This window comes from Oleiphilus sp. HI0086 (genome assembly GCF_001635225.1).
In genome coordinates this window covers 1-52,346 of sequence record NZ_LWFZ01001458.1, presented here as the reverse complement: position 1 = coordinate 52,346, position 52,346 = coordinate 1, and the positions used below count along the sequence as shown (strand labels likewise).

41 protein-coding genes, 1 tRNA gene and 1 pseudogene are annotated in these 52,346 nt (G+C 44.3%); 23 read left to right on the top strand and 20 right to left on the bottom strand.

Going from position 1 to position 52,346, the window contains the following annotated elements:
* Positions 1-319: 319 nt before the first annotated feature.
* The 6 genes from A3756_RS24865 to A3756_RS24840 all read left to right on the top strand — a co-directional run bounded on the left by A3756_RS24865 (position 320) and on the right by A3756_RS24840 (position 6,120).
* Complete coding sequence (locus tag A3756_RS24865; protein WP_068514855.1) at positions 320-1,132, top strand: C39 family peptidase; 813 nt, start codon at positions 320-322, stop codon at positions 1,130-1,132.
* 122 nt (positions 1,133-1,254) lie between these two features.
* Positions 1,255-2,262: a flagellar protein FilC gene (locus A3756_RS24860; RefSeq protein ID WP_068508299.1), complete on the top strand. Its 1,008-nt coding sequence runs from the start codon at positions 1,255-1,257 to the stop codon at positions 2,260-2,262.
* 88 nt (positions 2,263-2,350) lie between these two features.
* Entirely contained in the window at positions 2,351-4,021 is a 1,671-nt protein-coding gene (locus tag A3756_RS24855; protein ID WP_197469948.1) for an outer membrane protein transport protein, read from the top strand.
* A gap of 6 nt (positions 4,022-4,027) precedes the next feature.
* Positions 4,028-5,230, top strand: coding sequence for a MalM family protein (locus A3756_RS24850; protein WP_068514858.1), 1,203 nt, complete (start codon positions 4,028-4,030; stop codon positions 5,228-5,230).
* Between the two features lie 119 nt (positions 5,231-5,349).
* Positions 5,350-5,436 (top strand) — tRNA-Leu (locus A3756_RS24845).
* A gap of 171 nt (positions 5,437-5,607) precedes the next feature.
* Complete coding sequence (locus A3756_RS24840) at positions 5,608-6,120, top strand: hypothetical protein (RefSeq protein WP_156490751.1); 513 nt, start codon at positions 5,608-5,610, stop codon at positions 6,118-6,120.
* On the opposite strand, the gene A3756_RS24835 is transcribed toward A3756_RS24840, so the two are convergent.
* The 3 genes from A3756_RS24835 to A3756_RS24825 all read right to left on the bottom strand — a co-directional run bounded on the left by A3756_RS24835 (position 6,099) and on the right by A3756_RS24825 (position 10,953).
* Positions 6,099-7,109, bottom strand: a complete 1,011-nt coding sequence (locus A3756_RS24835) for a cation:proton antiporter (protein ID WP_255374948.1) — start codon at positions 7,107-7,109, stop codon at positions 6,099-6,101. The genes A3756_RS24840 and A3756_RS24835 overlap by 22 nt on opposite strands.
* Before the next feature lie 28 nt (positions 7,110-7,137).
* Positions 7,138-7,350 carry a hypothetical protein gene (locus A3756_RS28345; protein WP_068514868.1) on the bottom strand — a complete coding sequence of 71 codons (213 nt, stop codon included), beginning with the start codon at positions 7,348-7,350 and terminating at the stop codon, positions 7,138-7,140.
* Between the two features lie 171 nt (positions 7,351-7,521).
* Entirely contained in the window at positions 7,522-10,953 is a 3,432-nt protein-coding gene (locus tag A3756_RS24825) for a hypothetical protein (RefSeq protein ID WP_068514872.1), read from the bottom strand.
* A 402-nt stretch (positions 10,954-11,355) separates the two neighbouring features.
* On the opposite strand from A3756_RS24825, the gene A3756_RS24815 reads away from it, so the two are divergent.
* The gene (locus A3756_RS24815) at positions 11,356-12,867 is read left to right on the top strand and encodes a fumarate hydratase (RefSeq protein ID WP_068514878.1); all 1,512 of its coding nucleotides are present in this window, start codon (positions 11,356-11,358) and stop codon (positions 12,865-12,867) included.
* A 128-nt stretch (positions 12,868-12,995) separates the two neighbouring features.
* A complete protein-coding gene (gene purU / locus A3756_RS24810) occupies positions 12,996-13,850 on the top strand; it encodes a formyltetrahydrofolate deformylase (protein WP_068514882.1) in 855 nt (284 codons plus the stop codon).
* A gap of 54 nt (positions 13,851-13,904) precedes the next feature.
* On the opposite strand, the gene A3756_RS24805 is transcribed toward purU, so the two are convergent.
* On the bottom strand, positions 13,905-15,731 hold the full coding sequence (locus tag A3756_RS24805) for an ABC transporter ATP-binding protein (RefSeq protein WP_068554968.1): 1,827 nt from the start codon (positions 15,729-15,731) through the stop codon (positions 13,905-13,907).
* A 242-nt stretch (positions 15,732-15,973) separates the two neighbouring features.
* On the opposite strand from A3756_RS24805, the gene A3756_RS24800 reads away from it, so the two are divergent.
* The 4 genes from A3756_RS24800 to A3756_RS24785 all read left to right on the top strand — a co-directional run bounded on the left by A3756_RS24800 (position 15,974) and on the right by A3756_RS24785 (position 20,789).
* The gene (locus tag A3756_RS24800; RefSeq protein WP_068508113.1) at positions 15,974-16,327 is read left to right on the top strand and encodes an Hpt domain-containing protein; all 354 of its coding nucleotides are present in this window, start codon (positions 15,974-15,976) and stop codon (positions 16,325-16,327) included.
* Between the two features lie 6 nt (positions 16,328-16,333).
* Positions 16,334-17,662, top strand: coding sequence for a YihY/virulence factor BrkB family protein (locus A3756_RS24795; protein WP_156490750.1), 1,329 nt, complete (start codon positions 16,334-16,336; stop codon positions 17,660-17,662).
* Between the two features lie 173 nt (positions 17,663-17,835).
* Entirely contained in the window at positions 17,836-19,179 is a 1,344-nt protein-coding gene (traF, locus tag A3756_RS24790) for a conjugal transfer protein TraF (RefSeq protein ID WP_068554966.1), read from the top strand.
* An 11-nt stretch (positions 19,180-19,190) separates the two neighbouring features.
* On the top strand, positions 19,191-20,789 hold the full coding sequence (locus A3756_RS24785) for a hypothetical protein (protein ID WP_068554965.1): 1,599 nt from the start codon (positions 19,191-19,193) through the stop codon (positions 20,787-20,789).
* A 66-nt stretch (positions 20,790-20,855) separates the two neighbouring features.
* Here A3756_RS24785 and A3756_RS24780 read toward each other — a convergent pair whose 3' ends face one another.
* The 3 genes from A3756_RS24780 to A3756_RS24770 all read right to left on the bottom strand — a co-directional run bounded on the left by A3756_RS24780 (position 20,856) and on the right by A3756_RS24770 (position 26,126).
* Positions 20,856-24,011, bottom strand: coding sequence for an efflux RND transporter permease subunit (locus tag A3756_RS24780; protein WP_068554963.1), 3,156 nt, complete (start codon positions 24,009-24,011; stop codon positions 20,856-20,858).
* A gap of 2 nt (positions 24,012-24,013) precedes the next feature.
* Positions 24,014-25,297, bottom strand: a complete 1,284-nt coding sequence (locus tag A3756_RS24775) for an efflux RND transporter periplasmic adaptor subunit (protein WP_068554961.1) — start codon at positions 25,295-25,297, stop codon at positions 24,014-24,016.
* Between the two features lie 91 nt (positions 25,298-25,388).
* Complete coding sequence (locus A3756_RS24770; RefSeq protein ID WP_068514899.1) at positions 25,389-26,126, bottom strand: 16S rRNA (uracil(1498)-N(3))-methyltransferase; 738 nt, start codon at positions 26,124-26,126, stop codon at positions 25,389-25,391.
* A 290-nt stretch (positions 26,127-26,416) separates the two neighbouring features.
* On the opposite strand from A3756_RS24770, the gene A3756_RS24765 reads away from it, so the two are divergent.
* The gene (locus A3756_RS24765) at positions 26,417-26,833 is read left to right on the top strand and encodes a hypothetical protein (protein ID WP_068554959.1); all 417 of its coding nucleotides are present in this window, start codon (positions 26,417-26,419) and stop codon (positions 26,831-26,833) included.
* Between the two features lie 90 nt (positions 26,834-26,923).
* Here the strand turns inward: A3756_RS24765 and galU are convergent, their stop codons facing one another.
* Positions 26,924-27,760, bottom strand: coding sequence for a UTP--glucose-1-phosphate uridylyltransferase GalU (gene galU, locus A3756_RS24760; protein ID WP_068514904.1), 837 nt, complete (start codon positions 27,758-27,760; stop codon positions 26,924-26,926).
* Between the two features lie 264 nt (positions 27,761-28,024).
* Here galU and A3756_RS24755 point away from each other — a divergent pair, with 264 nt between their 5' ends.
* Positions 28,025-28,657, top strand: a complete 633-nt coding sequence (locus A3756_RS24755) for a hypothetical protein (protein ID WP_068514907.1) — start codon at positions 28,025-28,027, stop codon at positions 28,655-28,657.
* Between the two features lie 282 nt (positions 28,658-28,939).
* Here the strand turns inward: A3756_RS24755 and A3756_RS28930 are convergent, their stop codons facing one another.
* The 4 genes and pseudogenes from A3756_RS28930 to A3756_RS24745 all read right to left on the bottom strand — a co-directional run bounded on the left by A3756_RS28930 (position 28,940) and on the right by A3756_RS24745 (position 31,420).
* Complete coding sequence (locus tag A3756_RS28930) at positions 28,940-29,767, bottom strand: EAL domain-containing protein (RefSeq protein ID WP_068633231.1); 828 nt, start codon at positions 29,765-29,767, stop codon at positions 28,940-28,942.
* Positions 29,768-29,794: 27 nt separating this feature from the next.
* A pseudogene (locus tag A3756_RS28925) lies at positions 29,795-30,247 on the bottom strand (GGDEF domain-containing protein); the annotation flags it as partial.
* On the bottom strand, positions 30,211-30,612 hold the full coding sequence (locus tag A3756_RS28920) for a response regulator (RefSeq protein ID WP_068514639.1): 402 nt from the start codon (positions 30,610-30,612) through the stop codon (positions 30,211-30,213). The pseudogene A3756_RS28925 and the gene A3756_RS28920, both read right to left, overlap by 37 nt.
* 460 nt (positions 30,613-31,072) lie before the next feature.
* On the bottom strand, positions 31,073-31,420 hold the full coding sequence (locus A3756_RS24745; RefSeq protein ID WP_068514910.1) for a type 1 pili tip component: 348 nt from the start codon (positions 31,418-31,420) through the stop codon (positions 31,073-31,075).
* Positions 31,421-31,672: 252 nt separating this feature from the next.
* Here A3756_RS24745 and ppc point away from each other — a divergent pair, with 252 nt between their 5' ends.
* The 8 genes from ppc (at position 31,673) to A3756_RS24705 (ending at position 40,868) form a co-directional block, all read left to right on the top strand.
* Complete coding sequence (gene ppc / locus A3756_RS24740; RefSeq protein WP_082865488.1) at positions 31,673-34,348, top strand: phosphoenolpyruvate carboxylase; 2,676 nt, start codon at positions 31,673-31,675, stop codon at positions 34,346-34,348.
* Between the two features lie 178 nt (positions 34,349-34,526).
* A complete protein-coding gene (locus A3756_RS24735) occupies positions 34,527-35,948 on the top strand; it encodes an aminoacyl-tRNA deacylase and HDOD domain-containing protein (RefSeq protein WP_068554957.1) in 1,422 nt (473 codons plus the stop codon).
* Positions 35,949-36,308: 360 nt separating this feature from the next.
* Positions 36,309-36,965, top strand: a complete 657-nt coding sequence (adk, locus tag A3756_RS24730) for an adenylate kinase (protein ID WP_068514917.1) — start codon at positions 36,309-36,311, stop codon at positions 36,963-36,965.
* 75 nt (positions 36,966-37,040) lie between these two features.
* On the top strand, positions 37,041-37,766 hold the full coding sequence (tsaB, locus tag A3756_RS24725) for a tRNA (adenosine(37)-N6)-threonylcarbamoyltransferase complex dimerization subunit type 1 TsaB (protein WP_068514919.1): 726 nt from the start codon (positions 37,041-37,043) through the stop codon (positions 37,764-37,766).
* A 39-nt stretch (positions 37,767-37,805) separates the two neighbouring features.
* Positions 37,806-38,612, top strand: coding sequence for an undecaprenyl-diphosphate phosphatase (locus A3756_RS24720; protein WP_068514922.1), 807 nt, complete (start codon positions 37,806-37,808; stop codon positions 38,610-38,612).
* A gap of 116 nt (positions 38,613-38,728) precedes the next feature.
* Positions 38,729-39,049, top strand: a complete 321-nt coding sequence (locus tag A3756_RS24715) for a hypothetical protein (protein WP_068514925.1) — start codon at positions 38,729-38,731, stop codon at positions 39,047-39,049.
* Entirely contained in the window at positions 39,050-39,895 is an 846-nt protein-coding gene (locus tag A3756_RS24710; RefSeq protein WP_068514927.1) for a class I SAM-dependent methyltransferase, read from the top strand.
* Between the two features lie 61 nt (positions 39,896-39,956).
* Entirely contained in the window at positions 39,957-40,868 is a 912-nt protein-coding gene (locus tag A3756_RS24705) for a lysophospholipid acyltransferase family protein (protein ID WP_082865487.1), read from the top strand.
* A gap of 6 nt (positions 40,869-40,874) precedes the next feature.
* Here the strand turns inward: A3756_RS24705 and A3756_RS24700 are convergent, their stop codons facing one another.
* Positions 40,875-41,777 carry a LysR substrate-binding domain-containing protein gene (locus A3756_RS24700; protein ID WP_068554955.1) on the bottom strand — a complete coding sequence of 301 codons (903 nt, stop codon included), beginning with the start codon at positions 41,775-41,777 and terminating at the stop codon, positions 40,875-40,877.
* Between the two features lie 121 nt (positions 41,778-41,898).
* On the opposite strand from A3756_RS24700, the gene A3756_RS24695 reads away from it, so the two are divergent.
* Positions 41,899-42,672, top strand: coding sequence for a ferredoxin--NADP reductase (locus tag A3756_RS24695; protein ID WP_068514934.1), 774 nt, complete (start codon positions 41,899-41,901; stop codon positions 42,670-42,672).
* Between the two features lie 40 nt (positions 42,673-42,712).
* On the opposite strand, the gene A3756_RS24690 is transcribed toward A3756_RS24695, so the two are convergent.
* From A3756_RS24690 to A3756_RS24660, 7 genes are all read right to left on the bottom strand, one after another.
* The gene (locus A3756_RS24690) at positions 42,713-44,242 is read right to left on the bottom strand and encodes a SpoVR family protein (protein WP_068514938.1); all 1,530 of its coding nucleotides are present in this window, start codon (positions 44,240-44,242) and stop codon (positions 42,713-42,715) included.
* A complete protein-coding gene (locus A3756_RS24685) occupies positions 44,239-45,513 on the bottom strand; it encodes a YeaH/YhbH family protein (protein WP_304438939.1) in 1,275 nt (424 codons plus the stop codon). Before A3756_RS24685 ends, A3756_RS24690 begins: the two co-directional genes overlap by 4 nt.
* 113 nt (positions 45,514-45,626) lie before the next feature.
* Positions 45,627-47,549, bottom strand: a complete 1,923-nt coding sequence (locus A3756_RS24680; RefSeq protein ID WP_068514944.1) for a PrkA family serine protein kinase — start codon at positions 47,547-47,549, stop codon at positions 45,627-45,629.
* A 351-nt stretch (positions 47,550-47,900) separates the two neighbouring features.
* Positions 47,901-48,770: a methylenetetrahydrofolate reductase [NAD(P)H] gene (metF, locus tag A3756_RS24675; protein WP_068514947.1), complete on the bottom strand. Its 870-nt coding sequence runs from the start codon at positions 48,768-48,770 to the stop codon at positions 47,901-47,903.
* A 63-nt stretch (positions 48,771-48,833) separates the two neighbouring features.
* Positions 48,834-50,213, bottom strand: a complete 1,380-nt coding sequence (gene ahcY, locus A3756_RS24670; protein ID WP_068514950.1) for an adenosylhomocysteinase — start codon at positions 50,211-50,213, stop codon at positions 48,834-48,836.
* 102 nt (positions 50,214-50,315) lie between these two features.
* A complete protein-coding gene (metK, locus tag A3756_RS24665) occupies positions 50,316-51,527 on the bottom strand; it encodes a methionine adenosyltransferase (protein WP_068514953.1) in 1,212 nt (403 codons plus the stop codon).
* Positions 51,528-51,545: 18 nt separating this feature from the next.
* Positions 51,546-52,346 (bottom strand): class I SAM-dependent methyltransferase (locus tag A3756_RS24660; RefSeq protein WP_068554953.1); only part of this gene is annotated, 801 nt, incomplete at its 5' end.

Below are 52,346 nucleotides of genomic sequence, written 5' to 3'. Positions count from 1 at the left end.
ATATGCTTGGCTCCAGCATCGGAGCAGTTGATTATCGGAATTACCAGGAAATGGCGGTCAGTGCCGCCGAGATAGAAAAATTCTAAATCTAAAAGAGGCGTGAAGCCTCTTTTTTTCTGTCTGGCATCGGTGAAACAATGTTGGGCGCAATTAAGGCCTTTCTAAGAGAATGAGCATTATCATTGGTGTTCCGGTTAGTCTCAGCATATTTTGAGCACTGGTTATCTTTCCCTTTCAAGTAATTAATGTATCTTTACGTAATAATTTTTTCGGCATAGAAAGCGGAAAAACTTAACGGAAACCTAAGGCAAATGGAAATATGGTTCTTGTAACAACAGCATCAATACTTCTTTTGAATCTGGTGCATCAATTTAAAGATATCGAACCTCAGCCGAATGGGATCGTGCATTATACTGTCGCCCTAAATGAGGGTGAATCGTTTGTTCGAGAAAGAGCTGTTGTCGAACCTTTATCTAGCGTTTTATACCGTAATATTGTTAGGCAGGCGTATGACTATAGCTGTGGATCTGCAGCATTAACGACTGTATTGCAGCATTATCTTGGGCGCAACTTTCAAGAACGCCAGGTGATGGAAGGTTTGCTTCACTACGGTGAAAATGAGCGAATCGTTGAGCGTCGAGGCTTTTCAATGCTGGATATGAAGCGTTTGGTAACCGCGCTGGGCTTTCCGGCTGGGGGCTTCAAGGCTGAGTTAAAGGATTTGATTGAGCTGGATCATCCAGCTATCGTGCCAATACATTACGCAGGCTTTAAGCATTTCGTGGTTGTTAAGACAATCAAGGATGGGCGTGTTTTTATTGCTGACCCTTCCAAAGGAAATATAACCTTTACTCTCGAACGCTTTAAAGAAAAGTGGGATCAAAATGTATTGTTCGTTATCTTTCCAGGGAATACAAAACCAATTGATGGGCTTGAGTTAAGAGAAGAAGACTTACGCTTTATTGATGATCAGACATTGTCTTTGCAGGCTTTTGATTATACTCCGGACTACAAAGATAATTTGCGGTATTTATTGAATAACGAGATAGAGCGCCGTAAAAACCAGACAGATGAGTTTGGGAATACTACTTTCGATAATGGTACGAAGTTTTTACATTATCGTCGAAACTAGTTTTTGAATAAGTATATGTCGTGTAAGAAATGTGAGCAGCATTGCTCGTATTAGGAAAGTGGTTAGTTGTTACTGCGTGTAAGAGTCACTGACACAAACTATAAAGATAGAAGGAATAGGTAATGAACTCTTGGGTCATTAGATGCGTGCTACTGGCATCAACCGTGCTGTTTGTTTCGGATATTAGTGCTGAAGAAAGTAATGTTGATAAGGCGCGAGATGCCTTAGCCAGACAGTCAGATGATGAGGACTCTACCAAGCAATTGGAAGAGGTTTTCCAGGCGGCTGAGAAAAACTATTCCTTGCTCAAAGCGGGTGGAAAGTCTTTAAGCTATTCTCTGGATTACTCTTATATCTCTGATTCGAGAATTGCCTTGGATGTTCAGAATGGCGTGGTTAGAAATCTGGACGTAAACCCCTCTGGAACACATTCCTTTACAAACTCCTTTAGCTTTGACTACGGAGTTCTGAATAACCTTACTCTAAATGCCCGGATACCTTTATCTTCACGCTACGATACTCAGAACTCACTATCTGCAACGGAGTGGGGGGATGTGAGTTTCGGTTTGCGTTGGCAGCCTTTTGCTTATGTACCAGGTAAGGCGACAGTCACCCTAAGTACTACCTTAAGTACTAAAACAGGTGTCAGTCCTTATGAAATTAACCCTAATGAGCGCTTGTCTACGGGTAGTGGTACTTACTCTGTTTCAACGGGTTTAAGTGTATCGAAGGTATTGGACCCAGTTGTATTGTTTGGCTCGCTGAGTTCCAGCTACTCCTTTGAGCAAAGTGGTTTGAACCAACCTCGAGGCGGGAATCTCCTCAAGACTGTTCACCAAGGGCAGAGCTATTCTTTCTCAGGGGGCTTTTCTTACTCTCTTTCTTATGACACCTCTTTAAGTATATCGACCCAGGTTGGTTATAGTACTGAAACTAAATTAACTTTCGTTGGTTCGGGGACGGCAGTTTCGCCTGACTCGGTGAGTGGTTCGATGAACTTCTCACTGGGTATTCGTGTTGACCCTAAGACGATTACAAACGTTAGCTTTGGCTTTGGGCTTACTGAAGATGCGTCTGACTTAAGTATGGGGATCTCTTATCCAATTAATATAGGTGCTTTCAACTGGTAATCATGTGTCAGGAGTAAGGTGATGACTGCTTTGCTCTCGAGCGCACTTGTTTAATCTTTAGAATAGTAATGGGAAAAGGAATTAATTGGTGAAATCATTGCATTGGAAAGTAAAGAAACTGCTGGTGGTCGTATTGATTGCTACGTTTGCTTTCCCTCCCCAAGTTGTAGCTCAGCTAGCGAACGGCATTACGATTGATACTAAGGCTCTTTCCTTGGGTAATGCGATGCAGGCTGACGTAAATCCTGGTGTTTCAGCGGTTTACCATAACCCCGCTCAGCTTACCCGACTCAAAGAGCGTCACTTTGAGGTTGATCAGTTATTAATTGGTTTGGATCTTGATGCCGTATTTACTGCCCCTGATGACTATCAGTTGTTTGGTTTAGATGGTACAGGCTTTAATACCTATGACCCTACCGTACCGAGAGACCCTGTAGTAGGAGGCGATGGTCGAGGTAAGAGCCATACTAACAGGCTTTCTTTATATCTACCTGGCTTTGGTTTGCAGCAATGGGTGTGGAATGGCCCAACGATACTACCTCCGCAGATTGGCTTTTCGGTAAACCCTCCTGGTTCAAAGTTTACTTTTGCAAATAAAAATTATATCCACTCCGCTTTAGCTTTGTACAAAGAGCTGGAAGACCCTGGTCGATTTTTGGGTAAAGAAGCAGCAATTCAGCGTTTTACTTACTTTTCTCCGGCTGTTGGGTACGAGATTAATGATGAATGGTCTGTTGGCATGGGCATTCAGTTTAGTCATCAAGGATTCTATATAGCGCAGCATAACCGTGCACCTAACTTGTTGATTGCGGTTGTTGAAATACTTCAGGATGCATTTGCTTGTGAGTTCGATAAGCCTATCGGTCAGCGTCGAGACCCTCTGCAGCCTTTCTTATCTATGTGCCAAGGAAATATTGGGCCATGGGACGATATCGGGCGTATCGATATGGATATGCAGCAAACCTTGTCGCCAACATATAATCTTGGTGTGTTGTGGGAGCCGACAGATTGGTTCTCGTGGGGAGCAACCTATTACAGCGAAGCAGATATGGAGCTTAAAGGTACGTTCTTCATGGACTATACCGATGAGTGGACAGCTTTCTGGAACGGTTTTAACGCGTCAATCATTGGTGCGATTACCGCTGCAATACTGGGCCTCCCAAGAGGTGTTCCCTATGAATCCGGGAATGTGAACCTCGACTTGAAAATCCCTCAGATGTTTAAGACGGGTATGAGAGTTCGCCTTACTCCTGATTATACCCTCAATGTGGATGCGACATGGACTGATTGGAGTCAGTGGGAAGAATGGACTTTTTACTTTGATAGAACTCTGGAAATGCTAACAACAGCTCGACTATTGTCGGGGTTGGTCACAGGTCGTTCTCTGACTTTGCCTATTGGCTTACGTGATACCTGGCACTTTGGTTTCGGTTTAACTAAGCATGTTAATTCTCGTCTGGATGTCAGGTTTGGGTTAGAGTTACGAACTTCACCAGCCGAGCGTGATGTTTTTGGTCCGCTTCCCGTTGGTGATATGAAAATGTGGGGTACCGGGTTTGGCTACAAGTGGGATAAACGAACCGATATCAGTGCAAGCATATTCTATATGCAGTCTGATGATTACATTCCTTCTAATACAAGTTGTAATTTGAACTGTACGAATTTGACTAACGTAATTTATAACCCCTATGCGGGCTTGAATGTGAAGTTTACATCTCGAGTATTTGGAATGGGTATTTCTTTTAACCGAAAATTCTAGGTCTATATGAAGCTGAACTATTCGAGATCGACTGTAGTATTGCTTGTAGCTTTGTGTGTCTTTTCTTTGGAAGCTCTTGCTGAACGCTATAGTGTTGAACAAGATAGCTTTGGTGGATATTCCGCAAAGAAGGTAGATGATGCTCAGCAAGCCGATGTGCCTGTCATCGACTCACAGCCAGAACCTGAAGAGCCTCAGCAGCAAGCAAAGTTAGAGCTGCCTCCTGAACCACCTGTTAGTCCAAAATCCCAGAACGTAACCGACAATGAATATCTTGGTGATGTTGGTGATTCCTTAAGTCCTTTTGAAAAAGAATATATTGAAACCGAAAGATTAGAGCGCTCTAAGGTTCTTGGCGCTATTCGTAGGGCGCCACCACTTAACGATTTCGATGCAACGCGCGTTAACTCTGAGGAATTTGTGGATGGTGATAAGCTATTAATCGACGGTGGGCGACCGAGTAGTGAAGGTTCTCGCTACTATACAGTAGTCGATGCTGATGGAACGGTTCGCAATATTGATTATGACGCTGATGCTGTCCAGGCTGCTCTCGAAAAAGAAAGAGAGAAAAAAATCGAATTTACGGAAGCAAGTGTTTTGGAGAAGTCCGCAGCCAGTGCCGACCTTCCTGAAAGCGCTGACCCTTTTGCCGCGGCTTTGTTTGCTAAAAACTTTACTTCTGATGACTACTTTGATGGTTTCTCAAGTACTTGCTGCCAAACACTACCAAATGTTGACTTTATCGAACTTGAATTAGGTAAAGCTCACTACTATGAAATGAACGAAGATCAGCTACCTTATCGGTTTTCAGGTGGCGATAGTCGTTTTTTGTTGTTGAGCTTACCGCAAACCAAAGAAAAGCAAGCTTTAAGCATAAGAAGCTTTGTACGGCGTCATAAACGTTTTGGCATTGATAATGGTGTATTCTTTCCTCAGTTAGTTACTTTGGATAGCGATAAGCAGCCACTGCGTATATTTACGGGCCCCTTATTAAAGTATCATTCTGAAACTTGGCTCGCTCATGGTTATTTAGAGGGCTTTTTTCAGCTTGACTCTACTAAGGATGGTGGTGAACGATTTCTATTGGTTAACACTACCAGAGATATTCTTGGGCAAACATCCAGTATTGAAAGTGACGAAGAGCTTATTTCTATTGAGCATATGGAAATAGGTACTCTGGAGCTAAAATTGTTAGTTGAAGATAATTAGCTAGTTTCTCCTTGCGGCTTTATTCTTAGGTAAGTTGCTAATTACATGAGTAAATATAAATAAAATCATTGATAGCGGTTGATCATTTTTCTGTATGGCGTATAATGCGCCGCATCTGGGCCAGTGTGATGAAATTGGTAGACATGAGGGATTCAAAATCCCTTGTCCTTCGGGACGTGGCGGTTCGAGTCCGCCCACTGGTACCAATCCTTTCTTAGTTATCAAAAGTCGATCTAACTTAACAAGTTTTCCCAAGTTAAAACAAATATTCAGCCTTTATTCTCCAAATACGGCCGCCAGGTAGGGTTTTATTTACTTAATAGAACAAACTGCTTTAGGTTGTGTTATATCTTAATTTAAGTGCTTAGGAGATCACAGTGCATATTTCTAGAATTATTCTTCTGCTTTTAATGTCACTCTCTCTTTTAGCCTGCTCAAGTAGTCCGTTCATGGATGACTACCTTAGCTCGATAGAGTCTAGGGAGTCGTATGTATTTTTTGAACACTCAGATTTTGGAATAAAGAGCAATCAGCAGGTGCCGCTAAGTCAAGAGTTCGATCGTTGTACTGAATCTGTAATGGGTGGGATTTCTTTAGGGCTAGGTGAACAAACTGTTTCCAATATATCCGTGCTTGAGCGAGTCAATCAGGATTATCATGCTTTTTTACTTGAACTCGTAATGTCGAAAGGTGCGGGTGATAATGGTGCTTTTAGCGCTTTATATAACAATACTATCACTACCCAATCGGAGAATGGGGAGCTTAAGCGACATGCCTTTGCTTATACAGAAGGGCTTGAGCAGCCACTAAAGAAATTAACCAGGCTTATCCTAAGACGTAATCAATGTTTGGCGCGCTCTGGATGGATTTATAAGAAAGTAGCGCCGTAGTCGGTATTACCTTTGGTTTTTTCAATATCCCCCAATAAATGTCCATATTTTTTGTAATAGAGCTTTATCCAAAAAGGTGATAGCACGGTAGTGTAGGCGATGACCATGATTAAGGCTGTATAGACCTCATTTGTAAAAATATTTGCAGAAGCACCTAGGCCTGCGAATATCAGGCCAACCTCGCCACGTGGCACCATGCTCATTCCTATGACGATACGTTTGGCTAGAGGTTCGCTAATAAGTAGGGCTCCGGCGAACTTTGTGCATATAGCCAAGACAAGTAATATTAAAGAAAACTCCCACAAGAATGATGAAGACCAATCGACCGAGCGTAGATCCATCGAAAGACCGACGGATACAAAGAATATTGGTGTGAATAGTTGAACGATGGGTTTTATCTGTACTTCCACTTTGTGAGAGAACTTGGGTGAACTATGTAGCGCTATGCCGAAAGGTAAAAAGAAGCGGCGCGATAAAGCTAGTCCGGCGGCAAAGCCTCCGAGTAATTCCGGGGCTCCAAATAAATGAGCGAGCCAGGCAAAGAACAATACTAATGCGACAATAGTGGTTGGAATTAATCCTGGGTCGTTAATTCTTTTATCTAATATTTGGATAATTCGAGAAAACAGCTTGGCGAGAATTGGAGCCAAGCAGAAAAATATCGCGACAAATAAGAAAACTCTACCGGCGCTCATAAGGTCGATATTGCCGTTGACTGAGAAGTCATAGAGTAGGGCAAGAAGTATTACGCCGAGAATATCATCGAGTACGGCGGCGCCCAATGTTACCTGTCCTTCGTCGCTTTGGTGTCGGTTAAGATCTGAAAGTGTTCGAATGGTGATGCCAATGCTGGTGGCGGTTAAGGTTCCGCCGATAAACAGTGATACAAGTAGTGATAGTTCAAAGTACCAGTAACTTGCCGCAAAGCCACCAAGAAAGGGCGCGATAAAGCCTCCTAGCGCCACGACAGTAGACTTTTGCCTGAGGATACAAGCTTCCCTAGGTCAGTCTCCAATCCTACGTCAAACAGCAATAGAATGACGCCAATTTCGCCCAGAAAAATATAATCTCGTTGACCTCTACCCATGCGAATAAGCTCGGGCCAATCAAAATGCCAGCGCAGAGTTCGCCAATAACACTCGGTGCGCCAAAATAGCGAGAAATATCGCCAAGCACCCTGGCGACAACAAGAATGATAAGGATGTCGAGTAAGACGTCAGCAATTTCCAAATGCGCACTCCCGGCTTTTTGGCTTTGAAGTCGGGCTGGTATTGAGTTTGGACGTGCTTAGTATGACTTGAGTTTGGGAAGAGGGGGTTGAGCTAGCTCAATTAGTGATGAGGTTTAAGGGCAAAAAAAACCTCCGGGTGTTAGGCCGGAGGCTTTTAGTTTCCTTACATTTTATTCGGCGTCGACTATCAGGTCACTATCCCCAACAGTGATTTCTTCACCGTCATTTAATACGAAAGATGCTGCTTGTGTAACAAACTCTGCAAAAGCAGGTGCCTCAGCAGAGGAAGCTGCCGCTGCAGGGGTCGTGTGTAGAGCACCACTGTCACTCTCAAAACGAATGAAGTTAATGCTTGCTTCATCAGTTGAGTCTCCAATGCTTACAGCACCGGAAGCAGTTTGCAGTGGACTTGTCCCTGCTAGAGGAGCCGCTGTACCTTCACCAAGCGAGATGCCGGCGTATGGGTTTGCGTTGCAGCCGATATTCGCTGGTTGTACAACGTCAACAGCGGGAGATGCATTATTTGGAATAAATACATCGCCAACCACTTCGCTAAATAAGGCTTTGGTTGTAGAAGTGGTGCTACTCAAGTTGCCTACAAAGTTAATTGGATCAAAAGAGTCAAATGACGCTTGAAGAACGTTAAGGAAGGTCTCAAGGTCTGCATCGCCTCTTTGTAAACCAGCAGCAGATTGCAATGCTAGCAGTATACCCGGCGCAAATACTGGGGAATTCTCTGCTAGTCGTGCAATGTTGCCACCTGGCGTTAAAAAGTTTGCAGACACAATGTTATCTTCAGTTCTACTGGTTTGGTTCGCGATTTCGACAAATGGAATGCCGTTAAAGGTACCTAAAGAGTGAGCAATAAAGTGAACATCGTCTCCGTTTAAGTCAAAGCCATCACCTTCTGGCCCGTTATCATCTATTCCATCGATATCCATGGTTGGAATAGACAGACGCAGAGTCATTAAGTCAGACATGTGCTGTCTAAAGTTATCACGGCTAGTTAGGAAGCTAAGTGGGTTAATCGTGAATGCACCAGAACCCGTGTTGGAGCAATCGATAGGGTCTGATGAGGAGCTGCCCACGGTGCCGTCAGCGAAATCCATCGGTACAACGTTGGTAACACCGCCGCCAAAGCCAAAGTGACGCTCATCGGCAGAACCTTGTCCTAGACCAGGGATCTGGCTAGCACCGTTTTCAATAGTATTCTGCATTAAGCCAAGACCTTGTGCCGCAAGCTGTAAGCTTTGGAGGCTTGAAGCTGCTGCTTCTAGGGCTGTAAGGTTTTGAACAGTCGCATCAAGCGTTGGATTTCCGCTTGCATCGCCTAATGCGGCCGTGATTGTGCCATTGATGGTTGCATCTTCAGTGCCGTCAATGCCATCGGTGATATCGATTAATGTACCGTTTAACTGAGCAGCTACGACATTGTAGGTAAGATCTCCGCTTAGTGCAGCAGAAATATAGCCAGCTTCGGTCCCGTCGATTCCGTCGGTGATATCAATCAGTGAGCCGTGCAATTGTCCGGTTACAACTGTTTCAGCGATGGTTCCCGCAAAAGTTTCAGTAATCAGGTCAGCTTCAGCGGCGCTAATACCGTCACTCGCATCAATAACTGTCGCTGAGTCTAATGATGTTGTCACGAATGTGGTGGCAAGAGTGCCATCAACTAAAGCTTGATTATTGGTATCGCCAGGAGCTAATGACTCTGGGAAACCAGCTAGCTGACCACCAGCAAGGAATTGTGCTGCGTATGCCAGGCGGCCTTCTTCAGAAATCGCATCAATACCATGAAGTGGTTGATCAATCGCGAGTACCGCAACGGTTCCACCGCTGTTCGCAACAATGGCGCTACCGAGTGCTAGGGCAACACTTCGATCAGTTGTAATACCATGCTGGTAAATAACAGTTTTATAACCATCTGCCGGCATATTCGAGTCATCTGCCGGGAAGATTGCTAATACCGGTATTTCTTCTGTAGAGTTCTTTGCTGGGAACGGAAACAAATGATTCACAACATTTGATGTCGTCGCTTGTGGCAGAGCTGCGCCAAGTGCCTCTAGGTTAAAAGCAGTATTTATTTGAGTGGCTAAGGTTGAATCTGCTTTCCACCATTCGCCTACAAGTCTCGCTTCGGTTCCATCGCTTACGCCTCGTGTATCAGGTACACCTGAATAGTAAGGAATCGTCAAGGAGCCTTCAGAAATGTTTACGGCACCTACTGGAGCGATTGCATCGGTAATAAATGCTGATACTGTTCTTAGGTCTCGCGGTGTGTCGAAAGCTACGCTATCATCGGCTGCGGGCTCAGGAAAAGACATTCCACCTGCTTTTGCTGCAGTGATCATACCGGTACCGGCGCATGCAAAGCGTGCATCGCCAGCAGGATAGGTATCACACCCTGCTAAAGCTGGATTGAAGCTCTCTGCGGTCCAGTTGCTGATTGCTGTATCAACAGCGCCTTTAATGGTTGCATAATCTTCTGCGCCGGCATCAACTGCCGCTTTTGCTGCGCCAGTTGTCACAAGAGTCTTAACCGTATTCGTTGCCCACTCGGTAGGGTCTACCATATAGTCGACAACTTTTGTGTCATTAGAAGTGGTAAAGCCACTTGTAAAAACAATGTTGTCTTCAGTTAATTGCTGATCATCTGGGCGTGCCGCATTGGTTAGGTTGCCTAAATAGCTCGCGGTAACCTTTTCCCAGAAATCAATTTGAGCTTGCACATCGTCAAGGAGAGGGTTGGCGGGTTCTCGATTTTCATCAGCGAGGGCAGCATAGTTGGCTATACCAGGGTGTTTGATCAAAGACTTTCCTTCGGTATCTTTGATTTCATCGGTCAGTGCAACAATGTAGCGCTTGTTAGGGTTTAAAGGCTCTAAAGGTTGGATTCGTATGTAACTTGTTTCTACTCGTTCGCCGCCAACGACTTTGTCTCGGGTAATGACTTCAGCGCTATACTTAGGTGAAGCCGCTATTCCTAGAAGTTCTCCTGCTGCCGATAAATCTCCACCACTGGCTTGTGCTGCTGTAATGGCGTCAGTAACTGTAGGGGATTCTTCGTTGACTAGTCCTTTAAGAGGGTCGCCACCAGCATATTCTAGTTCTAACAGAAATACGCTTTGGGCAGGGTTAGGAACAGGAGCGCCTCCAACATTAATAAAGCTTTCTGCGATAACCGTATCTGTGTTTATCGTATCTGTTATGTCGGACCCTGCTATGCCTTGGCCAATTTCGATATCGATTGGGGCTGTTAAGGATGCGCCACTAAGATACTCAAGTGCGACTTCAGGTGGTGTTTCTGTGCCTGCAGCAATTTTCTCGGCTAGACCAGGGATAGCATAGGAACCGTCGGGATCCGTTGTTTGTAGTAAAAGGTCATTTGGCTTAGGAAACTCTCCGGTAGCAGGGTTAAATACTGGGTAGAGGTTATTTTCGTTCTGCTCAATATTCGCCTGTTGCTCAGATGACGGAGGGGTCGTCTGTGAGTTTTCGTTATCTCTTTCTTTCGGGTTGTTTTCTGGATCAGTAGTGTCCAGACAGCCTGTTAATGATAATGCTGACGCAATCGCGACACTTAATAAGGTTTTTTTATACATGGATAAGACCTTTCCTAAACGTTGTCTCAAATAAGTAGTGGCTAGATGGTGGATGCTTGCTTGGTTTTATCTGTTTAAATTCAGCAACACACACCACCAGGCCTAAAAATTTTGACCTAGATTAAACGTAGACACGAAAAAGCAATTTGTCTAATTTTTTAGCGCAAAGAATTAGATGCACTTGCTTAGTAGCTGTAACGAATTTAACCGTCGTTTAAGCTTTGTAGGTGTGACTACAAACTCATCTTCAATCAGAGTACAATTCAGTACCCCAATAATTGATCGCTCAGAAGATGAGTGGGTGATCAGCCATGTATTAATTGATAAACACAACATGGGCCTGGCCAAAAGCTTAAGAGCCTCAGCAGTTTATTAATTAAAGAAAAACGTTAGAGAGTGACTATGACCACAATTCGTCAAGCAGATTTAATTGATAGCGTTGCAGATGCCCTGCAGTTTATCTCCTACTATCACCCAAAAGACTTTATTGATGCCGTCCATGAAGCGTATTTAAAAGAAGAGTCCCAAGCTGCTAAAGATGCAATGGCACAAATACTCATCAATTCACGTATGTGTGCAGAAGGTAAGCGACCAATTTGTCAGGATACCGGTATCGTGACTGTATTCGTTAAAGTCGGTATGGATGTGCAGTGGGATGCTGAATTAAGCCTGACTGATATGATAAATGAAGGTGTACGTCGTGCTTACACTCATCCAGATAACGTCTTACGTGCTTCAATCCTAGATGACCCTGCCGGCGCTCGTAAGAATACTAAAGACAATACACCTGCTGTGATCCACTATGAGATTGTCGAAGGCAACACTGTCGACGTCCAAGTTGCTGCAAAAGGCGGTGGTTCCGAGAATAAGTCAAAAATGGCGATGTTGAACCCTAGTGACAGTATTGTTGACTGGGTTCTGAAAACGGTTCCTACGATGGGCGCTGGCTGGTGCCCGCCAGGCATGTTGGGTATAGGCATCGGTGGTACAGCTGAAAAAGCTGCCGTGATGGCGAAAGAAGCTTTGATGGAGCCGATTGATATTCATGAGCTTCGTAAGCGTGGCCCTCAAAATCGTGTTGAAGAGTTACGTTTAGAGATTATGGATAAGGTCAACGACCTGGGTATCGGTGCTCAAGGCCTTGGTGGCTTAACAACGGTTATGGACGTAAAAATTAACGACTATCCAACGCATGCTGCATCATTGCCTGTCGTAATGATTCCAAACTGTGCTGCCACACGTCATGCTCACTTTGTGTTAGATGGCTCCGGCCCGGCATTGCAAACACCTCCAAGTCTTGAAGACTGGCCTGAGATTACTTGGGAAGCTGGCGACAGTGCTAAGCGCATTGATTTGAATAACGTGACTAAAGAAGACGTCGCCGACCTTAAGCCGGGCGATACGGTTTTGCTTTCAGGTAAAATGCTGACTGGCCGCGATGCAGCTCATAAGAAAATGACTGAGATGCTAGCCAATGGTGAAGAGCTGCCAGTAGATTTGAAAGGCCGCTTTATATACTACGTTGGGCCTGTTGATCCGGTTCGTGAGGAAGTTGTTGGCCCTGCTGGCCCGACTACGGCAACACGTATGGATAAATTTACACATACCATTCTTAAAGAAACTGGCCTGATGGGCATGATCGGTAAAGCCGAGCGTGGCCAGGTGGCGATTGATGCGATTAAAGAATACGGATCAGTATACTTGATGGCAGTGGGTGGCGCGGCTTACTTGGTGTCAAAAGCAATCAAGAATGCTGAAGTGGTTGCCTTCCCTGAACTAGGTATGGAAGCTATTTATGAATTTGATGTGGTTGACATGCCAGTATCAGTTGCCGTTGATAGTCAGGGTATTTCAGTTCACCAGACTGCGCCAAAAGAATGGCAGGCGAAGATCATTGCGGCAAAGTCTGAATAAGAGATAAGCTTGAATTATCTCAGACCTATCTATAATAAAGAGAGTCTTCGTGGCTCTCTTTTTTATTTTGAGCGCCTATGTCTGAATACAAATTAGTCCTTAAACGATTGTGGAAGCAGTAAAATATTATGGAACAAACCTATCGTCTTGTCGTTTCTTGCCCTGACCGTACTGGTATAGTCGCAAAAGTCAGTAACTTTCTGGCAACTTATAATGGTTGGATCACTGAAGCGAGTTACCATGCCGACCAGAAGAACGGCTGGTTTTTTATGCGCAATGAGATCAAGGCGAGTTCGATTCCTTTTGATCTGGAAAACTTCAAAACAGTGTTTGAACCCATTGCCAAAGAGTTTTCCATGTCATGGAGTATTAGCGATTCTAATACTAAGAAACGCGTCGTGTTGATGGCTTCAAAGGAATCCCATTGTTTAGCGGATCTACTACATCGCTGGCACAGCAATGAGCTGGATGCGGAAATTGTGGCAGTGATATCCAATCACGATGATTTACGCCGTATGGTTGAATGGCACGATATTCCTTATCACCATGTGCCGGTAGACCCACAAAACAAACAAGCTGCTTTCGACCAGGTTAGTAGCTTGGTGGATGAATACCAGACCGACTTGGTGGTACTTGCTCGCTATATGCAGATTTTACCTGCTGACCTGTGTGAGACATATGCAGGACGCGTGATCAATATTCATCATAGCTTCTTACCTTCATTTGCTGGGGCAAAGCCTTACCATCAAGCTTATGACAGAGGCGTGAAATTGATTGGTGCAACCTGTCACTATGTCACTCAAGATTTGGACGAAGGGCCTATTATCGACCAGGATGTGATTCGTATTAGTCACAGTAATACGATAGAAGATATGGTTCGCTTAGGTAAAGATGCCGAGAAGAATGTATTAGCACGAGGTTTGCGTTTGCACCTGGAAGAGAGGGTTATTATCCACGAAAATAAAACAGTGGTGTTTGGTTAAGGCAAGATTTGGGGGCAGAGTAAAAATAATAGTTTTTACTCTGACCCCAAAGTTTTAATCTCCGATAAAACCACCCGACTGTCGAGCCCAAAGTTGCGCATAAATACCGTTTTGGGCAAGTAGCTCTGTGTGGCTGCCTTGCTCGGCAATCTTGCCTTCGTCTAATACGATCAGTCTGTCTAGTGCGGCGATGGTAGATAAGCGATGAGCGATCGCAATGACTGTCTTGCCTTCCATTAAGGTATATAAACTTTGTTGAATCGCAGCTTCGACTTCCGAATCCAAAGCAGACGTGGCTTCATCCAGAACAAGTATTGGGGCGTTCTTCAATAAGACTCGGGCAATCGCAATACGCTGACGCTGACCGCCAGAAAGCTTCACGCCACGCTCGCCTACATGAGCGTCATAGCCCTGTCGTCCGTCCAGGTCACTTAGTTCTTGAATGAATTCGTGAGCATGGGCTTGTTTGGCTGCACGGATCAGATCATCGTCAGAGGCTTCGGGATTTCCATAAAGGATGTTATCGCGCACAGAGCGGTGAAGCAGGGAAGTATCTTGGGTCACCATGCCGATATGCTCGCGCAGGCTCTCTTGTTTAATGTCAGCAATAGCTTGCCCGTCAATTCTGATGTTGCCCGAAGAAAGGTCGTAGAATCTAAGTAAGAGGTTTACCAGAGTTGACTTTCCAGCACCTGAGCGGCCAACCAGACCAATTTTTTCGCCAGCTTTTATATGCAAATCAAGCTCGCTGATAACCGGACGGCCAGATTCGTATTCAAACGAAATCCTCTGAAAATCAATATTACCATCGCTTAGTTCAAGCGCTTTGGCATTGTCTGAGTCAAGCACGGCTCGTTCTTTTGAAAGTGTGCTGATACCGTCTTGTACTGAACCGATATTCTCGAACAGGCTGGACACTTCCCACATAATCCATTGGGACATGCCATTGAGCCTGAGTGCTAGCGCAATCGCAACAGCTATGGCTCCAGTCGAAATGGTTTCGTTTATCCAAAGCCAGATTGAAAGAGATGAGATCGAGAATAACAGGAGGGAATTCAATACCCATACTGTCACATTGAGCCGGGTGACCAAGCGCATTTGAGGGTGAACGGTTTCAAGGAAGTCGCCCATTGTTCGTTTTGCATACTCTGCTTCACGCTGGCTATGAGAGAAGAGTTTCACTGTTTCAATGTTGGTGTAGCTGTCTACCACAGCTCCGACCATGCTGGAGCGCGCATCTGCCTGACGAGTAGAAATATCACGAAGTTTAGGGATGAAGTAATAAAGGCTGGAGCCATAGCAAAGTAGCCAAATTAAAAGAGGAATGCTTAATCTGGCATCACTCGCTGTGACGACGCTAGTCATACCTATGAAATAAATACTGACGTAGAGCAGTACATCGAGCAGCTTCATTACGGTTTCGCGAACCGAAAGCGCAGTCTGCATCACTTTGGTTGCTATGCGGCCAGCGAACTCATCTTGGTAAAAAGAAAAGCTTTGACCAAGCAAGTACCGATGAGCTAACCATCTAATTCGCATTGGATAGTTGCCCAACAAGGCTTGGTGAATAACGGTTGAGTGAAGCAAAACAGTAAGAGGAATGACGAAAAGAATCACTGCACCTAGAGCAATAAGGGTATTCCCTTCATCTTGCCAAAGTGTTTGAGGTGTTTTGTTCGACAGCCAGTCTACCAGCTGTCCGAGGAAACCAAACAGCGTAACTTCCATGATGGAAATTAAGGCAGTGAGCCCGCCCATGATAAAAAGTAAGGGGAATATTCCTTGTGTATAGTACACACAAAAGTCGAATAAACCCTTCGGTGGTTGTTCCGGATGCTCGGGAGGAAACGGCTCTACCAGCTTTTCAAAAAACTTATACATAAATAGTGGTGTTGGATCGGTATATTTGTATATGAAAACCAATAACTTACTTTAATATTGAGGCCATTTCTTTTATCGAGGTACGGGTGAAAGCCTGAAAGTCGTTATCGAGTATGTGTCTGTGATAATGTCTGCTAATCTTAAAAATAGAACAATGTATCAATGTAAGTTTCACAGCCTCAAGTATACCGCTTTTTTCGAGATATGGCTTTGTATCAATGAAGAATGGAGTTCAATAGACAATGAGTGATCAAACTAGCGAGAGCCAATGCATCGACATGGACAAGCTAACAGAAACTTTTATGAACAATATGGATATTGTTAAGCAGGTATTGTCCTCTTTCAAAGGTAGCTTTGTGACGTTTGAAGAAGAGTTTCTAAATGCTCAGCAGCAGGGCGATACAGAGTTAATGTCACGCCTTGCTCACGGCTTGAAAGGCAGTGCCGGGAATATCAGAGCGTCATCTCTATCGGCGAAGGCTGCTGATCTTCAGCATAAAATAGATCTAGGTGAAGCTCCGGGTTTACTTGCGGAAGAGGTAATCTCTGGCTTAGCTGCTTTGATTTGTGAGATTGATGCTGTCACGACAGGGTAGGTCATTTTGAAAAACTTGCTAGATCAATGGAAGGACGCTGAAGCCTGGCTTTTAGCCTCACCAAAGCCCTCAATGAATCCCCTTATGTCTTTGCTTCGGGACGCCCTTCGAATTCTTTATGTTGTGATCCGTGATATCGCTACCGGGCAAATAACGCTTCACGCAATGAGTCTTGTTTATACGACGATTCTTTCGATTGTCCCTATGCTGGCCTTGAGCTTTTCAGTTTTGAAAGCTTTCAATGTACAAGACCGTTTTACCCCGATGCTCTATAGCTTCCTTGAACCGATGGGGGCTAAAGGCATCGAAATACATAATAGTGTTTTGTCCTTCGTCGATAATATGAAGGTTGGTGTACTGGGCTTTCTTGGTTTTATTATATTGTTCTATACGGTTATCTCCCTAATCCAGAAGATAGAAAAGGCATTTAATACGATTTGGTTCGCACCGGAATTGCGTTCCTTGGGGCAGCGTTTCAGTAACTACCTGATCGTTGTGCTGGTTGGTCCAGTCTTGGTGGTTGCTGCTATTAGTCTAACCGCGTCAACAATGAATTCCAGCCTGGTTCAAAGTATCGCTTCAATTGAACCCTTTGGCACGGTGATCTTAATGATGACCAAACTGATGCCTTTCTTTATGATTATTCTGACATTTACCATGTTTTATATTCTAATGCCAAATACTCGAGTTAACTTTAAAAGTGCTTTGGTGGGCGGTGTCGTGGGTGGAAGTGCGTGGCAGGCTTCAAGCATTCTCTTTACGGCCTTCGTCGTAAATTCGTCTAAGTACGATGCGATCTATTCCGGTTTTGCCGTCGGTATTTTGTTACTGATTTGGTTGTACGTAAACTGGCTAATTTTACTGCTAGGGTCGAGTATTGCGTTTTATCACCAGCATGAAAGCCATATCACAAAGGCGCAGGAGTTAGATCCTTCTCCGGAGGTCAGCGAAAAAGTTGGGCTCGATATTATGGTGAATATTGCACGTAGGTTTGAGTCAACAGAAAGTCCGGTTCTTCAAGTAGATATCGAACATCTACATACGATCCCAGCGGTTGCGAGCCGAAAAATTATCGATAAGTTGATTTCAGGCGGCCTACTTATTGTTGCGGGTGAAAAGGCCGATATGTTAGTGCCAGGCCATTCCACAGATCAGATTAGTGTAGCTCAAATATTACAGGCTTTGAGAGGGCATGAAAGTATGTGGAAATATAAGCATATCAAGCTTTCACCAGAAGTTAGCGACATCGCAGATAAACTTCATCAAGACATCAATAAACGTTTCGATAATGTTTTGTTACGAGACTTAATCAAGGCGAAACAAATCAATAGTTGAATGAAGCCTTGTTTGAACTATCTTTAGGGCTAGCGTGCGAAAGCGACAAAAGCAAAAGAGAAAATTGGGGTGTTTAACTTGCCGGGTTGTTCCGTCTAATAATAACAGGTATGACAGACGAGTAGAAAGCGGTTAAATCGGATAGGTTGTGTGAATAGCGAAGGATAATGAGCATGAAGCAAAAAACGTTACAACGAACTAAATTGGCTAGAGGTGTCGCATTGGCGGTGCTTCTTGGCGGAGCAACAAGTGCAGTGGCAGGGTATCAGGGGTATCAGCCGGGAGCGTTGAAGGTTTTAGGGAAAACAACACACCCAAATACCTTACTGGCTATAGGAAACAACCCAGCATCTGGCGAATCACTTATAAATGACGAAGAAAATTTTAGAATGGGTTATTTCAGCTCATTTGGTATAGATATTGAAGCGGGGCAGGTTGACAACTTTATTGATGAAGTCGATGAATTGTCTGACGCTCTTGATAATGAAGACTTAACGTTGGGTGAAGCACTTGATATCAAAGAAAAGTTTGATGACTTATTACCAAAGTTTGGTGAAGATGCGCGTTTAACGATTGGTCTGGGTTTACATGTTCCTTTCTTTCCAATGGCTTTGAGAACAGATTTCTTGGGCGGCGTGTTAGGTCTGGATGTTCATGCCTCGGGTTTGTTTGATGTTAGTTTTCTTGATGCCCCACTAGATATTCAGATTACCGGTAGTGATGTCGAGCTACTAACAGCGAGTGCACTTTATGTAAAAGGCGCTTCGTTGGTTACGGGTAGTCTATCGTACAGTGCTGAAGTATGGCAGCCGCCAGTGATGGATTCTAAGCTCTTTGCAGGGGTTCAGCTTAATGCTTATCACGCCACCATGAATAAACAAGTACTGGCATTGACTAACATCGCCGAAGATGACGATGCTGGTGATGCGATTCGTGACGAATTTGAAGAGAATACAGTTTCAACAACAGAGATGGGCGTTGATTTAGGTCTTCTTTGGGCTTTCCCTAATGGTCATGCTGGCCTGACTATCGCAAATATAAATGAGCCTGAGTTCAAGTATGGCGATATTGGTACAGACTGTGGCTCAATTACAGACCCAACAAGAAGGGCTAACTGTGAAGTTGCTCGCGACGTATTTTCTGGTGAAATCTCACTGCAAGAAACTGCTGTAATGGCTGCTCAAACAACCATTGAAGGCTCTCTCTATACTGAGGACAAGCAGTGGTTATTGACAGGCGCTTATGACTTAAACTCTGTGTATGACTTGGTAGGCCGAGAAAGCCAGATGATAAGCGGTTCTGCCACTTATTTCCCTAATAGTTATATTTTGCCGACAATTCGTTTAGGTATTAGTCAGAATTTAGTCGGTAGCGAGCTAACTATGGTTGGCTTTGGTACAACACTGTTTGGCATGATGAATATTGATTTAGCGGCGAGTTTGGATACAGTTGAACTTGATGGAACAAAAGCACCGAGACGCTTTGGCTTTAATATCGGCTTTGAAGAGAAATTTTAAGGAGAGGGCATATGAACCTTATTAAGAAACAAACGTTATTCACGATGACGAAGGGATTTTCACTCACTGCCCTAGCTGCAGCTGTTGCAATTAGCGCTGGTTGTAGTAACCCTGATGATCCTGATGGGGGTACAAGCCAGTCGAAACAAGCAGTTGAAGGTGCCGTTGTTGATGCCTACTTGGCGGGTGCTACAGTTTATTTGGATGGTAACGACAATGGCAAACGCGATGCTTGGGAAGCTTCAGCGATTACCGATAAAGATGGTTTTTTCTCAACAAGTAAAGATGGCTTAGTTGATTATTGTGCTAGTGATGCGACAAGCGCCCAGGCAAGGCATTGTTTATCAACTTCCGCAACGGGTACTGGAACGCTTCGCGCATACGGTGGCTTTGATATCTTTACCGGCGAGCCTTTCATTGGTGCCTTAGCGGCAAATGTTGATCTGTCGGGTGGTACGGTTCCAAATCAAAATATTACACCTTTAACCTCTATTATCGCTGAAGCAGGGGAGGATGCTGCTGATGTGTTAGATGAGTTAGGTATTACATCAGACGAAGCTAATAGTGACTTTTTGGGTGAGGGGGGCGTTGATGCATTTGATGCTGATTTGACCAATCAGGCCTTGAAGCTTCATAAAGTAGTCGCCTTGTTTGAAGATGTTTTCGATGAGCATTTTGATGCCTTTGGTGACCTAAGTAACTTCCCAAATAGCGCAAGTGTTCTAATTTATCAAGAATTGGCGGCGGTTATTGCAGCCGGTGACACACTTGATACGACTTCATTGAGAGCTGTTTTCAATAGTGTCAATGCTGCTGTGAGCGCTCTTTATACAGAGCTGGGTGATGAGGATGAAACCTTTCCTGGTAATGCTGCTGAAGGCAATGTAATTGCGGATGCAGTACAGATTCTTGGCTTAATTGATGATGCACTACCTGGCACCACCGCTGACTTGGACGAGGCGCGTTCTCGCATGGTGGGTGTAGAGTTAATAGTGACTAAGATGAATGAAGATGCCAGTGACTTGGCTGATGCGGTGGCAGAAGTTGAGAACCTTGCATCTAATTTATATACCGACTTGAGTGGTGGGGAAGATATTGACTTCAGCACCTTGCTTGACTTGGATTTTAGTTCTACTACTGATTTCAGTTCGGCTTCAATTGGCACAGGTGGTGATACTTATGAGGCGCTGGATGGTCGAGAGTTATTTATCGATTATAGTGATGGCGAAGAAGGTATCTCTGGAAAGGCTTTGTTCTTGTTTGACGCCGATGAAAGCGGCCAGGCAGGTACTGTAGACCTGTGTCTAGCCTACAATGATACCAGCAACGATAATGATGAAGACGATATCTACGAAACTTCGGGTACGCTGATTGATTTGGCTACTTGGTTTACCATTGATGATCGTCGATTGGTGTTAACGGTTGCTGGTTCGTTTGATCTGACTTTGATCAGTCGAGGTGAAGCTGATGGTGAAAACCTTTATAGCATGAGCTATGCAGGGGAAACCGCAAGTTGGTCAAGTCCAAATGGTCTGATTGATATAGAACAGAGCGTTAATGAACGCCCAACGGATGATGCAAGCTGTGAAGCGCTGTTGAATAGCTTGTAAGCTCAAAGCATTAAAAAAGGGGCTCCAGTTTTCTGGCGCCCCTTTTTTGTTGGTTTATTATATTTCTTAGGCCTTAGCTTTCCGCTCTTTAAACTCTTCAATAAGCGAAATTAAAGCTGGAATAACAAACAAGATAAGAATCGTTGCATATGCCAGGCCAAATGAAATACTGACAGCCATAGGGATCAGGAACTGAGCTTGCAGTGATGTTTCGAACAGCAGTGGTAATAGCCCCGCAACAGTCGTCAAAGAGGTCAGCATAACCGCTCTGAGTCGCAGGCATGAAGCATCGACAATAGCCTGTTTGGCGGGCTGGCCTTGTTCTCGTAACTCTCGATAGAAGGTGACCAATATTATCGCATCATTGATAACGATGCCTGATAGGCCAAAAAAGCCAAACCAAGAGAGCATGGTTAGGTCAATGCCTAGCAGCCAGTGACCCAGTATCGCACCCGATATTCCAAGAGGGATCGCAAGCAATACTGCGACAGGCCAAGAGTAGGAACCAAATACCCACGCCAGGATAATATAGATTAAGGTAAAGCCTATGGCTGCGCCTAGCATCATATCTTTGCCGGTCTGGGCTTGTTCTTCAGCCCTGCCTTTCAAGTCTATTTTAATACCGTACTCGATGGACAGGTTAGGTAAAAACTCTTCTTGTAGCTCGGCGATTATCTGGTTGGCATTATTTAAGTCGGGGTTAACGCTGGCGGTGACGTGCAGACCAAGCTTACCTTCAGTATGCCTAACCAGTTCTAAGCCTTTTCTATGGGTCAAGGTGACGACATTGCTTAGCTGAGCAATATCACCAGAGGGTGTAACGAGAGGGAAGTTGTCGAGAATACGAGAGTAGTTGCGCTCTTCATCGGGAAGAATAATCCGAACCTCGATCTCTTCATTCTCGTCATAGAATACTTGTAAAAGCTGGCCGTCGAAGGCCGCTCGTAATTGTCTGCCAACATCCGAGACGGTGAAGCCAAGCGCTTCTCCCAGAGGCGTAAGTGAGTAGATAAATTGGTTTTTACCAAAGGGTAGGTCGTCTTGGATATCACGCACGCCGACATAGGTTTTTAGCTTGGTCGCCAGGTCCTCACCCGCTTGTTTGAGTACCGAAGTCGCTTGCCCAGTGAGGAATATATCGACGTCTTTACCCGGTGGACCACCTCGTGGGCTAGATATGCTCAGCTGCTCTACGCCATCGGGTTGGTCGATGAAATCGTTCCAGGCTTCAATAAATTCGGGGTTTCTTATATCGCGAGCGTCTGGTGTTAAAAGTTCTACGTGAACGGAAGCATATTGTTCACCCGTGGAGTAGTTCTGGCCACCATCGAAGCTGGCCTGGTTAATCCTAAGAACACTATGAACGACCAGGCTATCAGCATCGCCCATGCGTTGTTCCTTGGCGAATTTTGCATCGGCTTGTTGCAAGGCTTGCTCCATGTTAAGGCCGAACTCGCGTACTTTTTCAGGCGGTGTTCCTGAAGCAAACTTAACGTTGCCAAGTAATATATGGCTTTCAGGTTGGGGGAAGAAGTCTGACTTGACCCGGCCCGAGGCAATCAGAGTGATACTGACAGCCAGGATCGCGACGGATAGACAAAGAATAACGCCTCGATTCTCGATCGATTTTTCGGATAAAGGGCGGAAGAAATTATCCCGAAAGCGATTAAAACCTTGATCGATTTTTTCCCGATATGAACCCGCTGCATTGGCTTTAAAGGAGCGCTTAAAGGAATGATTTAAATGACCTGGTAAGACGAGAAAGCACTCAATTACAGAGGCGATAATGACACAGATAATTACTAGTGGAATGTCGAACAGAATGTTGCCGATAATGCCGCTAATGAGCATCAATGGCAGGAAGGCAGAAACGGTTGTCAACGAAGAAGATAAGACTGGCACGAACATCCTGCGAGCACCGCCTTCAGCAGCACGTAGAGGGTTTTCACCTTTGCTATAGTGAGTGAGGGCATCTTCGCCTACAACAATTGCATCATCGACAATGATGCCCAGCGCCATGATTAGCGCGAACATGCTGACCATGTTGATACTGCCGCCAACGAGGTAGAGTATTGCAAGTGTGCCCATAAATGATATTGGGATACCGACAGCAACCCAAAAGGCCACACGACCATTGAGGAATATGAATAGGATGCTGACCACTAGAATCAAGCCGCCTAGGCCGTTTTTGATTAGCAGGTTAATACGGTCCTCAATTAGTACGTAGGCTTCATTATAAGCGTGTAACTGAACAGTTTGAGGGAGTAGGGGCTTTGTGTCAGCCAACCAGTTATTAAGAGTCTCAGCTGCTTTCAAAGTGTCGGAAGACTGGGTGCGAAGAACTCGTAACAAAACAGCAGGCCTGTTTTGATAAAAGACCTCTATTTGATTGTCTTTATTACGTTGTTGCACCACCGCGATGTCTTCGAGCTTAATGGGTTCGGCAGAACTTCCGCTTAGTATGGCTAGCTGTTCAAAGCCACTTTCACTTCTTCGCTGTTCAATGCTTCTAAGTTCTTTGGCTGCTTCACTTTTTCCGCTGGTACCTGCTGGGATATCCTGACTGGCATTGAGTATTTGCTGGCCGAGTTGGGGAAGTGACATTTTTAATGCGCTGATCTGTTTGCTATCAACCTGAATGGCTATCTCTTGAGATGGCAGGCCAATAAACTCGACTTTTGCAACGCCTCTGTCTAGTAGTTCTCTTTCATACTGGTAGGCAAGTGGGCGTAGTTCTTCTAATGTGCCATCCGAAGAAAGAATGATGGTTGCAACGTCCTCATTTAACGAAACTTTTGATACTTCGGGCGTTTCAGAATCAGAGGGAAGGTTTCTTACCAGGTCAACGTATTCTTTAACTTGGTCGAGGGCCAAACCCATATCACTGCCTTCATCATATTCCAGGACGATGACGCCAGCGCTTTGATAAGACGTCGAACGCATTTCTTTCACGTAATCTAGATTGCGCAACTGCTGTTCTAGCGGTGTGACAATCGACTTGGCCACATCTTCTGCACTGGCACCTGGCCAGGTAACGCGGACGATAACGTAGTCGGGTTCGAAGTTTGGTAAGAACTGAGTGTTAAGTTTGATTAGTGATACCGCACCTGCAAGCAGCATAATCAGCATGAGCAGGTTGGCTGCTACTTTATGTTGAGCAAAGCGGCCAATTAAATCTGAGCGGTGATCACCTGGGTTTTGTTCGTGATTTACAATGCTCATTCTTAGCTACGCTCTTTAACTTTTAGACCGGAAATTGCATTGGGGAGTTGGGTTGTTGTGACCTTATCGCCATCGCCTAGATGCTTACTACGAATAATGACTCTGTCTTGAAGAGTCTCTTCATTTGCAGAATTCGTGCTAAGACTTAAAAGCTGTTTTCCTAATACTTCAATATTTAGCGATTGAAGCCGTCCCTCCTCAATACGATAAATTCGATTTGTTCCATAGATTGCCGACACGGGTAGAGTGAATACGTTTGTTAGTGCTGGCATATCAATGCGTAATCGTAATGCTTTGTTTAGAATCAAGTTATGCTCTTCGCTAGCAGGTCTAAATAGAGCATCGACACCGCCATTGCTGAGACTTGCCTGGCCAGATAATCGCAGAAGTTGTAATGGTATTTCTGATTGATGGCTAAGTGCCGTGGCTTGGATGTTGATACCCTGTTGCAGTGCATCACTAATAAGTGCCAGATATTTGTCGGGTACTTGAGCGCGGAGCTCCATATTCTTTCGGTCGTAGAGAGAAACCAGTGCTTGTCCCATTTGTATTCGCTCACCCGGAGCGACCTTAACACTTGTGACAATACCGTCAAAAGGGGCTCTGATCTGAGCGCGCTCAGCATCGATTTCTGCGTCTTTCAGCAAGGTGAGGGCTCGTACTTTTTTAGCTTGAAGCTGCTTTAAACGATTAGGGTGGTCGGCAATATTTAGCTTTCGGGCATTGACGGATAAAGCTTGCTGAGCACGGCTAGACTCGGCACTATCGTAGCGTTCCTGTGCGACCAGGTTAGAAGCTTTTAGTTTTGCCTGACGGGCCAGTGCTTGCTCGGCAATTTCTAGTAATCGTTTTTCTTCAACCAGAGAATCCTGATCGGTTTTAAAGCGTAGCTTCTCTGCATCGATTAGAGCATCTAGCTCATTAATATCAGCTTGCCGCTGTGCCAGGGTAAGTTCGATTTCGCGAGCATCGAGTTGGACCAGTAGGTCGCCCATTTTTACGCTAATTCCTTCTCGCACTGGAACTTGCATTACGTCGGCAGTGATCGCAGCGCTTAATGTTGAGTCGAAAGGCGATTCAACCCGTGCCAATAGTTCGACTTGAGGCTGCGCCTGGGTTTCCTTAAGTATGATGCTTGATACTAGCCATTCCTTTTCTTTGGTTTCTTTTTTGGGTGGTTTGGGCTTAGAAACGACGAGCGCAAAAATGATCAAGGCTGCCACCGCTAGGATAATGATAGGTAAAAACCAGCTGTGCTTTTGGCGGAGGTTCTGGAATGTGTTCATTGTGTTGATTCCACAGTGTTAAAGGAATAAAAGCTTAAGTAATCTTGAGTCTAATCTGAGTATTTTTAATCTTTCACTTGGCTAGAGCAGCTTAGGTATTAAAGTCCCCCCAGAGCCACTGAAGCAATGCCAGGCACGCTACAGGGGCTGTTTCTGTACGCAATACTCTTGGGCCGAAGGTGCTTGGGATAAACTTATTATCACAGGCCATGCTGATTTCAGCTTCACTTAACCCCCCTTCAGGACCAATAAGAATATTGACATGGCCAGGGGCGGGGGAGATATCAGATAAACGTTGGCGGTCTCTGTGGTGTAAAACCAAAGACAAGCCCTTAGATGATTGTTGCTGAACCCAGTCATCGACATTCAATATCGGATGGACGGTCGGCACCGTTGCGCGCCCACATTGTTCAGCAGCGCTAATTGCAACCTGTTGCCAGTGCTGAACACGTTTGCTTGCACGTTCATTGTTAAGGCGCAATTCGCAGCGCTCACTATCTAAGGGTGTAATCGCATTAACGCCCATCTCAGTACTCTTTTGGATGGCGTAGTCCATTCGGTCACCCCGAGACATGACCTGGCCGATATGGGTCTTAAGTTTAGATTCACTGACAGCATTTTCAGCGATGCCGATACTAGTAGCGAAAGACTTTTTGCTAGTTTCCTGAATGGTAGCGGGGTAGAACTTACCGTCGCCATTAAAAAGCCTAAGCTGGTCACCAGCTTTCATTCTAAGCACTTTTAAAAGGTGCTGCGCTGCTTGGCCCTCGATTACGGTATTTGAGGATGCTTCGAGAGGCTGATCAACATAAATATTCGGAATGCGCATCGTGCGTTTTACCAGCTCAGTGATTAAGTAAAGAGAGTTTCCTTATTTAAAAGGCAGCCTATTATGAATAATGATGATATGTACGTCTATCGGACTTCGTGTAAATAATTCGTAAAAGCGCTGTTTGTTTACTTATACCCAATCTTAATTATTATCTTAAGATTGTCTTATTAGTACTTGAACTAATTAGCAAAAAAATTATTAACGAGCTGTAAAAAAGTATTTTTAACTACGAATTATCTGGATCAAATGCTATATTGATCATTACCTATTTTCAGTGCTGAATTCTTATGAAGTATCTAAAGCAATTTAATCATCAACTTAAAAAAGTCCGGCAGTCGAAGAAACTTTCGTATATTGATGTTGCGGAGTATTGTTTAGTTGACCCTTTGGTCGTTGAGTCGTGGGAAGCCGAAAGTAGTGAAACACGCTGTTATCCTAGTTTGGATAACCTTCTTGATTTGTGTTTTAAGACAGCCATGCCTTTAGAAAGTTTTGTTGATGTGCCTAATATTGAAACCGGCCACCAATTGGATTTGCCTGGTATCAATGACAGTGATGCGGAGGATTTGGGGGACTCATTAGTTGAGTTGGGACGACAGATTGAAAAGTTAATACCAACTGATGATGAGCGTGAGTTACTTCGGCGTTACCGTAAAAGCGATGCGCAAAGTAAAGAGCTGATACTTCAACTAATTGCAAACTAAGGCTATTAGGTCTTTAATTGCTTTGTTCTTTTTTGATGGAGCAGGAAGTTTGCCGCGCTAAGGCGCAGCAAACTCATTTATTTGTATCGACTACGATTCTGCTTTGTATACGTTTTCATAGACATAGTTAGTCGCTTGAATAAAACCATCGACACTACCACAGTCAAAACGCTGACCTTTAAACTTATAGGCTAGCACGCAACCTTTTTTCGCTTGAGTGAGCAGGGCGTCGGTTATTTGAACTTCTCCACCTTTTCCGGGCGGTGTTGCTTTGATGATATCGAAGATGTCCGGTGTCAGAATATAACGACCGATAATTGCTAGATTTGAAGGAGCATCTTCCGGAGCCGGCTTTTCAACCATTTCAGTGATACGGTATAGGCCATCCTTCATGCATTCGCCTGCAATAACACCATATTTATGCGTTTGGTCAGCAGGAACTTCCTGGATCGCTACGATACTGCAGCGGAACTGATTATATAACTCTGCCATTTGCTTAAGCACGCCGTCGCCGTTTTCATCTGCCGTACAAAAGTCATCTGCCAAAACAACTGCAAAAGCATCATCGCCAACCAAACCTCGACCGCTATAGATTGCGTGGCCAAGACCTTTCATTTGATGCTGTGGTGTAAATGAAAAGGTGTTATTTTCCATTAAATTCCGAATGGAATCGAGCTGAGCCTCTTTTCCTGAACCTTTAATTTCATTTTCTAGTTCGTAGCTAATATCAAAGTGATCTGCAATGGCTCGTTTGCCTCTACCTGTGACAAAACCCATTCGGTTCATGCCTGCCTGGTGCGCTTCCTCAACGCCATATTGCACAAGGGGTTTATTTACGAGGGGTAGCATTTCTTTAGGCATTGCTTTTGTTGCGGGTAAGAAACGGGTTCCGTAGCCTGCAACTGGGAATAGGCAGTTTTTGATCATAGTATTGTCCATAATGGTAACTATTGGCCGATGTCTTCAACGCACGCCAACAATAAGTTCATATATCTGTTAGAAGCTTAAGTCTATATTATTGATCTTAAAGCTTTATGACAATTNTAGCGGAAGTATCGAGTTGTAAAAATAAAGTTTGGCATAAATATTGTTTCCATATACTTCACTTTAGCGCCTCTTGGTCTTTACTGCTATATTGTGAAGACGATGATTAATAAGTCTAAAAATATTGATGCAGGATAGGCACAGGATATGAGCCAGAATTATGATGAACTAACTTTGTTATCTGTTCGTTCCGCCTTTGACCATTTGCAGTCAACAATTAACCGCGCTTTGCAGAGAATAGAGCGGCAAGCACAGCTGAATAACTCCCAGGTTTTTTCTGCTATAAAGGAGCGTCGTAAGTTAGCAAAAGTGCTAATGTTGGATAAGCGAATTATTCATTTGTATAAGTCCATGTCTTCACAGCCCACACTAAAAATAAAAGATAGTGAGAGCTTGGTCCACTGTGAAATAAGCTCTACGGTAGTTATTCACGAAGGTGATGAGAAAAAAATCCAATTTACGCTAAATGATAATACCTACACGCTTCAGTTTGCGGATAGGGCGGGTGCTTGCATAAGCTTTTATGGGGAAACTTTCAAAAGCTCAAACTTATCGCTTTTATTGTCTTCTGGAGAAGAGGTTCTTACGCTACATTTGGATTTAGAAGGCGAGCAAGAAACCATAACAGAGCAGCAAATTACCCGCTTCATTCCCGGGAAGTGGATTTACGATATTATCCATGCCTATGAGACCTTGATAACCTCAGAAAACCTCAAATCCATTGATGCGGCCTATAGTGACGAAGGGCTGGAGATCTTAAAACATAAGTTTGGCTTGTAAGAATTTATGCGGTGTTTGAGTGTCTTAGTGCTTAATTTCGGGTCTTAAACGAAAAATGCCGCATAAAAATGCGGCATTTTGAATAGGTGCTTCCCTTACCATTCCTTAGGTAACCAGCCTTCCTTGTTTACTTCCTTGTCCATATCCATATGTTGCTGTCATCGTCCTGACAATCAGCGTCGTCCTGATGGAAATGAATATTACGCTTGTTCTTGCCTTCAGTATGTAGGTGATAATGCAAAAGCATGTAGGAAATATCTTACATTGGGAGCAAATAGTACGTTATTGAAGTGGGCCAGGCCTTTCGATACCAAAGCCTTGAGCGAAGTCTACACCAATTTCTTTTAGTGCGTCGGCGGTTTCCTGGTTTTCTACAAATTCCGCAATGGTCTGCAAGCCCGCTGCATGGCTAATACCATTGCAAGCTTCAACAATTCCACGATCAATCGGATCGTGTAACAAGTTCAAGACAAAGCTGCCATCAATTTTCAGATAATCTACTGGAATCTTCTTAAGATAAGAAAAGGAGCTCATCCCAGCACCAAAGTCATCGAGTGCAAATTTAAAACCTTCTTCTCTGATCTCGGAAATAAACTCTACGGCATCCTTAAGGTTGTCGATAGCACTGGTTTCGGTAATCTCGAAGCAAATACGTTCAGGAATGAACTCAAACTCTTTTAGTAAATGCCGAATATCTTCAAAGAAAGAGGCGTCACTAAGTGAATTACCTGACAAGTTGATGAAAAATGTTCCTTGATCCTGATACCCTAAACCTGATTCAGCCAAGTACTTAAACGCATTTTTTACCACCCATCTATGTAAACGTGGCATAAGTTTGTAGCGCTCGGCTGCGGGAATAAAGGAGCCGGGGTAAATCAGTTCTGAGTCATCATTAAGTCGAACCAGAAACTCGCCGTGTGCACCGCCACTACAGTGTTTTTGGAGGCCTTTCATGCTCTGGAAGTGGAGTATAAACAAATCATCAGCTATCGCTCGTTTAATGCGGCTGACCCATTGCATTTCACTTCGCCGTTGTAAGTGCTCTGGGTCATCTTCACTGTACCATTTAAGGCCGTCATGACCTTTTTCTTTGGCGACATTGCAGGCCATGTCAGCACAGCTCAGAACGGACTGGACCGAAGAGGTTTTATTATTAATTGAAACAATGCCGATACTAATGCTGGTCGTGAAACTTTTTCCATGCCAGGTGAAGTTTAGGTCTTTTATTGCGGTCTGTATGGTTTTCGCAATCTAAATAGCTTGACGCTTATCTTTGTTGTAGGTGAGTATGCCAAATTCATCGGCACCAAGACGTGCCAAGGTATCCTTGTCTTTAGTTTGGCGGAGTAAAACAAGTGATACTTGCTTGAGTAGATCATCGCCTGCAACGTGGCCGCAAGTATCGTTAATGATCTTAAATTGGTCCAAATCCAGTGACATCAAGGCATATTCTGCATCATCCGATGCTGAAAGTTGAAGTGCTTTAGATATTTGACCTTCGAAGTACTCGCGATTGCCTAGCCCTGTTAGGTGGTCATGTACGGCTAAATGTTCTAGATTCTGTTCTGCGAGTTTTTTGCTTGACGGGATTCGCTCTCTCTTATTTCTCTCTCGATGGCTGGAATCAGTCGAGCGAGATTTTCTTTCATTACGTAGTCTTGAGCCCCGGCTTTCATTAGCTTAATGGCTTCTCGTTCGGGGATCTCCCCTGACACAATAATAACTGGCAAATTCGCATCGCGATCACGGATGGTTTCTAAAGCTTCTTGGGAGGAATATCCGGGGATGCTGTGATCTGAGATAACAAGATCCCAGTCGGACTCTTCAAGCGCGCTTCTAAGGCTTCGATCAGTTTCAACTCTTGTTGAGTGAATATCTAAGCCGCCTTTTTTTAGTTCACGTAACAGCAATATGGTATCGTTTTCACAGTCATCAACGATTAATATATTATACATATGAATCTTAATTATTATGTGTCGGTTTACGGAAGAGTATATTTACTTATCATCTTCATTGGTCGCTAAGCCACTACGAAGAAACTTAGTAATGCTTTGAAATTAAAACAAAATTAGCTAAGAAAACTAGCAATACTTAGTGTTTTTAAAATCTGTATAACAGTATAAGTCTAGAATAGTGTTTGCTTTTATCAATGTTATGCAGGTGAGTGCTTAGATCTTTTGGTTATGACTGGCGATCCTAAGCAGTTTTCCTGTTTGAGATAACAGATATTTGCCCAGGATGCGAATGAAGATAGGCGTTAAAAATAAACGCCGGAAGTGACGAAGATAGGCGTTAAAAATAAACGCCGGAAGTGACGAAGATCAGGAAGTGAGTTGCTTGACGAATGTTCCCAAACATTCGCTAGCAGTAGCTGTTCCAGTATATTCCTTGTTGTAGCGGGAGGGTGCCAAAGAGCTAACCATTTGCGGCTTTCTTGCCTTGCTGTTTCAAGGTTGAGCGGTATTTCTTGCTCAATTCCATAAATTTCGGGGTCGGGCCTACATCCTCATACATTGGATCGCCCATTTCATCTTTCGATATGACTTTTTTACCCGCGATATAAGGGAAACTGGTTTCAAGTTCATCAAGAGCAGCCGATAGCAGCTCTCCAAGGATCTCACTTTTTGTTCTTTTGGGGTACATTTCTGCTAGTGCGTTAATTTTCGCTGCATCTTCTAAGGGGAGTCGGAATGTGTAGTCTTCAGAAGTAAATGTTGCTTTGGCTTGTTGTTCCCAGCATTCTGCTAAGGCTTTTATTTTCATAGCTTGAATCCTTGTGTGGTCGGGTTGTTCATTTTTTACGCTTAACTACAAGAATAAGTGTAGGTTGTTTGTTCAAAAAGTAGACACTTAAAAGTGTGTGCTTTTGTTAATGGTTTACTTGTTGTGGATTGTGCTCCATATTTATATATCTAGTTTTTACTATTTTGCGCAAATAAGGATTGGCTTGTAGTCACGAGCTTGTGATCAGCTTGCTTGCTAGCCTTGATAATCAAACACATTTGGAAAAGGTATATGTCAGAATTACACCCTTCTTTACGAGAAAATGTCCGTTTGCTTGGTGAGTTGTTAGGGCAGAATATTGAAGAACACCTTGGTTCGGAGTTTGTGGCGAAGTTGGAAGCCATTAGGGCTGCGGCAAAGCAGGATCGTGAAGCTGATGCGGGGGATGCGCATCCAGAACTTGTTCGTTTGCTTCAGGACCTGGGGGACGATGAGATGTTATTTGTTGCTCGAGCGTTTAACCAGTTTCTTAACCTGGCAAATATTGCTGAGCAGTATCATGGGGTAAGACGGAATCGCACCGATAGAGAAGACGGTTTGGAAACCTTTGACCAACTGCTGGACCGTTTGAAGGCCTCAGGTACCAAAGAAGAAGACTTGGCAAGCTTGCTTGAAGATATGAATATAGAGTTCGTATTGACGGCTCACCCCACTGAGGTTACACGTAGAACCTTGATACTTAAGTATGAAGCCATTACTGAGTGCTTATCTGAGCTGGATCGTTCCGATCTTAATGATTTAGAGCAGAAGCGTATTTGTGAACGTTTGAATCGCTTGGTTTGTGAAGCGTGGCATTCAGACGAGATTCGTCAGGTCAGGCCTTCGGCCGTCGACGAAGCAAAGTGGGGCTTTGCAGTAATAGAGAACAGTTTATGGACCGCCTTACCCGAGTTCTTACGTGAGTTTGATGCAGCGGTTAGCGATAAATTTGGTATTCAACTACCCCCACAGTTTTCACCCATTCGCTTTGCTTCGTGGATGGGGGGGGATCGCGATGGTAACCCAAACGTTACGGCAGAGTTGACGCAAGAGGTCCTGAGTCTGAGCCGTTGGATGGCAGCAGATTTGTATTTGAGAGATATTCGTGACTTGCTGAATGAGTTGTCAATGTGGAACTGTTCTCTGGAATTGAGGCAAGAGGCTGATCGAATATTGCAAGGGCAGGAGCGAAATCAGAATGAACCCTACCGCGTGATACTGGCTGACCTGCGTCGTCGACTGCAAAACACTAGGGAATGGGCGGCGCGAAAGGCAAGCGGTGAAGATGTAGAGCAATTAGATATACTCAGGGAAAATTCTGAATTGATGCAACCTTTATTGATGTGCTTCAATTCTTTGAAAGAAACGGGTCTTGATTCCGTGGCAAATGGCCTGTTGCTCGATACCATTAGGCGAGTACAGTGTTTCGGTCTGGAATTAGTAAAGCTGGATATTCGTCAGGATTCCGAGCGTCATCTCGAAGTGATGTCCGAACTTACCCAGCACTTGGGTATGGGGGATTTTGCGCAATGGAGCGAGCAGCAGAAACAGTCCTTTCTTATTAAAGAACTGTCCAGTAATCGGCCGCTTTTACCTCGTTCCTGGCCCGCCAGTGATAATGTGCGAGAAGTGTTGGCTACGTGTGACGTGGTTGCTTCTCAGCCTGAGTCAGCGTTGGGTTCATACGTTATTTCCATGGCCAGCACACCTTCCGATGTATTGACTGTCATCCTACTTTTACGGGAGTCGGGCATTCAGTTCCCTATGCGCGTTGTGCCTTTATTTGAGACCCTTGACGATTTGTCCGGGGCGAAGGAGGCTATTGATAGCTTATTATCAGTACCTTGGTATCAGGAGTACTGTAAAGGGCATCAAGAGGTAATGATTGGCTACTCTGATTCTGCTAAGGATGCAGGTCAGATGACAGCCGCTTGGGCTCAATATCAGGGGCAGGAAAGTCTGGTTGAGGTTGCACAAAAACATGGTGTTAAGCTGACTTTGTTTCACGGTCGCGGCGGCACGGTTGGTCGCGGTGGTGGCCCAGCGAATAGGGCGATTCTTTCTCAACCTCCTGGTTCGGTAGCTGGCTCTTTCCGTATCACGGAGCAAGGCGAAATGATTCGCTTTAAGTTCGGGATTCCAAGTGTTGCCAAACAGAGTTTAAAGCTATATCTGAATGCAGTTGTTGAAGCGAGCTTGTTGCCGCCTCCAAAGCCTAAGCAAGAGTGGCGAGAGCTGATGAATAAGATGACTGGCGTTGCCCTGGCTTCCTATCGCCAGATAGTAAGAGAGCATCCTGAGTTTGTTTCTTATTTCCGCTCGGTGACCCCTGAGCAAGAATTGGGCAAGCTAGCTTTAGGTAGTCGGCCTGCAAGGCGAAAAGCGACCGGTGGTGTTGAAAGTTTAAGGGCAATACCGTGGATTTTTGCCTGGACGCAGATACGGCTTATGCTGCCGGCATGGTTGGGTAGCGATGAGGCCTTGGCGAGCGTTCTAGAGTCTGATAAGGCAGAGACCCTAGATGAAATGTTTATCCAGTGGCCCTTCTTTAATACTCATATTGATATGTTAGAAATGGTTGTTGCCAAAGGTGATCCGCGGATCGCGCGTTACTATGACCAGCTGCTGGTATCTGATGACTTGAAGCCTTTAGGGCGTTCGCTTCGCCATCGCTTTTTGGATGTAGTTAAGCTGGTTAATAAAGTTAAAAAGCAAGGGGCGCTTCAGGAAAATCATCCCCAGCTACAAGGTTCTTTAAATGTTAGGAACCCTTATACTGATCCGTTACATTATTTGCAGGCGGAGCTGTTGAGGCGTGACCGTTTAGCCGAGCGAAGCTCTGAAGGTAAGCAAGAGCGTGATTTAGTTGAAACAGCTTTAAAAGTAACGATGGCCGGTATCGCTGCTGGAATTCGAAATACGGGCTAGTTCAGCTCTTGTGTTTGAATCGACTGCGTAAGCGTTTGCAACGAAGTTCTTAAAAACGTAAGCGTGTGAAGTGGTGTAGAGTTATTTTTGCGGATAGCTCTACACTCGGTAAGTATTCCGTCACGGCGCCACCAAAAGTTCTTGCTCCGTTTATCAATTAATACTTAGGTAAATCATTGTGCCCATAGCTTCCAGACTAAACCAGTTTATCAATCACAAGGGATTGATCTGTCAGCAGATTCATCACGCTCGCAGTTTAAGTTTTGCACAAGCCCTGGAGCAGGCACAGGCGATTCCGGAAATGAGTGCAGTACCTGTTACTTTACTCGATGAGGAAGGCCCGGCGGTTGCGGTGATCCCCTTTGGCACAAAATTGGATATTGAATTAATTAATGACTCATTGGGTAGATCTTTTCAAATTTTAAGTGATGAAAACTCACGAAAGCTATTTAAGGATTGTGAAACCGGGATGTACCCGATTCTCGCAACTGCTTATGGTTTGCCGATTATTCTAGATACGAGTTTACTGGAACTGGAGTTTGTATTCTCTGCTAGTGGTTGCTCAAGCACCTTATTAAAGATTCCCGGTCCGTCTTTTCGTATGGCAATGAATGGCGCGATTAAGGCAAAAGTTTCTATTTGGCTTGCGGGTGAGGAGCCTAAGTCAGGATCGGGGCAGAAGGTTTCAAATTTGCCTCATAATGCGGGCTTGACCCTAGATGGCATTGCGAAGAAGTTAAGTCGTTTATATAAGTTACCACCAATGCCAGAAACTGCTATACGAATCATGCACCTGACCAGCGACCCCGATGCTGATGTATTTCAATTGGCTGAGGTGATAGAGCGAGATCCGAGTCTAGCCTCACAGGTGATGCGTTATGCCCGGTCAGCGTTGTTTTCTTATCGAGGCGAATTAACGTGTGTAAAAGATGCTGTGAATATCGTGCTAGGTTTTGATCGTGTATCTCAGCTATCGATGGGTTTAGCGGCAGGAAAAGCTTTCAATATACCTGCGCCAGGGCCCTTGGGTTTAAAATCATTTTGGCAGCATTCACTTTATAGTGCTGTGTTGGCTCAAGCCTTAGCTTTATTGGCCGATCCTGATATAGAGGTGAACGAGCGCGATGCTTATCTTGCCGGTTTGCTTCACAATTTTGGTATTTTATTAGTTGGTCATCTTTTTCCGCCAGAGTTCCAAATGCTCAATAAGCTTAGAGAGGCTGAGCCGGAGTTGAGCATGGCTGAAATCGAACAGCAGGTCTTTGGAATGGGGGGCGCGCAAGAGTTTATTGCTTTAGGGCATGCCTCTATTGGTGCAGTGTTACTAAAACTATGGGGAATGCCGGAATCAAGTATTACGGTAGCCGGTATGCACCAGAAAAAAGACTATCAAGGTAAGCACCAAAAGTATGTAGAATTAGTGCAGTTGGCTAATGCGCTATTGGCAGCGAAAGGGATTGGTGATGAGCCCGCTTTGCATGATTGTGAGAAATTAATGCAAGGTTTGGGTATACAGGAAGAGCAAGGGATGGCTTTATTGGATTCTTTACTCGAACAGTGCCAAAGCCTGGATGAGATGATTCGTCAGATGGCGGCATAATTATAAGATTAAGTCATTATTATACCTACTAGGTGTTATTCTATAGGGTGTTTTACCCTATCTATTCGGCTCAATTGAGCATATCTAGGTTCAGGCTTCCACTGTGTCCATCAAGTACGTATAATGCGGCGTTTCGAATTACATATGTGTGTCGAGCTTGCAGTCAGTATGAGAGCCTTGTTGAAGGGTTCTGTAGCTCGAAACATAAAAGAATAGATTAGCGACAGCTCGCTATACTTGAGCGAATTACTTAATACCCCTATACATGCTTGAGTTTTTATTGTGTGGCGCTAGTAGGCTGTCGTTAGAAATAGATTCAATTTTTATCATTAGCTTTAGAATATTGGGAGCAATCCGTATATGAAATTAATTTTGTTAGGCGCACCAGGTGCAGGCAAGGGTACACAAGCTCAGTTTATGACTGAGAAATATGGTATTCCGCAAATCTCTACCGGGGATATGTTGCGTGCGGCTGTAAAGGCGGGCTCACCACTAGGTTTGAAGGTTAAAGAAGTCATGGCATCTGGCGGCCTGGTTTCTGATGAAACAATCATTGAATTGATTGAAGAGCGCATTCAACAGGATGACTGTGAGAACGGTTTCTTATTTGATGGTTTTCCTCGTACGATTCCGCAAGCTGAAGCGCTTAAAAAGCAAAAAATCATGATTGATGCGGTTGTTGAAATTGACGTGCCTGACGAAGAAATTGTTAGCCGTCTAAGTGGTCGTCGCGTGCATGAAGCAAGTGGTCGCGTATATCATGTTGATTACAATCCACCGAAGGTAGCGGGTAAAGATGATGAAACTGGCGATGCCTTGGTTCAGCGTGAAGACGATCAGGAAGAAACCGTTCGTAAGCGCTTAGGTGTATATCATTCGCAAACGGCTCCTCTTGTTGAGTATTATTCGTCTTGGGCTGATACCGGCGCAGATGAATCACCAAAATATGTGAAGGTTGATGGTGTTGGTGATATGGCTCAGATCAAACAGCAAATTGTTGATGGTTTAGACGCATAAGATAGACACTTCCTTCATTGTTCACTGAAACGGGCCTCTTTTTTAAGGGGCCTGTTGTTATTTACGACCCTCTTTATGCCAAAAATTCTTGCTTTAGATACTTCTTCTGATAATTGCTCTGCAGCATTGTGGAGTGAGCAAACAATGTATCAGGTGTGCGAAAAAGCCCCTCGAAGTCATACTCAGTTAATTTTACCTATGGTGAAAGACTGTTTGGGCCACGGTAAGTTAAAAGCTAAAAATCTGGATGCGCTTGCTTTTGGTTGTGGGCCAGGTTCGTTCACGGGTATTCGTATCGCGACTGGTATCGCGCAAGGCTTGGCCTACGGAAGTGACTGTCATATCTATGCCATATCTAATATCCAAGCTCTAGCCCTACAAAGCTATTTGAAGTACGGTATTTCTCAAGTGCTTGTAGCAATTGATGCACGTATGGATGAGGTGTATTGGGCTTGCTGCAAAGTGGAGAAACAGAGCAACGGGAACGAGGATCCTTATTATCGGGTGGAGACTTTGGGTATTGAAAATGTGACTAAACCTGAATTAGTGAGCTTGCCTGACGCGATCACGGATGGGCCTATTATTGGTGTCGGTAGTGGCTTTGACTACTCTGAACGTTTCCCTTCGGATGTAAAAGGGCATTTGGATAGTTTTGATGCTGAGATGAGACCAGAGGCTCATGCTATTTGTCAGCTGGCTCGTTATGCGCATTTTAAAGGTGTAGCAGGGCTACTAGAAGACGCGATGCCATCCTATGTCAGAAATACGGTTACATGGAAAAAACTGCCGGGTAGAGCCTAAGTGCTACTCGCTATATGGATTGATAGTTAAGGATTAAAAATGACTTGGTTTGAAGCAGTTATATTGGCACTTGTTCAGGGCTTGACGGAGTTTCTACCCATATCGAGCTCCGCTCACCTGATTTTGCCTTCACAAGTTTTGGGCTGGGAAGATCAAGGCTTGGCTTTTGATGTAGCGGTTCACGTTGGCACCTTGATGGCGATAGTCATTTATTTTCGTAGAGAAGTGATTCAACTGAGTGGCGCATGGTTCAAGAGCGTGTCGTTTAAAGAGCAGTCTAATGATGGTCGCTTGGCCTGGTTGATTATTCTGGCAACGATACCCGCAGGTTTGGCTGGTTTCCTTCTTAATGACTTTATAAGTGAAAACTTGCGTTCCACTGCCGTGATCGCGACGACAACAATAATATTTGGGCTTGCTTTATACGCTTCTGATCACTTTGGTTCTCGTAAGCTTAGCCTTAAAGATATAGACGTTAAAGCGGCCTTAGTCATAGGTTTTAGCCAGGCGTTAGCCTTGATTCCGGGAACATCCCGTTCAGGCATCACTATGACAGCGGCCTTGTTAATTGGTTTCAGTCGTGATGCTGCGGCTAGGTACTCATTTCTGCTTTCTATTCCTCTCATCACGGCAGCAGGCCTGCTTAAAACAAAAGAGTTGCTAGAAACGGGAACGAATGACGACTGGTTCTTGGTGGCGCTTGGGACTGGTGTTGCTTTTGTGAGCGCTTATGCCTGTATTCATTTGTTTTTACAGTTTCTAGAGCGCATAGGTTTTACACCGTTTGTTATTTACCGTTTACTGCTCGGTTTAGTATTACTAGCCTTAATGGCTTTTTCTGGCTAAAATAGAAACAATATACGTCTTATTTTGGATGGGTCGACCTTAATAGCTACTTAGAAGTATTATTATGAGAGGCCCTAAATAAAACTTCAGTATGACTAATTAAACAGGAGGGCAGTATGGAGTTATCAAATTCGTTAATTGCTGCGCCGGTCATACCTGAAGGTTTAAAGAAACCCTCTCAAGAAAGACCTAACCCTCAGGATAATGCTGATAGCCGAAGTAATGAGGCTAGAGTTGATGTCCCTCGCCGAATTGCTGCCCCTGAAGATTTAGAGCGCAAAAGCAATGAATTACAACAGAGTCGCGTTCAACGCCTTGATGCTCTGGACTCTGCTCCTCTTAAAGCGCAGCAAGCGCTTTCTACATATCAGCAAACTGAAGAGGCGGGGCGAGCCTATGAAGAAGGTGAGTTGGTTGGTCTCGACTTATTTGTCTGAATGAATTTATCTGATTTATGTGTTTACGCTTGCAGTGAAGAAGAAAGTACCTTAGCTGCTGCGTTTGCAAGCCGTCACCAACTACCATTCCTGTCAGGGGCTCCTATAGAGCCTAAACGCAATCTTCCCGAGCCTGTTCAGGCTTTTTCTTATATGCTTTACTATTGCGACGGAACAGTCTCGATTCTGCAACTTGGTAAAGGTGCTCCGGGGCCGGTTAGTGCTTCCTTTTTTGGTGGAAAAACAGGGCATAGACTTAAGTTTGGTGGTGGCAGGGGGCAGATGATTGCCAAGGCCGTAGGGCTAAATAAAGGTGTTACGCCTAAGGTACTCGATGCAACAGCAGGGCTGGGTAGAGACGCATTTGTTTTAGCGTCATTGGGCTGTCAGGTGACCATGCTAGAGCGCTCACCACTTATTGCCGAGTTATTGCGCGCTGCTTTGGCAGAGGCGGGTCATGAAACTGCTCAGCGTTTTGAAGAAACGGAAGAGATAAAGTCGATCATTGAACGAATGTCCTTAGTGGAATCTGACGCGACGACTTGGATGAACTCTCAACCAGAGAAGCTTGCTGATGTCATTTACTTGGACCCAATGTATCCGCATCGAGAAAAGTCGTCTTTAGTCAAAAAGGAAATGCGGCTGTTTCAAACGCTTGTAGGAGAAGATCTGGATGATGAGGCTTTATTAGAGGCGGCATTGTCTAAGGCTCGTTATCGAGTGGTGGTAAAGCGGCCGCGCAAGGGCGATGCAATAAAAGGAATTAAGCCGTCCCTTCAGTTAGTGGGTAAGAGTTGTCGTTATGATGTATATACCTTGAAAAGAATTGAGGATTTGGCCGACTAAACCTTATACTTGTCCAAATCTTATTCCTTGTTCTGGCAAAGACAATAATAAAATAAGCGCTATGACTGAGAAAACACGCCCTCTGTGGCATCCAACATTATGGCCATCCTGGTTAATCGTTTTTATTCTATATTGCCTCGCTTGGCTGCCGATGAACAAAAAGCATCAGTATGCAGAAAGCCTTGGGCGTTTCGTTTATCGACGCATGAAAAACCGTGGCAAGGTGACCCGGCAGAATATAGAGCTGTGTTTCCCCGAGCTTAGCAGTGACAAGCAAAATGAGATAATTGAAGGCAGTTTTATTTCTACTGCTGAAGGCTTGATTGAGATGCTGCAACTTTGGTGGCGAGATGTTACTCCGTATCTTGATACGATGACGGTGATTGGTAAAGAGCACCTATTAGACGCGCAGAACCGCGGCACCGGTGTTTTGTTGATAGGAGGCCACTTCGGTGTTATCGATATGACCTTGCCCTTGGTTGGGACTCAGCTTAAGCGACCTGGCTATATGTATCGCCCAAATAACGACCCCGTAATAGACTGGATGATCGAAAGTGGGCGTAACCGTAACTTTGATATTCAAAGCTTCAGTAAGTATCAATTAAAAGAGATGCTCGAGTTTATCAAGGGGGGCGGTGAGGTTTGGTATGCTCCTGATCAGGATTTCGGTAAACGCTGTGACCTATTTGTTCCTTTCTTTGGTGTTAGTACGGGTTGTATCTCTACACCAAGTTGGATTGCGCGTGAAACGGGAGCGACTGTTTTGCATGTCGCACCGTTTAGGCTACCAAATGGTCAATATGAAGTCATTTTCTCACCCGTTTTTGAAGGTTTTGGTGAGGACCCGCAAAAGGATGCGCAGCTGTGGAATCAGGCGCTAGAGGCAGCAATTAAGCGTCATCCTGAACAATATCTATGGCAGCATAAGCGCTTCAAAACCCGTCCTGATGGAGAAGGGCCAGTTTATCAGTAGTTGCCGCTATGAATAGGTATTGTGGAGTTCTGCGTATTCAAAACAAAGCTCTAGCCAATTTCGTATGCCAGGGCTTAGGTATTTGTCCTTATGTGTGATGATATAAAATTTTCGTTTGAAATCTCTCTGTGGTGTTTTTAAGGCAATTAGCGATGAGCGTTTGAAAGCATCGTTTAAGGTAACTTTCGACAAACACCCAATCCCCATACCTGACTCTACTGCCCGTTTGATGGCTTCGGTATGTTGTAGTTCGAGTTCAATATTAAGCTCATGAAGCACTCCCTGCATTGCATTATCGAATGCTTGCCGTGTTCCTGAACCTGCCTCTCTCAGAATCCATTTTGCTTTGCTTAGCTGTTGGTCACTAACGTGTGAAAGCGTACTTAGCTCAGATTTCGGGTCGCAGAAGACCACTAACTCATCATCCATCCAAGGCCTAATGTTTAAGTCGGGATGAGACACCTCGCCTTCGATTAGGCCCACATCGAGCTCAAAGTTTGCGACTTGCTCGGTAATTTTAGTTGTGTTGCCAACGCTTAGTGCTGCTTTAGCGGTCGGGAATTTACCTTTGAACTCTGAAAGAATGTGAATAGCCAGGTAGTTACCGATAGATAACGTGGCGCCAATATTTAGGTCCGCGCTAAGCTGGTTCTGCTGTAAGCTCAGCTCCAGGCTTTTTGCTTGGTCAATCAGTGTTTCTGCCTGCTTTCGAATTAATCTTCCGAAATCATTGAGTTGTAAGCGTTTACCAGCCCGATCAAATAGTTTTATATCAAACTGGCTTTCAAGATTCTTGAGTGACTCACTCGCAGCGGATTGAGACATATTTAGCGCTTCGGCAGCTAAAGTAATATTTTGAAAGTTAGCGGTCGCAATGAATACTTCAATTTGCTTGAGTGAATACTTCAATGATAAAGCCTTAGTTTAATAAATCGGAAAAACCGAATAAATATATATAATAAACCTGTTTTACAGATATGTTAGTTGGGCGTATTGTTTCTGGCAAGTTAAATTCAATTGGAGAAATCGTATGTCTGGCTTTATGAAAGAAACTGTCACGAGTGTGAAGCATTGGAATGAAACATTGTTTAGCTTTACGACCAGTCGTGATCCGTCTTTTCGTTTTAAGAATGGCCACTTTATTATGATGGGGCTTGAACACGAAGGTAAGCCCTTGATGCGTGCCTACAGTATTGCCAGTGCAAATTATGAGGAAGAGCTGGAGTTCTTTAGTATTAAAGTACCTGATGGTCCGTTGACATCTAAGCTTCAGAAAATAGAAGTGGGGGACCAGATACTGTTGAGTAAAAAACCGACTGGCACCTTGATTGTTGATAACTTACTGCCTGGCAGAAACCTATATTTGATTAGTACCGGTACTGGCTTGGCGCCTTTTATGAGTATCATCAAGGATCCGGAAACCTATGAATTATATGATAAAGTAATTCTAACGCACGGTACGAGATTTGTTTCAGAGCTGGCCTATCAAGAGCAAATCAAAAAGGAGCTTCCGGAAAATGAGTTTTTTGGTGAGTTTATCAAAGACAAGCTTATTTATTACCCAACCGTGACACGTGATGAGTTTGAAACTCAAGGTCGAATTACCGATGCGCTGGAGAGTGGCAAGCTTGTTAAAGACTTAGGGCTACCAGAGTTAAACCTTGATGATGATCGTTTTATGATTTGTGGTAGCCCAAGTATGCTTAAAGATACTTGTCGTATACTTGATGATATGGGCTTTGTTGAAGCGCGTCAGGGGAATGCCGGGCATTACGTAATCGAAAGAGCTTTTGTCGAGAGTTAGCCCTAAATAATACTCACTAATTGACTTCGTCTTCAGGCGGCTACGTGATGGGAGGGCAGTGATATTCATCTACTGTCAGCCCTTCTTCAACACTAAATAAATGAACGTCAAACCCCCACAAACGATGTATGTGCTTGAGTACTTCGTCTGTACTTTTACCCAAGGGGACTCGGCTGTTTGGTGTGTGCCTAAGGGTCAGTGATCGATCTCCTCTTAAATCAACATTCCACACCTGAATATCTGGTTCGCGCATACTCAGGTTATATTGCTGAGAGAGCTTTTCTCTAACATATCGATAACCTTGCTCATCATGTATTCCAGTTACTTCATAATGACTCTGCTGGTCATCATCACGAATTGCGAAGAGTTTTAAGTCCCGAATTACCTTAGGTGAAAGGAACTGTAGGATAAAGCTTTCATCTTTAAAGTTTCGCATGGCAAAATCGAGTGTTTCCAGCCAGTCTGTGCCCGCGATATCTGGGAACCATTGTCGATCTTCATCCGTAGGTTGTTGGCAGATACGTTTGATATCCTGAAACATGGCAAAACCAAGCGTATAAGGGTTGATGCCGCTGTACCATTGGCTATCAAAGGGAGGTTGATAGACCACCGCTGTGTGTGATTTTAAGAACTCGATAATAAAGCCTTCATTCACCAAACCTTTGTCATACATCGTATTCATGATGGTGTAGTGCCAAAAGCTTGCCCAACCCTCATTCATTACCTGAGTTTGTCTTTGCGGGTAGAAATACTGGGCAATTTTTCTCACGATACGTAGTACTTCCCGTTGCCATGGGGCAAGCATGGGGGCATTCTTCTCAAAGAAATAAAGCAGATTCTCCTGCGGTTCTTCAGGGTAGCGTTGATCTTTCTCGGCTTCTTCTTTGTCGCCGCTGACAGGAATGGTTCTCCACAGCTCATTAACTTGCTGCTGCAGATGGAACTCGCGCTCTTCTTGTCGTTTCAATTCTTCTTCAGCTGATATAGGAGCAGGGCGCTTATAACGGTCAACACCGTAATTCATTACTGCGTGGCAGGAGTCTAGAAAGGTTTCTACGGTATCGACGCCATAACGGCCTTCACACTTTGCAATATAGTTTTTGGCGAACAGAAGGTAGTCTATTATTGCGCTGGCATCGGTCCAGGTGCGGAACAGGTAGTTGCCTTTGAAAAAAGAGTTATGACCATATGATGCATGCGCGATGACTAAGGCCTGCATCATCAAGGTATTCTCTTCCATCAAGTAAGCGATACATGGGTTAGAGTTAATAACGATCTCATAGGCGAGCCCCATTTGGCCGCGCTTATAACCTTTTTCGTTTTGTAGGAACTGTTTCCCGTAAGACCAGTGATAATAGCCTAGAGGCATACCGACCGAGGAATAGGCATCGAGCATTTGCTCAGAGCTAATCACTTCAATTTGGTTAGGGTAGGTGTCTAGCTTATATTCTTTTGCTATGTCTGAAATGGCATCATCAAAGCGTTCTAGCTGTTCAAATGACCATTCCGAGCCAGTCGCAATATAACTCTTTTTACGCTCTTCATTTTGTTTGTTGTCTTTATCTGTCATGCCGGCTTCCTCTGAAATAATTCGTGGAAGACAGGGTAGATGTCACTCTCGTCTTTAATGTTTTGCATGGCGAAAGAGTCCTCAAACTCCTTAGCCAGTTTTTCATATTCATGCCACAGCATTTGATGATCTAGCTTAGTAATCTCAATGTAAGCAAAATATTGCACGAGAGGTAGAATATCGTCTTTCAAGAGCCTCGAGCACTTGGGTGAGTCATCGCTCCAGTTGTCACCATCGGAGGCTTGTGCGCAGTATATATTCCAGTCTGACGCAGGGTAACGCTTGTGGATGATTTCTCTAGTTAACTCCAATGCGCTAGAAACGATGGTCCCGCCTGTTTCCCGTGAATAGAAGAACTCCTCCTCGTCCACTTCCTTAGCGCTGGTATGGTGGCGAATAAAAACAACCTCAATTTTTTGATAATTTCGTTTTAGAAACATATAGAGCAAAATATAAAAACGTTTGGCGATGTCTTTATGCATGTGAGTCATGGAGCCCGAAACATCCATTAAGCAAAACATAACGGCGCTGGTGCTTGGGACGGGTTGCTTTATATGTTGGTTAAAGCGTAAGTCGAACTCATCAATCCAGGGGATGTTTTTGATTCGTTTTTTAAGCTTTGTGAGTTCTTCTTTTATCTCTTTGATTCGGGCATGTTGAATATCGTCTTCAGGGTCTAGCTTTTTAAGCTGCTCCTCTAATTCTTTTATTTTTTCTCGTGACTTGCCTGTGAGGGCTAGCCTTCTTCCATAGGCCTTTCTGAGAGAACGTACGATATTAATTTTTGAGGGATTGCCGGTATTGGTAAAACCTGCTCTTAGGTATTTATATGAGGTGGTATCCTTCAGCTGTTTTTTGACCAGGTTGGGTAGCTCCAGGTCTTCAAACATAAAGTCGAGAAACTCTTCCTGAGATATCTGAAAGACGAACTCGTCCATGCCTTCACCAGAGTCGCTCGCTTCTCCTTCACCCGCACCGCCTCCGCCGGCTCCACCAGGTGGTCTGGGGAGTTGGTCTCCGGTATTGAATTCTTTATTCCCGGGGTTAACTGCCTCGCGCACGCCACCTTGTCCGGAATTAAAAACCGGCTCGTCGAGGTCTTTGCTCGGGATGCTGATTTTTTCGCCGCGCTCCATATCGGTAATGCTGCGTTTTCCAACTGCATCGGAAACCGCTTTTTTGATATGTTCGCGATAACGGCGAAGAAAGCGCTCACGATTCACTGCGCTTTTATTCTTGCCATTAAGTCGGCGATCAATGATGTGACTGATACCCATAATACATCCTGGTTTCGGCGTGGCTCGGGGTGACCATGGCTATGGTTTAATGGTGCACCTTCTGGCTAAATCTATTGTATGGAAGAAGGGTTTAAACCCTTCTTCTGCTACTGTGATTTACGGACGCGTAAGTACCATTCCGCGAGTAAGCGAACCTGTTTCTTGGTATAACCGCGTTCAACCATACGCTCTACAAATTGCTCGTGTTTGTCTTTATCCTCATTTGAACTTTTTGCATTAAATGAAATGACAGGAAGTAAGTCTTCGGTATTTGAAAACATCTTCTTCTCGATGACAGATCGAAGTTTTTCATAACTCTGCCAGGAGGGGTTCTGCCCATTGTTGTTGGCACGTGCACGCAACATGAAATTAACAATTTCGTTACGGAAGTCTTTAGGGTTGCTGATGCCTGCTGGCTTTTCGATTTTCTCTAACTCTTCGTTGATAGCGGCCCGGTCAAATATCTCACCGGTTTCCGGGTCTCGATATTCCTGGTCCTGTATCCAAAAATCGGCGTAGGTAACATAACGATCAAATATATTCTGGCCATACTCTGAATAGGATTCTAGGTAGGCGGTCTGGATTTCCTTGCCAATAAACTCAACGTAATTGGGAGCAAGAAACTCCTTAATAAAACGCAAATAACTGTCAGCCGCTTCCTGTGGAAATTGCTCCTGTTCAATCTGCTTCTCTAATACATAAAGTAGATGTACAGGGTTTGCCGCAACTTCAGAAGTATCAAAGTTAAATACCTTGGATAGTATCTTGAAGGCAAAGCGGGTGGATAAACCATCCATGCCTTCGTTTACCCCGGCATTGTCCTTATATTCCTGAATCGATTTGGCTTTGGGGTCTGTGTCCTTAATGTTCTGGCCGTCATAAACTTTCATCTTCGAAAATATGCTGGAGTTTTCAGGTTCCCTTAACCTGGAAAGAACGGAGAACTCCGCAAGCATAGTCAGCGTATCAGGGGCACAAGGTGCTTGATTTAAGGAGCTATTCTTAAGTAGCTTATCGTATATTTTTATCTCTTCAGTTACCTTGAGGCAATAGGGAACTTTAACGATTGATATACGGTCCAGAAAGGCCTCGTTATTCTTATTGTTTCTAAAAGACTGCCATTCAGACTCGTTTGAGTGGGCAAGGATTACGCCTTCAAACGGAATGGCGCTCATACCCTCTGTCGAATTGTAATTACCTTCCTGGGTTGCAGTAAGTAGTGGGTGCAATACTTTAATGGGGGCTTTAAACATCTCTACAAACTCAAGAATACCTTGGTTAGCAAGACATAGACCGCCGCTGAAACTGTAGGCATCTGGGTCATCTTGCGAGTACTCTTCGAGCATTCGGATATTCACTTTACCGACTAATGAAGAGATATCCTGATTGTTTTCATCTCCGGGCTCGGTCTTAGCGACGGCTATCTGATCCAGAATTGAAGGCCAGATTTTTACTACCCTAAATTTGCTGATATCGCCGCCGAATTCGTGGAGCCGCTTAACCGCCCATGGAGACATAATGCTTCCCAAATAGCGATTTGCGATACCGTACTCTTTTTCGAGGATATCTGCATCTTCATCTGGGTCGAATAAGGATAGGGGGCTTTCATTTACGGGTGAGCCCTTGATGGCATAGAAGGGGGCTTTCTGCATCAGAGCTTTTAACTTTTCTGCTAATGATGACTTACCGCCCCCCACAGGACCTAATAGATAAAGTATTTGTTTCTTCTCTTCCAAACCCTGGGCTGCATGCTTGAAAAAAGAGACAATTTGCTCGACACATTCCTCCATGCCATAGAAATCTTTAAACTCGGGGTAATGCTTAATGACTTTGTTGGAGAAAATTCGGCTGAGACGAGGATCTTTGGAGGTATCGATGAGCTCAGGTTCACCAATCGCAATAAGCATGCGCTCGGCAGCGGTTGCGTAAGCGCTCGGATCGTTCTTACAGATTTCCAGGTATTCTTCCAGACTAAACTCTTCCTGCTGAGTCAGTTCGTATCTAGACTGGTAATGACTAAAAATACTCATAAGGCCCCCTAAAGGAAATATTTACCGCTCGAGCGGTATTACTTTACATATGTTCAGTATCCTGCTGCGTGTCTCTACATTACGATTAGTGAGTGCTAGGGAGATAACAAAACTGATCGCCGAAGTCATAGTCACAAGGTCGCAATATTTTTTAACTGGTTAATATTTGTTCTATGAGTCTAGACCAAATGGCTAAAGTTTTCTTTACTTGGAAGAAAATTTAAATGAATTGTCACAAAACATGACAATATAGAACTTAAGAAAGGGAGCAGCTAGCCGGTCAGGATAAACGATATATTTTTATGCCTGACCACCAGCAGAAGGGCTTAACGAAAATAAGATGAAAGCAGTTTAAAAGCGAATTTTTTCCTCGTCACTTAGGCCAAGATTGTCCCAAACTTTTAAGTTTGGTTCGGCTTGATTAAGTGTATAAAAATGTAGACCCGGAGCGCCAGCTTTTAACAACTGCTCACACATTTGACTTACCACTTCTTCACCAAACTTCTGAATGCTAACAGTATCATCGCCATAAGCTTCGAGCTGTTTTTTGATCCAGCGTGGAATTTCAGCACCGCACATGTCGCTAAAGCGAACCAAGCTGCTGTAGTTCGTGATAGGCATGATCCCAGGAACAATAGGAATATTGATGCCCATTTTTTCGCAGCGGTCTATAAAGTAGAAGTAGGAGTCTGCATTATAGAAATACTGTGTGATGGCACTGTTTGCCCCAGCGTCAACTTTCTTCTTAAAGTTAAGAAGGTCAGCTTCTGCAGAGGGTGCTTGTGGGTGAAACTCGGGGTAGGCCGCGACTTCAATGTTGAAGTGATCTCCGCTGTGCTTGCGGATAAACTCAACCAGCTCATTCGCATACTTTAACTCGCCGGCTGAACCCATTCCAGACGGTAGATCACCGCGCAAGGCAACGATTCTATTTACACCGTGCTCAATGTAATGATCAAGCAAAGAGGCGATGTTTTCAGTTGTAGAGCCAACGCATGAAAGGTGTGGGGCGGTTGATATGCCTTGGTCCTGTAGCTTTAACACTGTATCGATGGTGCGCTCTTGAGTAGAGCCCCCGGCACCATAGGTAACAGAAAAGAAATCGGGTTTGCGTCGAGCTAATTCATCTCTAACGACCTGCAACTTTTCCATACCAGCTTCAGTCTTTGGAGGAAAAAACTCAAAACTGAAGCGATGTTTAAATTGCTTTTGGCTGTGCATGATAATGTCTCTATTAAATTTGGATAGATGGAGGCGTGTATTGCGCTACGCCTCCACAGAGTATTAGTATTTGTATGATTCTGGCTTATATGGCCCATCAACATCCACGTTGATGTAGTCAGCTTGGTTCGTGGTCAATTGCGTGATGACACCACCAAAACCTTCAACCATGTCTTTAGCAACTTCTTCATCAAGTTTCTTTGGAAGTACTTTAACGTAGATGCTTTCCTTCTTCTCTGCTTCCATCAAGTTAGCGAATTTACGTTCATAAAGATAGATTTGGGCCAGTACCTGATTAGCGAATGAGCCATCCATAATTCGGCTAGGGTGACCCGTGGCATTACCCAGGTTAACCAAGCGACCTTCAGAAAGAAGAATCAAGTGATCATCAGCTCCCTTGTCACGATAAACCTTGTGAACCTGTGGCTTAATCTCGTCCCATTCCCAATTTTCACGCATATAAGCCGTGTCAATTTCATTATCGAAGTGGCCGATGTTACAAACAATAGCGCCATTCTTAAGTGTCTTAAGCATACTTGCATCACAGACATTGACGTTACCTGTCGTGGTAACAATCAGGTCGGTTGTTTCCATTAGTAGCTTGTTAATACCTTCTACAGAACCCGTGTTCACACCATCTAAATATGGTGAAACAACTTCAAAGCCATCCATGCAGGCTTGCATTGCACAGATTGGGTCGACTTCAGTAACTTTTACGATCATACCTTCCTGGCGCAATGAGGCAGCAGAGCCTTTGCCTACGTCGCCGTAGCCAATTACTAGTGCTTTTTTACCAGAGAGTAAGTGATCTGTACCACGTTTAATGGCATCATTTAATGAGTGGCGGCAGCCGTACTTATTATCGTTTTTGGATTTAGTTACAGCATCGTTAACGTTAATCGCTGGAACTTTTAGCTCACCTTTCGTCATCATTTCTAACAATCGGTGTACGCCTGTTGTTGTTTCTTCAGAAATACCGTGAATATCATTAAGCAGTGCAGGGTACTTGTTATGCACCATCTCAGTCAGGTCACCACCATCGTCAAGAATCATATTGGCATCCCAAACTTTGCTACCATCTTTTTCAGATAGTATGGTTTGCTCGATGCACCAAAGGAACTCTTCTTCTGTTTCACCTTTCCAGGCAAATACTGGAATACCCGCTGCTGCAATTGCCGCTGCTGCATGATCCTGAGTAGAGAAAATGTTACATGATGACCAGCGAACGTCAGCACCAAGGTCGACCAAAGTTTCGATTAGAACTGCTGTCTGGATTGTCATGTGGATACAACCCATGATTTTTGCACCAGCCAATGGTTGTGCTTCTTTATATTTTCTACGTAAAGCCATCAGTGCAGGCATTTCGCCTTCAGCGATTTGAATTTCTTTACGGCCCCAATCGGCTAGATTGATGTCGGCAACTTTATAATCTGTGAAGCTCATAATTATGTCCTGTCTTGTGGGCCGGATTGCTTTCCGGCCAACGTAATATTGAGTGCAGGCTGAAGTAGGTTCAGTCTGTCGTATTAGTAAAAATTACTGTCTTTAAACCTTTGCAGCTGCTTTCAAGGCATCGATCTTGTCAGTTTTTTCCCAGGTGAAAGCGGTGAAGGTCTTAGTTTTCTCTTCGCCGTTTTCCTTGTAACTATAGGTATGCTCAAAAGGTTCGCGTCCGAAATGTCCATAGGCAGCAGTAATTTGGTACATCGGATAAAGCAATTCTAGTTGATTCTGGATTGCATAAGGTCGAAGATCGAAAACTTCACGGATTATTTTCGCGAGCTCGATATCTGAAACTTTACCAGTTCCAAAAGTATTAACAGAAATAGAAGTTGGTTCAGCAACGCCGATAGCATAAGAAACCTGGATTTCACAACGATCAGCTAAACCCGCAGCAACGACGTTCTTGGCAACATAGCGGCCCATGTAAGCAGCAGAGCGGTCAACTTTTGAAGGGTCTTTTCCAGAGAATGCGCCGCCACCATGTCGTGCCATACCGCCGTAGGTATCAACGATAATCTTACGGCCTGTTAAGCCAGCATCACCGACTGGCCCACCAATTACAAAGTTGCCGGTTGGGTTGATGTGATACAAAGTATTGTCACTTAGCCACTCAGCAGGTAGAACAGGTTTGATAATGTTTTCTAATACTGCTTCACGCAAGTCTTCTAAAGAGATGCTAGGGTCGTGTTGCGTGGACAAAACCACAGCATCCACTTTTGGTGTTTCACCTTCGTAGTTGATGGTCACCTGAGACTTAGCATCTGGACGCAACCAGGGTAGTGTACCGTTCTGGCGAAGCTCAGATTGACGTTGTACCAATAGGTGTGCGTAATAAACGGGAGCGGGCATTAAGCTTGGTGTTTCATTTGTTGCGTAGCCGAACATTAGGCCTTGATCACCAGCACCCTGGTCTTCAGGTTTAGAGCGGTCAACTCCCATGTTGATATCGACTGACTGTTTACCTATGCCATTAAGTACCGCACACGTAGCGCCATCAAAGCCAACATCAGAGCTGTTATAGCCGATGCCAGTAATCACGTCTCGAACAATGTCTTCTAGGTCTACATAGCAGGAAGTAGTCACTTCTCCGGCAACAACGGCCATGCCGGTTTTAACTAGCGTTTCGACGGCAACACGGGCAAGTGGGTCGCGGGCAATGATAGCATCGAGTACTGCATCAGAGATCTGATCTGCAACCTTATCCGGGTGGCCTTCTGATACAGATTCAGAAGTAAATATACTGTATTCGCTCATAGTCGTTTCCTGCACAAATTAGTTAATACTGCTATTGATAGGTTTTATGAATTTTCGTAATTGAATTTGAAAGCCATTACGGAGGCCGATAAATGCATTTTTTTCTTCAATAAAGCCAGCACGTTCTGCCCAGCTAAGTAATTCTTGGGCTTCAAAGCCAAGCCAAAGGTCTCCACAGCTTTCACGAGCCCATTCCTGATTGTGGTGGGCTAAATCACAAATAACCAATGAACTGCCAGGCTTTAAAATTGCATAGACATCAATAAATATTTGAGCAGGGGCGGGAACATGATGTAAAACCATATTCATGACAGCTGCGTCTACTTGCGGCCTTTCGTTTTTGTTGCACAAGTTTTTATAGCTATGGGTATCGCCTAATTCAAAGGTAATGTTGTTCAAACCTTCACTTAGCGCAAAAGCACGCGCTTTATTTAGCATATCTTGAGAGTTATCGATGGCAATAACGGATTTATATGTCTCGCTAAGCGGGCGTAGAAAATGACCTTCTCCTGGCCCAAATTCAATAATGGTTTGTTCTGCTAGATTGGCGCGCTGCTCTTGCAGAAGAAGCTCAAAGCTTGCTTGCGCATATAAGCTATGTTTCGCAATAAGCTCTTGTTGTTCATGAAAGCGGTCTGCATTGCGCGAAAAAAATGCTTGCGATTGAACTGCACGTTGTTCCTGAATACATTTGATTTTGTCTTGTAGGCTTTGATCAAGCGGGCACTGGTCAACTAAGGAAAATAATTGTTCAGTAGTAGACTTTACTCGCTGTGAATCGAATGAGACTGGACGACGATAAAAGACGGCATTACCTTC

Coding starts and splice junctions, on each gene's coding strand:
- A3756_RS24780 (WP_068554963.1), bottom strand. CDS start 24,011: ATGAGCATTGTAAATCACGAACAAAACCCAGGTGATCACCGCTCAGAT.
- A3756_RS24805 (WP_068554968.1), bottom strand. CDS start 15,731: ATGTATAAGTTTTTTGAAAAGCTGGTAGAGCCGTTTCCTCCCGAGCAT.
- metK (WP_068514953.1), bottom strand. CDS start 51,527: ATGAGCGAATACAGTATATTTACTTCTGAATCTGTATCAGAAGGCCAC.
- A3756_RS24715 (WP_068514925.1), top strand. CDS start 38,729: ATGGAGTTATCAAATTCGTTAATTGCTGCGCCGGTCATACCTGAAGGT.
- ppc (WP_082865488.1), top strand. CDS start 31,673: ATGTCAGAATTACACCCTTCTTTACGAGAAAATGTCCGTTTGCTTGGT.
- tsaB (WP_068514919.1), top strand. CDS start 37,041: ATGCCAAAAATTCTTGCTTTAGATACTTCTTCTGATAATTGCTCTGCA.
- A3756_RS24770 (WP_068514899.1), bottom strand. CDS start 26,126: ATGCGCATTCCGAATATTTATGTTGATCAGCCTCTCGAAGCATCCTCA.
- A3756_RS24860 (WP_068508299.1), top strand. CDS start 1,255: ATGAACTCTTGGGTCATTAGATGCGTGCTACTGGCATCAACCGTGCTG.
- metF (WP_068514947.1), bottom strand. CDS start 48,770: ATGCACAGCCAAAAGCAATTTAAACATCGCTTCAGTTTTGAGTTTTTT.
- A3756_RS28930 (WP_068633231.1), bottom strand. CDS start 29,767: ATGGCCTGCAATGTCGCCAAAGAAAAAGGTCATGACGGCCTTAAATGG.
- A3756_RS24775 (WP_068554961.1), bottom strand. CDS start 25,297: ATGAACACATTCCAGAACCTCCGCCAAAAGCACAGCTGGTTTTTACCT.
- A3756_RS24850 (WP_068514858.1), top strand. CDS start 4,028: ATGAAGCTGAACTATTCGAGATCGACTGTAGTATTGCTTGTAGCTTTG.
- A3756_RS24825 (WP_068514872.1), bottom strand. CDS start 10,953: ATGTATAAAAAAACCTTATTAAGTGTCGCGATTGCGTCAGCATTATCA.
- A3756_RS24680 (WP_068514944.1), bottom strand. CDS start 47,549: ATGAGTATTTTTAGTCATTACCAGTCTAGATACGAACTGACTCAGCAG.
- A3756_RS24695 (WP_068514934.1), top strand. CDS start 41,899: ATGTCTGGCTTTATGAAAGAAACTGTCACGAGTGTGAAGCATTGGAAT.
- A3756_RS24710 (WP_068514927.1), top strand. CDS start 39,050: ATGAATTTATCTGATTTATGTGTTTACGCTTGCAGTGAAGAAGAAAGT.
- traF (WP_068554966.1), top strand. CDS start 17,836: ATGAAGCAAAAAACGTTACAACGAACTAAATTGGCTAGAGGTGTCGCA.
- A3756_RS24745 (WP_068514910.1), bottom strand. CDS start 31,420: ATGAAAATAAAAGCCTTAGCAGAATGCTGGGAACAACAAGCCAAAGCA.
- A3756_RS24690 (WP_068514938.1), bottom strand. CDS start 44,242: ATGACAGATAAAGACAACAAACAAAATGAAGAGCGTAAAAAGAGTTAT.
- A3756_RS24865 (WP_068514855.1), top strand. CDS start 320: ATGGTTCTTGTAACAACAGCATCAATACTTCTTTTGAATCTGGTGCAT.
- galU (WP_068514904.1), bottom strand. CDS start 27,760: ATGATCAAAAACTGCCTATTCCCAGTTGCAGGCTACGGAACCCGTTTC.
- adk (WP_068514917.1), top strand. CDS start 36,309: ATGAAATTAATTTTGTTAGGCGCACCAGGTGCAGGCAAGGGTACACAA.
- A3756_RS24720 (WP_068514922.1), top strand. CDS start 37,806: ATGACTTGGTTTGAAGCAGTTATATTGGCACTTGTTCAGGGCTTGACG.
- A3756_RS24800 (WP_068508113.1), top strand. CDS start 15,974: ATGAGTGATCAAACTAGCGAGAGCCAATGCATCGACATGGACAAGCTA.
- A3756_RS28920 (WP_068514639.1), bottom strand. CDS start 30,612: ATGTATAATATATTAATCGTTGATGACTGTGAAAACGATACCATATTG.
- A3756_RS24765 (WP_068554959.1), top strand. CDS start 26,417: ATGAAGTATCTAAAGCAATTTAATCATCAACTTAAAAAAGTCCGGCAG.
- A3756_RS24705 (WP_082865487.1), top strand. CDS start 39,957: ATGACTGAGAAAACACGCCCTCTGTGGCATCCAACATTATGGCCATCC.
- A3756_RS24815 (WP_068514878.1), top strand. CDS start 11,356: ATGACCACAATTCGTCAAGCAGATTTAATTGATAGCGTTGCAGATGCC.
- A3756_RS24755 (WP_068514907.1), top strand. CDS start 28,025: ATGAGCCAGAATTATGATGAACTAACTTTGTTATCTGTTCGTTCCGCC.
- purU (WP_068514882.1), top strand. CDS start 12,996: ATGGAACAAACCTATCGTCTTGTCGTTTCTTGCCCTGACCGTACTGGT.
- A3756_RS24785 (WP_068554965.1), top strand. CDS start 19,191: ATGAACCTTATTAAGAAACAAACGTTATTCACGATGACGAAGGGATTT.
- ahcY (WP_068514950.1), bottom strand. CDS start 50,213: ATGAGCTTCACAGATTATAAAGTTGCCGACATCAATCTAGCCGATTGG.